This is a genomic window from uncultured Paenalcaligenes sp., assembly GCF_947630565.1.
GTDB lineage: Bacteria > Pseudomonadota > Gammaproteobacteria > Burkholderiales > Burkholderiaceae_B > Paenalcaligenes > Paenalcaligenes faecalis.
Window position 1 is genome coordinate 1 of the sequence record NZ_CANRIC010000001.1, and the last position, 57,671, is coordinate 57,671.

General features: G+C 46.8%; 54 protein-coding genes (1 of these 54 running past the window's edge). 34 read left to right on the forward strand and 20 right to left on the reverse strand.

All coding sequences use genetic code 11. The annotated features are described in order from the left end of the window. Nucleotides 1-12 precede the first annotated feature (12 nt). From dsrO to ribA, 4 genes are all read left to right on the forward strand, one after another. Nucleotides 13-780, forward strand: a complete 768-nt coding sequence (gene dsrO, locus Q0Z62_RS00005; protein ID WP_269901606.1) for a sulfate reduction electron transfer complex DsrMKJOP subunit DsrO — start codon at nt 13-15, stop codon at nt 778-780. 14 nt (nt 781-794) lie between these two features. After that, nucleotides 795-1,832, forward strand: a complete 1,038-nt coding sequence (gene nrfD, locus Q0Z62_RS00010) for an NrfD/PsrC family molybdoenzyme membrane anchor subunit (RefSeq protein ID WP_298049983.1) — start codon at nt 795-797, stop codon at nt 1,830-1,832. A gap of 38 nt (nt 1,833-1,870) precedes the next feature. Next, nucleotides 1,871-5,020 (forward strand): molybdopterin dinucleotide binding domain-containing protein, encoded by a 3,150-nt coding sequence (locus Q0Z62_RS00015; RefSeq protein WP_298049985.1) that lies wholly within the window; start codon nt 1,871-1,873, stop codon nt 5,018-5,020. 126 nt (nt 5,021-5,146) lie between these two features. Next, the gene (ribA, locus tag Q0Z62_RS00020) at nt 5,147-5,740 is read left to right on the forward strand and encodes a GTP cyclohydrolase II (protein ID WP_298049987.1); all 594 of its coding nucleotides are present in this window, start codon (nt 5,147-5,149) and stop codon (nt 5,738-5,740) included. A 93-nt stretch (nt 5,741-5,833) separates the two neighbouring features. Here ribA and purB read toward each other — a convergent pair whose 3' ends face one another. Beyond that, a complete protein-coding gene (gene purB, locus Q0Z62_RS00025; RefSeq protein ID WP_298049990.1) occupies nt 5,834-7,210 on the reverse strand; it encodes an adenylosuccinate lyase in 1,377 nt (458 codons plus the stop codon). 321 nt (nt 7,211-7,531) lie between these two features. Between purB and Q0Z62_RS00030 the strand changes: the two genes are divergently transcribed. Further along, nucleotides 7,532-8,140, forward strand: coding sequence for a glutathione S-transferase N-terminal domain-containing protein (locus Q0Z62_RS00030; RefSeq protein ID WP_269901601.1), 609 nt, complete (start codon nt 7,532-7,534; stop codon nt 8,138-8,140). Between the two features lie 61 nt (nt 8,141-8,201). Here Q0Z62_RS00030 and Q0Z62_RS00035 read toward each other — a convergent pair whose 3' ends face one another. The 5 genes from Q0Z62_RS00035 to Q0Z62_RS00055 form a co-directional block, all read right to left on the reverse strand. Continuing rightward, nucleotides 8,202-9,023, reverse strand: coding sequence for a sulfite exporter TauE/SafE family protein (locus tag Q0Z62_RS00035; RefSeq protein ID WP_269901600.1), 822 nt, complete (start codon nt 9,021-9,023; stop codon nt 8,202-8,204). Between the two features lie 21 nt (nt 9,024-9,044). Next, nucleotides 9,045-10,160 (reverse strand): tRNA 2-thiouridine(34) synthase MnmA, encoded by a 1,116-nt coding sequence (gene mnmA / locus Q0Z62_RS00040; protein ID WP_298049994.1) that lies wholly within the window; start codon nt 10,158-10,160, stop codon nt 9,045-9,047. Nucleotides 10,161-10,330: 170 nt separating this feature from the next. Continuing rightward, a complete protein-coding gene (gene aroG / locus Q0Z62_RS00045) occupies nt 10,331-11,389 on the reverse strand; it encodes a 3-deoxy-7-phosphoheptulonate synthase AroG (RefSeq protein ID WP_269901598.1) in 1,059 nt (352 codons plus the stop codon). 253 nt (nt 11,390-11,642) lie between these two features. Beyond that, nucleotides 11,643-13,103 carry a metalloprotease TldD gene (tldD, locus tag Q0Z62_RS00050; protein ID WP_298049998.1) on the reverse strand — a complete coding sequence of 487 codons (1,461 nt, stop codon included), beginning with the start codon at nt 13,101-13,103 and terminating at the stop codon, nt 11,643-11,645. Next, complete coding sequence (locus Q0Z62_RS00055) at nt 13,100-13,948, reverse strand: carbon-nitrogen hydrolase family protein (RefSeq protein ID WP_298050000.1); 849 nt, start codon at nt 13,946-13,948, stop codon at nt 13,100-13,102. The genes tldD and Q0Z62_RS00055 overlap by 4 nt, the downstream gene beginning before the upstream one ends. Before the next feature lie 150 nt (nt 13,949-14,098). On the opposite strand from Q0Z62_RS00055, the gene Q0Z62_RS00060 reads away from it, so the two are divergent. Continuing rightward, entirely contained in the window at nt 14,099-14,431 is a 333-nt protein-coding gene (locus tag Q0Z62_RS00060; RefSeq protein WP_298050002.1) for an H-NS histone family protein, read from the forward strand. 52 nt (nt 14,432-14,483) lie between these two features. Here Q0Z62_RS00060 and Q0Z62_RS00065 read toward each other — a convergent pair whose 3' ends face one another. Next, the gene (locus Q0Z62_RS00065) at nt 14,484-15,125 is read right to left on the reverse strand and encodes a DUF4136 domain-containing protein (protein ID WP_298050004.1); all 642 of its coding nucleotides are present in this window, start codon (nt 15,123-15,125) and stop codon (nt 14,484-14,486) included. A gap of 76 nt (nt 15,126-15,201) precedes the next feature. Here Q0Z62_RS00065 and pepN point away from each other — a divergent pair, with 76 nt between their 5' ends. Together pepN and Q0Z62_RS00075 are read left to right on the forward strand one after the other, a co-directional pair. Continuing rightward, nucleotides 15,202-17,871 (forward strand): aminopeptidase N, encoded by a 2,670-nt coding sequence (gene pepN / locus Q0Z62_RS00070; RefSeq protein ID WP_298050006.1) that lies wholly within the window; start codon nt 15,202-15,204, stop codon nt 17,869-17,871. 4 nt (nt 17,872-17,875) lie between these two features. Beyond that, a complete protein-coding gene (locus Q0Z62_RS00075) occupies nt 17,876-18,898 on the forward strand; it encodes a class 1 fructose-bisphosphatase (RefSeq protein WP_298050008.1) in 1,023 nt (340 codons plus the stop codon). Nucleotides 18,899-18,986: 88 nt separating this feature from the next. On the opposite strand, the gene Q0Z62_RS00080 is transcribed toward Q0Z62_RS00075, so the two are convergent. Beyond that, a complete protein-coding gene (locus Q0Z62_RS00080; RefSeq protein ID WP_298050010.1) occupies nt 18,987-19,973 on the reverse strand; it encodes a quinone oxidoreductase in 987 nt (328 codons plus the stop codon). A gap of 35 nt (nt 19,974-20,008) precedes the next feature. Then, nucleotides 20,009-20,944: a glyoxylate/hydroxypyruvate reductase A gene (locus Q0Z62_RS00085; RefSeq protein WP_298050012.1), complete on the reverse strand. Its 936-nt coding sequence runs from the start codon at nt 20,942-20,944 to the stop codon at nt 20,009-20,011. Nucleotides 20,945-21,086: 142 nt separating this feature from the next. On the opposite strand from Q0Z62_RS00085, the gene Q0Z62_RS00090 reads away from it, so the two are divergent. From Q0Z62_RS00090 to Q0Z62_RS00125, 8 genes are read left to right on the forward strand one after another with little or no spacing between them, the layout of a single operon-like run. Then, nucleotides 21,087-21,818, forward strand: coding sequence for a YebC/PmpR family DNA-binding transcriptional regulator (locus tag Q0Z62_RS00090; RefSeq protein ID WP_269901589.1), 732 nt, complete (start codon nt 21,087-21,089; stop codon nt 21,816-21,818). Between the two features lie 42 nt (nt 21,819-21,860). Continuing rightward, nucleotides 21,861-23,147, forward strand: coding sequence for a phosphoribosylamine--glycine ligase (purD, locus tag Q0Z62_RS00095; RefSeq protein ID WP_298050014.1), 1,287 nt, complete (start codon nt 21,861-21,863; stop codon nt 23,145-23,147). 4 nt (nt 23,148-23,151) lie between these two features. After that, a complete protein-coding gene (gene hemF, locus Q0Z62_RS00100; RefSeq protein ID WP_298050174.1) occupies nt 23,152-24,066 on the forward strand; it encodes an oxygen-dependent coproporphyrinogen oxidase in 915 nt (304 codons plus the stop codon). Beyond that, the gene (gene nadD, locus Q0Z62_RS00105; protein WP_298050016.1) at nt 24,048-24,644 is read left to right on the forward strand and encodes a nicotinate (nicotinamide) nucleotide adenylyltransferase; all 597 of its coding nucleotides are present in this window, start codon (nt 24,048-24,050) and stop codon (nt 24,642-24,644) included. Before hemF ends, nadD begins: the two co-directional genes overlap by 19 nt. Nucleotides 24,645-24,652: 8 nt before the next feature. Further along, on the forward strand, nt 24,653-25,024 hold the full coding sequence (rsfS, locus tag Q0Z62_RS00110) for a ribosome silencing factor (RefSeq protein ID WP_269901586.1): 372 nt from the start codon (nt 24,653-24,655) through the stop codon (nt 25,022-25,024). A gap of 29 nt (nt 25,025-25,053) precedes the next feature. Beyond that, nucleotides 25,054-25,524 (forward strand): 23S rRNA (pseudouridine(1915)-N(3))-methyltransferase RlmH, encoded by a 471-nt coding sequence (rlmH, locus tag Q0Z62_RS00115; RefSeq protein WP_269901585.1) that lies wholly within the window; start codon nt 25,054-25,056, stop codon nt 25,522-25,524. Continuing rightward, nucleotides 25,524-26,963 carry a pyruvate kinase gene (pyk, locus tag Q0Z62_RS00120; protein WP_269902150.1) on the forward strand — a complete coding sequence of 480 codons (1,440 nt, stop codon included), beginning with the start codon at nt 25,524-25,526 and terminating at the stop codon, nt 26,961-26,963. The genes rlmH and pyk overlap by 1 nt, the downstream gene beginning before the upstream one ends. A gap of 31 nt (nt 26,964-26,994) precedes the next feature. Further along, complete coding sequence (locus tag Q0Z62_RS00125; RefSeq protein WP_298050019.1) at nt 26,995-27,600, forward strand: nucleoside triphosphate pyrophosphatase; 606 nt, start codon at nt 26,995-26,997, stop codon at nt 27,598-27,600. Here Q0Z62_RS00125 and Q0Z62_RS00130 read toward each other — a convergent pair. From Q0Z62_RS00130 to Q0Z62_RS00140, 3 genes are all read right to left on the reverse strand, one after another. Then, the gene (locus Q0Z62_RS00130) at nt 27,592-28,992 is read right to left on the reverse strand and encodes a YdgA family protein (RefSeq protein ID WP_269901583.1); all 1,401 of its coding nucleotides are present in this window, start codon (nt 28,990-28,992) and stop codon (nt 27,592-27,594) included. The genes Q0Z62_RS00125 and Q0Z62_RS00130 overlap by 9 nt on opposite strands. Before the next feature lie 332 nt (nt 28,993-29,324). Continuing rightward, nucleotides 29,325-30,302: a 4-hydroxy-3-methylbut-2-enyl diphosphate reductase gene (gene ispH, locus Q0Z62_RS00135; protein WP_269901582.1), complete on the reverse strand. Its 978-nt coding sequence runs from the start codon at nt 30,300-30,302 to the stop codon at nt 29,325-29,327. Further along, nucleotides 30,299-30,775 (reverse strand): FKBP-type peptidyl-prolyl cis-trans isomerase, encoded by a 477-nt coding sequence (locus Q0Z62_RS00140; protein WP_298050022.1) that lies wholly within the window; start codon nt 30,773-30,775, stop codon nt 30,299-30,301. Before Q0Z62_RS00140 ends, ispH begins: the two co-directional genes overlap by 4 nt. Nucleotides 30,776-30,832: 57 nt before the next feature. Between Q0Z62_RS00140 and radC the strand changes: the two genes are divergently transcribed. The 16 genes from radC to Q0Z62_RS00220 all read left to right on the forward strand — a co-directional run bounded on the left by radC (nt 30,833) and on the right by Q0Z62_RS00220 (nt 46,011). After that, nucleotides 30,833-31,510, forward strand: coding sequence for a DNA repair protein RadC (gene radC, locus Q0Z62_RS00145; protein WP_269901580.1), 678 nt, complete (start codon nt 30,833-30,835; stop codon nt 31,508-31,510). A gap of 177 nt (nt 31,511-31,687) precedes the next feature. After that, a complete protein-coding gene (locus Q0Z62_RS00150; RefSeq protein WP_269901579.1) occupies nt 31,688-31,951 on the forward strand; it encodes a type B 50S ribosomal protein L31 in 264 nt (87 codons plus the stop codon). Between the two features lie 126 nt (nt 31,952-32,077). Continuing rightward, nucleotides 32,078-33,820 carry a glycosyltransferase gene (locus Q0Z62_RS00155; RefSeq protein WP_298050026.1) on the forward strand — a complete coding sequence of 581 codons (1,743 nt, stop codon included), beginning with the start codon at nt 32,078-32,080 and terminating at the stop codon, nt 33,818-33,820. Nucleotides 33,821-33,908: 88 nt separating this feature from the next. Then, nucleotides 33,909-35,114, forward strand: coding sequence for a Bcr/CflA family multidrug efflux MFS transporter (locus Q0Z62_RS00160; RefSeq protein WP_269901577.1), 1,206 nt, complete (start codon nt 33,909-33,911; stop codon nt 35,112-35,114). Nucleotides 35,115-35,289: 175 nt separating this feature from the next. Then, nucleotides 35,290-35,526 carry a 50S ribosomal protein L28 gene (rpmB, locus tag Q0Z62_RS00165; protein ID WP_269901576.1) on the forward strand — a complete coding sequence of 79 codons (237 nt, stop codon included), beginning with the start codon at nt 35,290-35,292 and terminating at the stop codon, nt 35,524-35,526. A 41-nt stretch (nt 35,527-35,567) separates the two neighbouring features. Then, nucleotides 35,568-35,735 carry a 50S ribosomal protein L33 gene (gene rpmG, locus Q0Z62_RS00170; RefSeq protein ID WP_269901575.1) on the forward strand — a complete coding sequence of 56 codons (168 nt, stop codon included), beginning with the start codon at nt 35,568-35,570 and terminating at the stop codon, nt 35,733-35,735. Nucleotides 35,736-35,898: 163 nt separating this feature from the next. After that, nucleotides 35,899-38,550 carry a leucine--tRNA ligase gene (gene leuS, locus Q0Z62_RS00175; RefSeq protein ID WP_298050030.1) on the forward strand — a complete coding sequence of 884 codons (2,652 nt, stop codon included), beginning with the start codon at nt 35,899-35,901 and terminating at the stop codon, nt 38,548-38,550. Nucleotides 38,551-38,555: 5 nt separating this feature from the next. After that, nucleotides 38,556-39,164, forward strand: coding sequence for an LPS assembly lipoprotein LptE (gene lptE, locus Q0Z62_RS00180; protein WP_298050032.1), 609 nt, complete (start codon nt 38,556-38,558; stop codon nt 39,162-39,164). Further along, nucleotides 39,164-40,183 (forward strand): DNA polymerase III subunit delta, encoded by a 1,020-nt coding sequence (gene holA / locus Q0Z62_RS00185; RefSeq protein WP_298050034.1) that lies wholly within the window; start codon nt 39,164-39,166, stop codon nt 40,181-40,183. The genes lptE and holA overlap by 1 nt, the downstream gene beginning before the upstream one ends. A gap of 44 nt (nt 40,184-40,227) precedes the next feature. Continuing rightward, on the forward strand, nt 40,228-41,508 hold the full coding sequence (locus tag Q0Z62_RS00190) for a glutamate-5-semialdehyde dehydrogenase (protein WP_298050037.1): 1,281 nt from the start codon (nt 40,228-40,230) through the stop codon (nt 41,506-41,508). Next, nucleotides 41,508-41,930: a CopD family protein gene (locus Q0Z62_RS00195; RefSeq protein WP_269901570.1), complete on the forward strand. Its 423-nt coding sequence runs from the start codon at nt 41,508-41,510 to the stop codon at nt 41,928-41,930. Before Q0Z62_RS00190 ends, Q0Z62_RS00195 begins: the two co-directional genes overlap by 1 nt. 6 nt (nt 41,931-41,936) lie before the next feature. Further along, nucleotides 41,937-43,400 carry a THUMP domain-containing protein gene (locus tag Q0Z62_RS00200; protein ID WP_269901569.1) on the forward strand — a complete coding sequence of 488 codons (1,464 nt, stop codon included), beginning with the start codon at nt 41,937-41,939 and terminating at the stop codon, nt 43,398-43,400. A gap of 87 nt (nt 43,401-43,487) precedes the next feature. Further along, nucleotides 43,488-43,625 (forward strand): hypothetical protein, encoded by a 138-nt coding sequence (locus Q0Z62_RS00205; protein WP_269901568.1) that lies wholly within the window; start codon nt 43,488-43,490, stop codon nt 43,623-43,625. A 104-nt stretch (nt 43,626-43,729) separates the two neighbouring features. Beyond that, on the forward strand, nt 43,730-44,248 hold the full coding sequence (locus Q0Z62_RS00210) for an RDD family protein (protein ID WP_298050040.1): 519 nt from the start codon (nt 43,730-43,732) through the stop codon (nt 44,246-44,248). A 24-nt stretch (nt 44,249-44,272) separates the two neighbouring features. Continuing rightward, a complete protein-coding gene (hslO, locus tag Q0Z62_RS00215; protein ID WP_298050042.1) occupies nt 44,273-45,190 on the forward strand; it encodes an Hsp33 family molecular chaperone HslO in 918 nt (305 codons plus the stop codon). A gap of 53 nt (nt 45,191-45,243) precedes the next feature. Then, nucleotides 45,244-46,011 carry a hypothetical protein gene (locus Q0Z62_RS00220; RefSeq protein ID WP_298050044.1) on the forward strand — a complete coding sequence of 256 codons (768 nt, stop codon included), beginning with the start codon at nt 45,244-45,246 and terminating at the stop codon, nt 46,009-46,011. Nucleotides 46,012-46,027: 16 nt separating this feature from the next. Here the strand turns inward: Q0Z62_RS00220 and ftsB are convergent, their stop codons facing one another. From ftsB to Q0Z62_RS00255, 7 genes are all read right to left on the reverse strand, one after another. Continuing rightward, complete coding sequence (ftsB, locus tag Q0Z62_RS00225) at nt 46,028-46,306, reverse strand: cell division protein FtsB (protein WP_269901564.1); 279 nt, start codon at nt 46,304-46,306, stop codon at nt 46,028-46,030. A gap of 58 nt (nt 46,307-46,364) precedes the next feature. Continuing rightward, nucleotides 46,365-47,651, reverse strand: coding sequence for a phosphopyruvate hydratase (gene eno / locus Q0Z62_RS00230; RefSeq protein WP_269901563.1), 1,287 nt, complete (start codon nt 47,649-47,651; stop codon nt 46,365-46,367). Between the two features lie 115 nt (nt 47,652-47,766). Then, nucleotides 47,767-48,609, reverse strand: coding sequence for a 3-deoxy-8-phosphooctulonate synthase (gene kdsA, locus Q0Z62_RS00235; RefSeq protein WP_298050176.1), 843 nt, complete (start codon nt 48,607-48,609; stop codon nt 47,767-47,769). Between the two features lie 51 nt (nt 48,610-48,660). Next, nucleotides 48,661-50,304, reverse strand: a complete 1,644-nt coding sequence (locus tag Q0Z62_RS00240; protein ID WP_298050047.1) for a CTP synthase — start codon at nt 50,302-50,304, stop codon at nt 48,661-48,663. 67 nt (nt 50,305-50,371) lie between these two features. Then, complete coding sequence (locus Q0Z62_RS00245) at nt 50,372-52,183, reverse strand: aminopeptidase P family protein (protein WP_298050050.1); 1,812 nt, start codon at nt 52,181-52,183, stop codon at nt 50,372-50,374. Between the two features lie 76 nt (nt 52,184-52,259). Further along, nucleotides 52,260-52,913: a 3-oxoacid CoA-transferase subunit B gene (locus Q0Z62_RS00250; RefSeq protein ID WP_269901560.1), complete on the reverse strand. Its 654-nt coding sequence runs from the start codon at nt 52,911-52,913 to the stop codon at nt 52,260-52,262. Nucleotides 52,914-52,922: 9 nt separating this feature from the next. After that, nucleotides 52,923-53,615, reverse strand: coding sequence for a CoA transferase subunit A (locus Q0Z62_RS00255; protein WP_269901559.1), 693 nt, complete (start codon nt 53,613-53,615; stop codon nt 52,923-52,925). Between the two features lie 285 nt (nt 53,616-53,900). Between Q0Z62_RS00255 and Q0Z62_RS00260 the strand changes: the two genes are divergently transcribed. Continuing rightward, nucleotides 53,901-55,547: an electron transfer flavoprotein-ubiquinone oxidoreductase gene (locus tag Q0Z62_RS00260; RefSeq protein ID WP_298050054.1), complete on the forward strand. Its 1,647-nt coding sequence runs from the start codon at nt 53,901-53,903 to the stop codon at nt 55,545-55,547. 39 nt (nt 55,548-55,586) lie between these two features. Here Q0Z62_RS00260 and Q0Z62_RS00265 read toward each other — a convergent pair whose 3' ends face one another. Continuing rightward, the gene (locus Q0Z62_RS00265) at nt 55,587-56,867 is read right to left on the reverse strand and encodes an MFS transporter (protein ID WP_298050056.1); all 1,281 of its coding nucleotides are present in this window, start codon (nt 56,865-56,867) and stop codon (nt 55,587-55,589) included. Nucleotides 56,868-57,124: 257 nt separating this feature from the next. Between Q0Z62_RS00265 and Q0Z62_RS00270 the strand changes: the two genes are divergently transcribed. After that, nucleotides 57,125-57,671, forward strand: the 5' portion of a protein-coding gene (locus tag Q0Z62_RS00270; RefSeq protein ID WP_269901556.1) for a C40 family peptidase. 89 nt of this gene lie beyond the right edge of the window; 547 of the gene's 636 nt are visible here — the first part of the coding sequence; the start codon lies at nt 57,125-57,127; its stop codon lies beyond the right edge, outside the window.

A 57,671-nucleotide genomic window follows, 5' to 3' on the forward strand; every position in this document is an offset into this window, starting at 1 on the left:
AAAGGTAGACGTATGCGAAAAACGGTAAAAACTGAACAATTACAACCGGGCAAACGAGGCTTTCTTAAAAACCTTCTAGGCGTTGGTGCCGCTGCCACGGTTATTCCTATTACTCCCGTCCAAGCTGGGATTAACGATCAGCCACCTCGCCGCCCCGGCATGACGGGCAAACGCTTTGGTATGTTGGTAGATCTACGTAAATGTATTGGCTGTCAAGCCTGTACAGTGGGCTGCTCAATGGAGAACCAGCCCCCTATTGGTCAATTCCGCACCACCGTATTGCAATACGAGGTTGAAGGTTACGATGACGGCCAACCCGCCATGTTTAATCTACCTCGTCTCTGTAATCACTGTGAAAACCCACCTTGTGTTCCGGTGTGCCCTGTACAGGCCACTTTCCAACGTGACGACGGCATTGTGCTCGTAGACAACGAACGCTGTGTGGGCTGTGCCTACTGTGTTCAAGCATGTCCTTACGATGCCCGTTTCATTAACCATGAGACCCAAACGGCTGATAAATGTACGTTCTGTGAGCATCGTTTAGAGGTTGGTCTACTACCGGCCTGTGTGGAAACCTGTGTGGGCGGAGCCCGTATTATTGGTGACCTTAATGACCCAGACAGCATGATCTCTCAACAACTCAAAGAACACAGTGATGACATCAAGGTACTCAAACCTGATATGAACACCGCACCACGCGTCTACTACATCGGTATGCCAGATGAGTTCGTCAATGGGGTAGAGGGTCAAACCAGTGTACGTTTAGTCGCTGAATACTAATAGGACGGTACATCATGAATATTATCGAAATTCTAACCCCTGCCTATGATGCCGCTTGGCTACCTTGGGCTGTGCAGTATTTCTTTTTAGTAGCGATGGCAACTACAGCAGCTATCACAGCCTCTTTTATTGCATTCAGCCCCGCTGGATCTGAGGCCCGCCGGTTATTACCCGCAGCGGTCACAGTCTTAGCAATGAGTGCCATAGCTGCTCCGGTAGCACTATTAGCTGACTTACATCAGCCTGCTCGATTCTGGCATTTCTATGCTCACTTCACCCCTTGGTCATGGATGTCCATTGGTGCAGTACTGCTACCCATCTTTGTTATGCTAGCCTTAGCTTTCTGCCTATTGTGGTGGTTACGTAAAGATGGGCTCATGCGTCTGGTAGGTATTGCCCTGATTTTCTCTGCTATTACGATCTTGGTCTATACCGGCGCAGAAATTATGATTGTGCGATCACGTCCACTTTGGAATACGATTTTCCTCCCTATTAACTTTGCGCTCACTGGCTGGTTGTCTGCTTTAGGTGCCATGTTGTTTGTAGGTCGTTGGCTACCTGGCGGGATGGCTGCACTACCCTCTCTATTGATTCGTCGTTTAGGGCTAACCGCGTTGATACTACTGGGTGTTTGCGGCTTAGCTTGGGTAGGGAGTGGTTTAGCGGGTTTAGATGCGTCTTTCCCTGCAGCAATGGATCTCTTTAGCTCATACCCTACATGGCGTTTAAGCCTAACCGCCTCTATTGTTCTCGCTTTGTTCTTGCTCTTTATGTTGCGTGTACACCCGAACCGTCTCTGCAGCCCTATGCACTCGTTGATTTGTGGCTTAACCATGATGGGCGCAGCTTGGGTATTCCGTTGGATTGTCTTAATGAGCGTTCAAGGCGTACCTAAATATGGTGCAGGCCTTTATTTACACAGTATGCCTTTAGGCAGTGATGGCCTATTAGGGATGGCTGGGGTGTTTGGTTTATGTATTGCTTTACTTGCCATCATCACTTGGTTCCTAGACCGCTTTCCCACCTTCTCCGCCTTGCGTCCAACCGCATAATTTGACTCTCTAATAATTAAACACACGGAAACACTATTATGAGTAAGCAAGACAAACCAAATAACGATAGGCGCAAACTCCTTAAACACGGCTCCTTAGCGGCCGGTGGTATGGCTGCGTTTGCCGCAGGCTATAGCGATACCGTAGTCAATGCAGTCAAAGGCTTTACCCAAGGCTCAGCAGGCCACCCGCCTAAACATGCCGTACGTGGCAACTCCCTCACTCCTGAGTTCACTATTGATCAGGCCACAGGCCAGCTCACCACTCAGCCCGGTCAAGTTGTCAGCCCCTCTCTTTGCTTAGGCTGCTGGACACAGTGTGGGGTGCGTGTACGCGTAGACCAAGAAAATAATAAAATCCTACGTATTGCAGGTAATCCTTATCACCCGTTGGCCACAACCACACCTGCTCCTATGGCGCTACCAGTCCGTGACGTCTATGCCAAACTAGGCATAGAGTACGGCATCGAAGGCCGTGCCACCTCCTGTGCTCGTGGCAGCTCCATGCAACAACAAGTCGATAACCCCTACCGCGTCCTTTCACCGTTAAAACGGGTAGGAAAACGCGGCGAAGGTAAATGGGAAAGCATTAGCTTTGAGCAACTGATCAAAGAGGTCTGCGAAGGCGGTGATTTATTTGGCGAAGGCCATGTAGACGGCCTACGCGCTATTTTTGATCGCGAGACGCTGATTGACCCAGAAAATCCAGAGTTCGGCCCTCTCTCCAACCAACTTATCGTTACCGACGCAGGTAACGAAGGTCGTACTCCTTTGATCCGCCGCTTTGCAGAGCAATCCTTTGGTACGATGAACCGCGCTAACCACGGCTCTTACTGCGGCCAGAGCTTCCGTATAGGTGCTGGTTTAGCGCTTGGCGACGTAAAAGGCATGCCTCATGGTAAACCTGACTGGTCCAACGCCTTATTTGGCTTATTTATCGGTGCGGCCCCCGCCCAATCGGGTAACCCATTCCAACGCCAAGGCCGTGAGTTAGCCGAAGCCAGATCACGTAAAGAAGACACCTTCAAATACGTCGTAGTCTCTCCGGTTCTGCCTACTTCCTCCAGCTTAGCTGCAGGCTCAGGAAACCGTTGGATGGCGGTCAAACCAGCAACCGATTTAGCCTTGGTCATGGCTCTATTGCGCTGGATGTTAGAAAATGAGCGCTTTGATAGTGTGATGTTGTCACAACCCGGCCCAGAAGCCATGAAAGCGGCCGGAGAAGCCTCCTGGTGTAATGCTACCCACTTAATGATCAACGACCCACAGCACCCTCGCTTTGGTACGTTTTTACGTGGAGCTGACTTAGGCTGGCCTATCAACGAAGCCGCCGAGGGTGAAGACAAGCCAGAAGACGTGTATGTTGTTCAACGTGCAGATGGCTCTTTAGCTCCTCACACCATACTTGAGGCAGCAGAGCTATTTGTAAGCCGAGAGGTCTCAGCGGCAGGTCTGGGTGAAGCCCCCATTCAGGTATGCTCCTCGTTAAGCAAGCTGCGTGAAGAGTCACAACGCATGAGCTTCGAGCAATACAGTGAAATTTGCGGGATTTCAGTTAAAGACATTCAGGATTTAGCCGAAGAGTTCACTAGCTACGGCAAACGTGCTGTGGTTGATGCTCACGGTGGTACCATGAGCGGCTCCGGTTTCTACACCGCCTACGCGATTGCCATGCTCAATACCTTAGTTGGAAACCTAAACGTCAAAGGCGGCTTAGTTCTTGATGCAGGCCCATTTGGTCCATTTGGCCCTGGCCCTCGTTATGACTTCCGCTTTAAAGGCCAAGCCCAACCTAAAGGTTTAGCCTTGTCCCGTAACCGCATGGCCTACGAGAAATCCTCAGAATACAAGCGTCGCGTTGCGGCAGGAGAAAACCCATACCCAGCCCCAGCACCATGGTACCCCACCGTTGGGGGAGCTCTTAGCTCCGAGCTCATTGCTTCTGGTATGGCTGGCTACCCTTACAAAGCCAAAGCGTGGATTAACCATATGGGTAACTTTCTCTATGGTATAGCAGGAATGCGCAATGCGCTTTACGACGATCTTTGCGATCCTAAAAAGCTACCTCTTATTGTCTCTATAGAGCCCTTTATTAACGAAACCTCTGCCGTTTCTGACTATATTGTGCCTGACACGGTGACCTACGAAAGCTGGGGTGTTTCTGCCCCTTGGGCTGACGTTATCGCAAAAACATCCACTGTACGCTGGCCCGTATTAGAGCCTAAAGTCGCTCGCACCGCAGAAGGGCAACCTATTTCATTAGAAAGCTTCTTGATCTCAGTGGCAAAATGCATTGGTATGCCTGGCTTTGGTGAAAATGCAATTGGCAAACCAAACAGCGACGACCGTTACCCCTTAGACACGGCTGCAGATTTTTACATCCGCGGCTTTGCTAATATTGCCTATGGTATGAAACGCCCTGTCGCCGATGCCCAGGATGATGATATTCGCTTAACCGGCTTAACTCGTTATGTGGATACGATCCAAGAGCGAGTCACCGAGGACGAGTGGCGTAAAGTCGCAATGGTGATGAGCCGTGGAGGACGATTTGATGAGATTAAAGATGCTTGGGACGAAGACAAAGGCCACCTGAAAAACGCACACCCACACATGCTACCCGTCTGGGATGAGGCCTTATTTAAAACAAAGCACTCTATCACTGGTGAAAACAATAGTGGCTGCCCAACCTGGTACCCAACTCGTCTTGCTGATGGCTCTGATATGCGTCAAACCTATAGCAATCAGGACTGGCCTTTCTTAATGACCTCATACAAGTCGAACTTAATGAGCTCATTATCTATTGCTGTGGATCGTCTACGACAAGTGCATCCTCATAATCCGATTTCAATAAATCGTGAGGATGCCAAAGAGCTAGGCATCAACAACGGCGATCGTATTCGTTTGGTCTCACCCGGTAGCTCAGCCGAAGGCGTCGCTATGATTCGTGACGGCGTCATGCGCGGTGCTATTGCTATAGAGCACGGCTATGGCCATAAGGAACTAGGGGCTAGAGCCCACTCAGTCGATGGTAAAGATATGCCACATAACCCAGCTCTATCCGCTGGGGTAAATATCAACGACTTGGGCTTCCGCGACACCACCCGAGGCGATCACAATAACGTTTGGATTGATTGGGTATCTGGTGCTGTAGTACGCCAAGGCCTACCAGCACGAATTGAAAAAGTCTAATCAAACCTATTAGCGATTAGACCAAAAGCACCTTGGGCTAGTATTCAGGGTGCTTTTTTTATGCTCCTAGTGCTATATTAACCAAACTAAAATAGTTTATGCTTTGCTTTATTTGGATACCTTGTTTTGTTGAACTACGTCACATCTAGCCAGCTTCCTACGCCTTGGGCTGATTTCACTCTCCACGTTTTTATTGAAAAAGAAACAAAAAAAGAACACTTAGCCATTACGTTGGGAGACCTGCGTACTCCTGAGCCTGTTCTGTTACGTCTACACTCAGAGTGTCTTACCGGAGATGCCCTGTTTAGCTTGCGTTGCGACTGTGGCCCTCAACTCGAAAAAGCCCTTCAGCGTGTGGCTGAAACGGGTCGAGGCGCTGTTTTTTACTTGCGCCAAGAAGGTCGAGGCATTGGCCTAGTCAATAAAATCCGAGCTTACCATCTACAAGATCAAGGTGCCGATACGGTAGAAGCCAATCAACTCATCGGTTTTGAGGCCGATGAGCGTAACTATGAGCTTTGTCGTCCGATGCTGGATTTTTTTAATATTAAAGTCGTGCGTCTCATGACAAACAACCCCCGTAAAGTTAATGCCTTAGAGAACATGGGCTACGACGTCATCGAGCGAATTGAGCACCGCATTACACCTAATCCTTATAATCGTTTTTATTTACGAACCAAAGCAGATAAACTTGGTCACCTTTTTAATGACGATAATTAAGACTTGTTTTCATTTCAACTCCTAAGGCTACGATACTCAAGCCTAATAAAAAAGGTCATTTCAAAAATGACCTTTTTTTATACCTATCTACCTTTAAATTTGTTTAGCCAATTGTGCCGCTAAACCAATATAACTGCGCGGCGTCATCGCCAACAAATCTGATTTTACTGACTCTGGTAAGGCGAGAGCTGAAATAAACTCACGTAAACCTACTTCGTTAATCCCTTTACCTCGAGTCAACTCTTTTAGTTGCTCGTAAGGATTTTCTAAGCCATAGCGACGCATTACGGTTTGCACTGGCTCAGCTAAGACTTCCCAACAGTTATCAATGTCTTTATCTATAACAGCAGCATTGATCTCTAGCTTAGCTAGACCACGTAAACACGCATCATACGCCACCATACAATACCCAAACCCAACACCTAAATTACGTAGCACGGTTGAATCCGTTAAGTCACGCTGCCAACGCGAGACGGGTAGCTTTTCAGATAGGTGACGTAATACAGCATTAGCCAAACCTATATTGCCTTCGGAGTTCTCGAAATCAATAGGATTAACTTTATGCGGCATCGTGGACGATCCAATTTCGCCCTCTTTGAGACGTTGTTTAAAGTAGCCCAATGCCACATAGCCCCAAATGTCTCTGTTGAAATCTAACAAAATCGTATTAGCTCGACCCACGGCATCAAACAAGGCAGCCATCCAATCGTGTGGCTCAATTTGAATGGTGTGCTCGTTTTGGACTAGACCTAATCCATTCAGCACGTTTTTGCTAAATGTAGGCCAATCGATTTCAGGATATGCGCTTAGGTGTGCATTGTAATTACCGGTAGCACCATTTAACTTAGCCAAAGGTTGAACCGCTGCAATGGCATCAATGGCACGTTGTAAACGAGCAGCTACGTTTGCAAATTCCTTACCCATTGTGCTTGGGCTAGCTGGCTGACCATGTGTACGGGATAATAATGGCTGATCAGCGTACTCATGGGCTTTTGCTTTAATCTCGTCACATACCTTTTGTAATTGCGGCAAAATAACTTGCTCACGCGCACGAATCAGCATCAATGCATGTGAAGTGTTATTAATGTCCTCGGAGGTACATGCAAAGTGAATAAATTCAGCGGCAGCTTTTAACTCTGCGTCATCTTGAACTTGTTCTTTGAGCCAGTACTCCACCGCCTTTACATCATGATTAGTGACGCGCTCAATGTCTTTAATGCGTTGGGCATCGGATTCAGAAAATTGTGTTACTAATGCGTTTAAACGATCTTTAGCGGCACTAGAAAAAGCCGGCAGCTCTGGTAGCTGAGCCTGAGACAAGGCAATTAACCACGCGACCTCGACCTCGACTCGATGCGCCATGAAACCGGCTTCGGATAATAAACCGCGCAATGCATTGCTGCGACCCGCGTAACGACCATCTAAAGGAGACAGCGCGTTTAAAGGAGTAAGTTGATCTGCTATTTGCATGATAGTAAAGAAAAGAAAGTAGGCAAAGCTCTATTCTACCACCGCCCATAGCCTAAATCTTGATGTCCCTAGCGAGAATCAACCCATACATCCAAAGCTGAGTTTTTTGTTAGTTTATGCATCAAAGTGAAAAACAAGCCTACGCTCTGACCATAAATCGATGTAAAAATCCAGTTTCTCTTTGATTATGGAACAAATCATGACATATAAACCACAAAACAGGGCGAAAGCCCTCGCTCCACCATAAATACTGCTTTTACACACAGTTTTCCTCTGGGTTCTTGCTATACTTTTTTAGCTTACAACTTACTTTGTATTTCTATGAAACTTCTAGGTTCACTCACCAGCCCATACGTGCGTAAAGTTCGCGTCGTAATGGCAGAAAAAAAACTCGACTACGAACTACTACTCGAAGACGTGTGGGCCGATGATACGATCATTCAGCAGTACAACCCACTGGGCAAAATTCCATGTTTAATCATGGATGACTACGGCAGTCTGTTCGATTCTCGCGTTATTGTTGAATATCTGGACACCTTATCGCCAGTAGGACGTTTATTGCCTCAATCAGGCCGTGAACGTGCCTCAGCTAAAGCGTGGGAAGCCGTAGCAGATGGCATCATGGATGCTGCATGGGCAATCAACACTGAACTCACTCGTCGCTCTCCAGAGCAACAAAGTCAGGCATGGATAACTCGCCAACAAGGCAAAATACACGCTGCCTTAAAATATATGGATACCGAGTTCTCAGCGGATACGCCCTATTGCCTTGGCATTAACATTAGCTTGGCGGACTTAGCTGTGGGCTGCGCTCTTAGCTACTTAGACTTACGCTTTCCTGAAATCACTTGGCGCGAAGATTACGAAAAGCTCGCTCAGCTCATGGAAAGACTAGAGGCTCGCCCTTCCTTCCAAGCAACTACACCCTAATCCTGTGTATATATAAAAAAGACTTCCTGCCAGGAAGTCTTTTTTGCTTATGACCCGTTTATTACATAAACCAATGTACCCGGATAGTTTCAATTAGCATTTGAATAGCTAACACCAATAACATAGAAGCAAAAATACGCTTTAGCACCACCACTGGTAACCGGTGCGCTAGCTTTGCCCCTAAAGGCGCTGTCAGCATGCTCATGGCTGTTAAAACAATTAAGGCAGGCCAGTACACATAGCCCAGCATACCAGCCTCTATGCTTGTGTATTCTGATCCTGACAGCACATAGCCTATCCCATTAGCCACAGCGATAAAAAAGCCTAAAGCTGCTGAGGTGGCAATGGCTTTTTTCATTGGAATATGGGATCGAACCATAAAAGGCACGGACAAAAAACCGCCCCCCGCTCCCAATAACCCAGAAATAAAACCTATCAATCCACCAAATGCCGTTACAACCCACGGTTTAGGGAGCGCCCCACCCACTGGCGGCGGGGAATTTCTAAACATTTTGATTGCTGAGTAGACCACAAACAAAGCAAAAATAATGGCCAACACCAAACCATTGATATGGGCAAAAACGGCACCACCAGACAGCAGCCCACCTATTAACAACCCTGGTACCATTAACTTCACTACATCCCAGCGTATGGCACCATGCGCGTGATGGGCTCGCATGCTGGACACTGAGGTGAAAATAATCGTGGTCATAGCAGTTGCAATAGCAGCATGTACTGCGATTAATGGTGGCACCCCCAACATCGGCAATAAAAAGTTTAAAAACGGCACTAAGATCATACCGCCGCCTATTCCTAATAGGCCAGCAGCAAACCCCACAAACGCACCTAATGCTGCAAAAGCAATAATAAAGGTAGGATCCATTACAAACTCAAAAAAACACAATTACTGAATGATGCCGCCGCCTAAACATACATCCCCGTCATACAGCACCACCGACTGCCCTGGAGTCACCGCCCACTGAGCCTCGTCAAAATTCAACTGTAATTCTGTCTCTGAGGCCTGCACAATCTGACATGAAGCATCACTTTGTCTATAACGTGTTTTTGCTGCACAAGATGTCAACGTAGGAGCATGCCCTGCTGTCCAGCTAAGATTCTCTGCAGATAATTGATGATTTAGTAACCACGGATGATCATGGCCCTGAACCACATAGAGCACATTATTTTTCAAGTCTTTACGTGCGGCATACCATGCATCAGCCGTCCCATCAGCACGCTGCTTGCCTTTAATCCCACCAATACCTAGGCCTTTTCTTTGGCCATAGGTATAAAAAGCTAAGCCCATGTGCTCGCCAACCACCTGACCTTCGGGAGTTTTAATCAATCCAGGTTTAGTCGGTAAATAGCGATTTAAAAAATCACGGAAAGGACGCTCACCGATAAAACAAATACCCGTTGAGTCTTTTTTCTTTGCGTTAGGTAGCTGTAATTGCTCTGCAATTTTACGTACCTCTGTTTTTTCAATTTCGCCTAAGGGAAATAAAGTACGTGACAACTGCGCTTGATTTAAACGGTGTAAGAAGTAACTTTGGTCTTTAGACTGATCAACCCCTTTAAGGAGTTGATACTGCCTACCCTCTGACGTATCTATGGCACGAACACGTGCATAGTGACCAGTCGCTATTAGCTCTGCACCTAAGCCCATAGCATGATCTAAAAATGCCTTAAACTTAATTTCAGCGTTACACAGTACATCGGGGTTCGGTGTACGGCCTGCCTTGTACTCACGTAGAAACTCGGCAAACACACGGTCTTTATATTCAGCGGCAAAATTCACGGCCTCTATTTCGATGCCAAGCAAATCAGCCACACTCGCGGCGTCTAACCAATCTTGACGAGAGGAACAATACTCACTGTCGTCATCGTCTTCCCAGTTTTTCATGAATAAGCCAATCACCTCGTAACCCTGTTGCTTTAATAACCAGGCTGATACCGAGGAGTCTACCCCACCAGAAAGACCAATAACCACGCGCCCTTTAGAGGCTGTAGATGATGTCATAATAAAAACAATAAAAATCGGTTTAAAACCTAAACCTATAAATAGAAGTAATTTATATTGTACCCCGTGTGCCTCACCTTGCACGTCGATACGATAGGTTCTGTGTCAAAAAGAAAATAGGGCTGCAGCTAACCAGCCACACCCCTATTTATTGCCATTATGGTTATTAATTATGCTTTTTGGCGACGTATACGAACAGCCTGAGCCAAACGCTCTAGAACGGCTTCAGATTCTTCCCAACCAATACACCCATCGGTGATACTTTGACCGTAAGTCAACTCTTTGCCCTCGACCATGTCTTGACGTCCAGCGACCAAATGGCTCTCCACCATCACACCAAAAATACGATCATCACCTGCCTCGACCTGCTGACAAACCTCATCAATCACAATAGGTTGGCGTCGGTAGTCTTTATTACTATTCGCATGGCTTGCGTCAATCATAATGCGAGGACGTAGCCCAGAGCTCTGCATGTCTTTGCCCGTTTGGTCTACACTTTGGGCATCATGATTGGGAGCCTTACCACCGCGTAAAATAATATGGCAGTCCTCATTACCCTTGGTTGACACAATGGCCGAGTGCCCACCTTTAGTTACAGATAAAAAGTGATGCGGTTGTGACGCTGCATTAATGGCATCAATCGCAATACGAGTGCTACCGCCCGTCCCATTTTTGAAACCTACCGGACAAGATAGCCCAGACGCCAATTCTCGGTGAACCTGACTTTCCGTTGTACGTGCTCCGATAGCACCCCATGAAACTAAATCCGCAATGTACTGAGGCGTAATCATATCCAAGTACTCACACCCAGCAGGTAAACCCATCTGATTGACCTCAAGCAAAAGCTGACGTGCTGTGCGCAATCCCTGATTGATATTAAAGCTGCCGTCCAAGCAAGGGTCATTGATAAGCCCTTTCCAGCCCACTGTAGTACGTGGCTTTTCAAAATACACACGCATTACAATTTCCAACTCACCCTTCAAAGACTCTCGCAATGGGGCAAGGCGACGAGCATAATCCAAGGCGGCCTCGGTGTCATGAATAGAGCAAGGCCCAATCACAACGACCAACCGATCATCCTCACCGTGTAATACTTGGTGAATAGCATGGCGTGCTTCGTGTACTACCGAAGAAACCTCTACTGAGCAGGGAAACTCTCGCATTAAATGCGCAGGAGGACTTAACTCTTTAATTTCCCGAATACGTAAATCATCAGTATTATGCGACACGTTTTAACTCCATTTTGGTTGTGCCAGTTTTTGGCGGCACAAAAAAAGCCGCCTGTAGCGCTGGCGGCTTTAGTTGGGAATCTTATTTGCTATGTGTTTAGTGTACAAGGCATCCCTTCCTGCGCCAGCGGCTTAGGAAAAGCATAAAAATAAAAGAAAAAGAAATTTTTTGCGTTGTACATGAGTTAATCCTAGCACAAGTCCCTAAAAAAACACAACGACCTAAATAATAAGGTTGCTGAATATAAACAATCTAGGCTGTACCACCCACCGTTAAACCGTCAATGCGAATCGATGGCATGCCCACACCTACTGGCACACTCTGCCCATCTTTACCGCATGTACCCACCCCCGAATCCAAGGCCATGTTATTGGCAATCATAGAGACCTGATTCATGGCCTCTATGCCAGAGCCAATTAATGTCGCCCCTTTGACTGGATGAATTAGCTTACCGTCCTCAATCAGCCATGCCTCTGAGGCAGAGAACACAAATTTACCGCTGGTAATGTCCACCTGACCGCCTCCAAAATTGGCGGCATAAATCCCTTTTTTAACAGAAGCAATCAACTCATCGGGATGATGCTGTCCGTTTAGCATATAGGTATTGGTCATACGAGGCATAGGTAGATAGGCATAAGACTCACGACGACCATTTCCTGTAACCGGCATCCCCATCAAGCCTGCATTTAACTGATCTTGCATATAACCCGTTAACACGCCGTCCTCGATGAGCACATTTTTTTGCGTAGGATTTCCCTCGTCATCTATATTTAGAGAACCTCGGCGATCTACCAAGGTCCCATCATCAATGACCGTCACCCCCTTAGAGGCCACTTGTTCGCCTATTCGGTCAGTAAAGACACTGGATCCCTTTCGGTTAAAGTCCCCTTCCAGTCCATGCCCTACGGCCTCATGCAATAAAATCCCAGGCCAGCCTGCACCTAAAATCACGGGCATTTCACCAGCTGGGGCGGGTTTTGCATCTAGGTTAACTAAAGCCTGTTTAACTGACTCGTCTACATACTGCTGTATCACAAGGTCATCAAAGTAACCCAGATTAAAACGACCACCCCCGCCAGAACTGCCTGTTTCACGGCGGCCATTTTGCTCCACTATCACCGTGACCGACAAACGCACCAACGGACGGATATCAGCCGCTAAACGCCCATCACTGCCTACCACCAACACGGTGTCACAAGAGGCACCTAAGCTAGCCATCACCTGAGAAACCCGCGGGTCTTTGGCTCGTGCCATTTTCTCTACTTTTTCTAATAAAGCCACCTTTTGTGGTGCAGTCAAACTATCTAACGGATCATTAGGCACATATAAAAGAGGTCGTTCTGGCTGACGCGAAACGATCGTTGGAACCCGTCCTTGTTGCCCCTGTCTAGCAATAGTACGCACGGCATGAGCAGAACCTAGCAACGCCTCTTTACTCAAGGTGTCCGAGTAAGAAAAAGCCGTCTTTTCACCTGTAATAGCACGTACACCTACGCCCTGCTCTATATTAAAGCTGCCTGTTTTAACAATCCCTTCTTCGAGGCTCCAGCCTTCACTACGACTATATTGAAAATAGAGATCAGCATAATCCACTCGATGCGCAAAGATCTCAGACAGGCTGTGATGCAAATCATTCTCAGTGAGCCCCCAAGGCGTTAGCAATACAGATTTTGCTGTGGCGATCGCATCTACAGCCGAACGGGTTTGTGTCATTTATTGTCCTTTTGTTTCAAAATCTCAATACGCCGATGGCGTAAGGCAGGTAGCTGTTGTCGCACCTGCTGTAGGTATTCAGTATCTATATCACCCCAGGCATAACCGGCCTCAGTAGGCACGCAGTCTAGAATTTTCCCCCATGGATCAATCAGCATACTATGCCCCCATGTGCGACGCCCATTTTGATGATGACCACCTTGGGCGGGAGCCAAAACATAACATTGATTTTCTATGGCGCGAGCTCGTAGCAATGTCTCCCAGTGTGCCTGCCCAGTTGTATAAGTAAAAGCAGAGGGTAGCACCAATATGTCTACCTCATCCATTGCCCGAAATAGCTCGGGAAACCGTAAATCGTAACAGATGCCTAAACCTATTTTTCCATAAGGGCTCTCTATTACAGTGGGGGCAAATGTGCCTGCCACAATAGCCTTTGACTCATCATAACTTTCAGCCCCGCGTGTGAAGCCAAATAAATGAATTTTGTCATAGCGTCCTACACACTGACCGCTAGGATCATACACCAAACAACTATTGTAAAAGCGCTCTGGCTCGCTAGAACGTAGTGGTAAGGTACCTCCTATCAAATAAATGCCGTGCTCTGCAGCTAAGGCCGCTAAGTGATCCTGTATCACTCCAGCACCAAACTCCTCAGCATGGTCATTTTTATCCTTGTCCGCCAAGCCCATAAAACAAAAATACTCGGGCAACGCGATAATAATGGCTCCTTGATCTACTGCTTGTTTAATCAAAAGGCTGGCTTCATGTAAGTTTTGTGCTTTATCTGCAGATGAAACCATCTGTATCGCAGCAACTCTTTTTGGATTTTGTATGGACGATTTCATCACTATTCCTCTGTAAATAGGTTTGCAAAAAAAAGAAACCTTTTATATATTTTCATGTTGGCAAAAATAGAGTTAAAATAAAGCTACTGACGGCAAAAAAGCCGCTTATAAAATAGTTCAATAATGAAATAGTAAACACAGGAAAATATAATGCCTCAAGAAGCCTTTCTAACTGAAAAGCAGGAAATCGAAAAACAGATCCAAAAGCTAGAGCGTAAAATGCGTACATTGCATACTCGCCAGCGTCGTCCTGTTATCACTTCCATCGTGCGCTCAATGATGGAATACGAAATCACACCCGAGGAAATTGCTCAAGCATTTGACCGTCGTGAGAACCGTGCAACTGCAGCGAGCACAGCCCCGGCCCGCTACAAAAACCCTGAAACCGGTGACACATGGACAGGTCGTGGTCGTCCTCCACGTTGGATCGTAGAGGCCGAAAGCAAAGGTAAAAGCCGCGATACATTCTTAATCAAAGAATAATCGTTACGGCCTCAGGCCCCTGCCACGGGCCATCCAATAAAGCGCAACACCATTATGGGTTGCGCTTTATTTTTATATGCTGCGTTTTACCATTATCCCCAGGAAAGTTAGCAAATGCCGCTTTAGATAAATAAGGTATTATTTCAATTAGATTATCGTTATCACTTTCAGATATAGCGGTCACATTATATATTTCCCTATTACCACTATTTAAATCTCTTATAACTACCTGTAAGGTATTTTTATATATATCGACGGGTACTGAAATTAATTGCGGGCTATAAAAAACACCACCCCCGTAATTCGATCCAAAACCAAATCCCCCAAACATATATCCACGTGAATGGAATCCATTGAAATAAGGATCGGCATATTGTTCCACCCACTGACGAGTCAATACACTGTCATAGCTAAAGCTAACCTGAAGGCGGCTATTTTTATCACCCTCCACCAATCCTTGTGCCCCCATCGCTATCCGTAAGCTATCAGCAACCGCCTGATACTCAAGCTCACTGCGCCCCTCTGTAGCGGCCTGAATCGTATAACGATCAGTGATAGCATCCTGAGGCCAGTTTTGAAAAGTGGTCACTTTTGCTGACCAAGTCGATGCACAAGCACTTAGCAACAGCACCCCCGCCAGTATGGCTAACCAGCGTACCCCCTGTCGTAGAGGGGCATGGATCATTTCACGCATAAATACTCCTTATTAAGCAACACGGTCTACAATATCCATCATAAGCCTTTTTTATTTATCTCTGTCTATACCCGCCATGAGCCAAAGCATACTACGCAACGATTACCAGCCTTATCCTTACCAAATCCCGTACTTACACTTACAATTTTTTCTTAACCTCGATCAAACAAAAGTGTGTAGTCGTTTCACGGTATATACCAAAAAACCATCTACGACTTTAGTATTAGACGGCGAGGAATTAACCCTTGTTTCTATACGGGTTGATGGCATGACGTTATCAGCAGATCAATACCAATTAACAGACACCCATTTACACCTATCTTTAACCAACACTGAGCATCTGATTGAAATAGAAAGCATCTGCGAACCAGAGAAAAACACCACACTAATGGGGTTATATCAATCAGGCAGACAGCTCTTTACCCAATGTGAAGCAGAAGGCTTTAGACGTATCACTTGGTTTGCCGACCGCCCAGATGTACTAAGCCGTTATACGGTAGAGCTCATTGGCGATAAGACACAATTTCCTTACTTATTATCTAACGGAAATTTAATTAGCCAGTCAGACTTAGACAACAATCAACATAAAGCTGTCTGGGAGGATCCCTTCGCTAAACCCTCTTACTTGTTTGCAGTGGTCGCTGGTGATTTTGATTGCAGAGAAGAAAAAATCAAAACAGCATCAGGTCGAGAAGTCCTGCTACAACTCATCAGCGATAAGGGCGATTACGACAAAACCGAGTGGGCGATGCAAAGCTTAATTAGCTCATTGCGCTGGGATGAGCAACGATTTGGACTAGAACTAGACTTAGACCGCTATATGGTGGTTTCGGCGGCTGACTTTAATATGGGAGCCATGGAAAATAAAGGCTTAAATGTCTTTAATGCTGCCTACGTTTTAGCCCAGCCAGAATCCACAACAGATCAAAGCTATAGAGATATTGAAGCTGTCATTGGCCATGAGTATTTTCATAATTGGACAGGTAATCGAGTCACCTGCAGAGACTGGTTCCAGCTATCACTCAAAGAAGGGCTAACTGTTTTTAGAGATCAAGAATTCAGTGCAGATATGATGGCCATGGGCTTAGAAGGCCACGCAGCAAAAAGTGCCAGAGCCGTTAAACGCATTGATGATGTTAGTGTCCTACGTGTGGCTCAGTTTCCTGAAGATGCGGGCCCAATGGCACACCCTATTCGTCCTAATAGCTACGAGGAGATCAGTAACTTCTATACAGCGACAATTTATGAAAAAGGGGCTGAAGTCATCCGTATGTTCCATACTTTATTAGGAGAGTCTGGTTTTCAAGCCGCATTAAATAATTACTTTGCCCGATTTGATGGCCAAGCTATTACCTGCGATGACTTTAAACAAATCATGGACGAGCAATACCAACAACAAAATCCAGGGTTAAATTTAGAGGCTTTTTCTGGTTGGTACGAGCAAGCTGGCACTCCTACAGTGACAATTACTCTTCACTATGATGCAAAACAACAACAGGCTACATTATTTTTTAAACAAGAAAACCCAGCAGTAGGCGTAGAACTATTAGCACCTACCAAAGATAAAAAACCACTGCTTATTCCCTTTAAAATTGGTTTTTTAAATCAGGCTGGACAAACACAGAAAGTCTGCTTACATCAAGACCGTAACCATGAGTTTATGTTGCGCATCGATCAGGCAGAACAGCAAGTCGTATTTAACGAGGTCCAGTCCGCCCCCGTCTTATCACTGTTACGAGACTTTTCTGCCCCTATCATTGTTAACTATGAGCGCCCAACTTCTGAATTAGTCACCTTAGCTAAATACGATGACAATGCTTTTTCTCGTTGGCAAGCTATTCAAGAACTAGCCAGTCAAACTATTTTCAGTTTGACTAACGCTAATGCAGAGGCAAACGAAGACGCACTGATTGAGGTCTGGGGGCAGCTTATCCAAGACCGCACTCTTTCAGCCGCCTATCTAAGTCGAGCCCTTAGTCTACCCTCTGTGCGTCAACTGCTCTCGCAGCAGCGCCCGATGGACCCACTCTCTATCCAAGCCGCACACCAACACCTTGAGCAAGCACTGGCTGAACGGTTTTCTGCACAATGGTTAACGCTTTATCACGATCATCAACCTACAGCCAACGCCACCTATAGTCCTGATGCCTTATCAGCTGGAGTCCGCGCCTTAAAGAACCTAGCGCTCAAACAGGCAGCGATAGCAAAACACCCAGAGGCCCTACGCATTGCGGCACAGCAGTATGCTCAAGCCACAAATATGACCGATCAATGGGGGGCGCTGACTGTCTTGGTTCATTATGCTGATGCCGAGTTGCGCGAACACTATCTAACCGCTTTTTATGACCAATGGCAGCATAATGCTCTGGTGATTGATCGTTGGTTTAGTGTGCAGGCCACAGCGCCCTATTTTGATGTCGAACAAGCGCTACAATTACAGCAACACCCTGATTTCAATTTACGTAACCCAAATCGGGCTCGCGCATTGATCTTTCAGTTTTGCACCAATAACATAACGGCTATCCATACGGAATCAGGCTATGATTTCTGGCGCGATCAAGTCCTCGCTTTAGATGCCTTAAATCCAGAAATTTCTGCACGTCTATGTCGTGCTTTTGATAATTGGTCTCAGTTTGTAGAGCCCCAGCGCTTTCAACTCCAAGTGCGACTACAATCAATCGCTCAACAGCCGAAGCTCTCCGCTAACGTTACCGAAATCATTCATAAAGCCCTAACTATTGAATAACACTATGCACTTAAAAAAGAACCTAACTCATTACTTAGTCGAGCAACAGCGTAAACATGGCGTAGTCACAGCTGACGTTCGATTGCTACTTGAAACCGTCGCTCGCGCATGCAAAGCCATTAGTCATGCCGTCAGTAAAGGAGCCCTAGGCGGAGTTCTAGGCAGTTTAGATAGTGAAAACGTCCAAGGCGAAGTACAAAAAAAACTCGATGTCATGTCAAATGACATTCTATTAGAGGCAAATGAATGGGGTGGTAATCTTGCCGCAATGGCCTCTGAGGAAATGGACACTTTACATCGCATCCCAAAGCATCAACCTAAGGGTAAAAACCTTTTATTATTTGATCCTTTAGATGGCTCCTCCAATATTGACGTCAACGTCTCTATCGGTACGATATTCTCTGTTTTACAACTACCTGAAGAATCCCAAAGCCGTGATGTACAAGAGGCCGATTTTCTACAACCTGGGGTAAAGCAAGTGGCCGCAGGCTACGCCGTATACGGCCCACAAACCATGCTGATTTTGACAGTTGGTGCAGGCGTAGTCGGTTTTACCTTGGATCGAGAAACCGGATCGTGGGTATTAACAAACCCTAATATCCGTATCCCTGAAAACACCGCAGAGTTTGCTATTAATATGTCTAACCAGCGCTATTGGGAACCAGCTATCAGTCGCTATATCGATGAGTGTTTGGCTGGCAAAGAAGGCCCCCTAGAAAAAAATTACAATATGCGTTGGATTGCTTCTATGGTTGCTGATGTACATCGTATTTTAAGTCGTGGCGGTATTTTCATGTACCCACGCGATCAACGAGAGTCCGTACGTCATGGCAAACTGCGCTTAATGTATGAGGCCAACCCAATGAGTTTCTTGGTCGAGCAAGCCGGTGGCGCTGCCGTAGATGGTGCTAATCGTATTTTAGATATTCAACCTACAGGCCTACACCAACGTGTAGGTGTAGTGCTTGGTTCTAAAAACGAAGTAGAGCGCGTCCAGAAATACCACCTAGAGGCACAAAACGACTAAAAAGTGATTGAGCTGTAAAGCAAATACTCACTAAAACAGGGCTGAATCCAACTCAAGACGGCATCCAGCCCTTTTTGCTATCAACTACCTAATCAATGGTTAAAACAGTGGCTCCGGTCGTTTTCCCAGAAGCCAAGGCGTGATGTGCCTGAGCTACATCCTGAAGAGAAAAACGCTGGCCTATGGATATGGTAATCTGACCCGCTGTCACTAGATCAAACAGCTCTGTCGCTGCTGCCTGCATGGTAGCCTGAGTAGGCACATAGCTCGCAATCATCGGTCGGGTCACATACAAAGACCCTTTTTGAGCCAATAGGCCTAAGTTAACGCCTGTCACTGGACCTGAAGCATTGCCATAGCTCACCATCAAGCCTCTAGGCTGTAAACAATCTAAAGATCGCTCCCAGGTTGCCGCCCCAACCCCATCATAAACAACCGGCACCATTTCACCCTCCGTCAGTTCGCGCACACGCTGCACGACATCTTCCGTTTTGTAGTTAATGGTTTGCCAAGCCCCATGAGATAAGGCTAACTCGGCTTTTTCTGCACTGGAGGTAGTGCCAATCATTTTCACCCCTAAGGCCCTAGCCCACTGGCACGCGATTAACCCCACACCACCTGCGGCAGCGTGAAACAATATGGTTTGGCCCGGCTCTAATCGATAGGTTTGGCGAAATAAATACTGCACCGTTAACCCTTTGAGCATCATCGCGGCCCCCTCCTCGAAGCTAATGCTATCGGGCAATCTCACCACACGATCTGCGGGTAAACAATGCGCCTGCGCATAAGCACCTAGTGGCCCCTGCCCATACGCAACACGATCGCCGACGCGCAAATGCGTTACCTCTGCACCAATAGCCTCTACAATGCCTGCCCCCTCAAAACCCAAGCCATGCGGCAATTCCCCTGGATAAAGGCCATCGCGGAAATAAATATCAATAAAGTTCAGACCCACCGCTTTGTTGCGTACCAAAACCTCATTCGCCTTAGGCTCGACCAAAGGAATATCGACCCATTGCATTACCTCGGGGCCACCATTTTGCGTAAGGCGAATTGCCTTAATCATCGTCGTCATGCTGCTCTCCTCGTTGGGCTTATAGCCTGTCTTCGTTAATACATACGCTCACGCTCAACCAAGCCACTTACGGGCTGGTTTTGCAAGAACAGTTGAATCTTTGCCTGAATCTGCTGGGCTGTTGGCTCTCGTAACGACACACCTGAGATATGTGGCGTGACGTGTATGGCAGGATGCGTCCAGAAAGGATGGTCCTGCGGTAACGGCTCTACATGGAAAACATCCAACAACGCCCCGCTAAGATGTCCATGATCAATAGCAGCAAGCAAATCCTCATCCACTACATGCGGCCCTCTAGCCATATTAATAAAAAAACTCTGGGGGGGCAGTTGGGCCAGTAAGGTGTTATTCACAATCCCTCTGGTTTCATCCGTCAACGGCAAAACATTAATCAAGATACGACTTTGCTCTAAAAAACTAGGCAAAGAACGGGAGCCGAAAAACAAATCCATCCCATCAGGACTAGGACGTTCTGAACGCACCCATACGGATACGGGATAACCTAATAACTGTAAAGTCTGCGCGACCTTTTCACCAATTTTTCCATAGCCCATCACCCCTACCGGCCACTCTGTCTTATAGATTGGCTCTTGTTGCTCCCACTTTTTATCGTACTGCTGGTCTACATAAGGCATAAATCGTTGTGTAGCAAGCATGGCTCCGTATACCGCATATTCAGCCATTTGCACTGCCATCCCGGCATCTTCAACGCGATAGACTGGAACAGAATCAGGGACTTGGGTAAAATCAATGCCATCAACCCCTGCGCCAATATTGAATATGGCCTGTAAACGGGGCTGATCCTTAAATAATTGTATAGATGGGCGCCAGACTACCGCAAAGTCAGCTTCAACCGTATGGCCGACCTGATCCCAACACACAATTTGCCACTTGGGCGCTAATTGAGCGAACACATCAGCCCAACGTTGATTTGACTCTGGACTACCTACGGCAATGATCAATGTGGTCATGCTGTCTCCTATCGTTATACAATTAAGGGTATATTCCAATCTACACATGTCGTTATAGTGTAGTCCACGCCAAGTACTAAACACAGAGTAACTACTCAGGTCTTGGTACTTTTCTCTTCACTTATTTCTTTTGGTATTTGTTATGGCTGGTCACAGTAAATGGGCTAATATCCAACATCGCAAAGGGCGCCAGGACGCTAAGCGCTCAAAAATCTGGACAAAAATCATCCGCGAAGTCACCGTTGCTGCTCGCGAGGGAGGCCCTGACCCCGAAGCTAACCCGCGCTTGCGTTTAGCTATGGACAAGGCGACTGCAGCCAATATGCCTAAAGACAACGTGAATCGAGCTGTACAACGCGGCGCAGGTGGTGCTGACGAGGGCAACTACGAAGAAGTCCGCTACGAGGGCTACGGCGTCGGTGGCGCAGCAGTGATCGTGGATTGTTTAACGGATAACCGTAACCGTACCGCCCCTGAAGTTCGTCACGCTTTTAGTAAATTCGGTGGCAACCTTGGGGTTGATGGCTCAGTGGTTTTTCAGTTTAAACATTGTGGCCAATTTATTTTTGCCCCTGGCACGAGCGAAGAATCCGTCATGGAGGCTGCCCTAGAGGCTGGTGCTGAAGACATCATCACCGACGAAGAAGGCTTAATCGAAGTTATCTGTGAGCCCACTGACTTTGCTGCCGTTAAACAGGCATTCGAGGCCGCAGGCTTAACTCCTGAAGTCGCTGAGGTCACCATGAAAGCCGAGGCCGACACAGAGCTCGAAGGCGATGATGCGATCATGATGCAAAAAATGCTAGATGCGCTAGAGTCCTTAGATGATGTTCAAGAGGTCTACACAACGGCCGTCATGGACGAAACTGAATAATTTTATTTATCTCTTTTAAGGTCTAAACTGACTTTTCCCTATATGAAGCTATTAGTTATCGGCGGTGGCGGCCGTGAACATGCCTTGGCATGGCGCCTAACTCAATCTCAACGTGTGAATACCGTCTTTGTTGCTCCAGGCAATGGTGGCACAGCAACGGGCGAACGTATGCAAAACGTCGATATCACCGCCGTGGCTGATCTCGTTCAATTTGCTAAAGACAATCACATTGCCTTTGCTGTAGTGGGGCCAGAAGCCCCTCTCGCTGCTGGGGTGGTGGATGCCTTTCGTGCAGAGGGCTTAAAGATCTTCGGCCCAACTCAAGCCGCTGCTCAATTAGAAAGCTCTAAGGAATACGCCAAAGACTTTATGCAACGTAATCACATCCCTACTGCTGCTTATGGCAGCTTTACGGATGCCGAACAAGCCAAAGCCTACATACGTGAACAAGGTGCACCCATTGTCGTAAAAGCAGACGGTTTAGCTGCTGGCAAAGGGGTCATTGTTGCAATGACTGAACAAGAAGCCCTAGATGCGGTTGATGATATGTTAGGCGGCGGCATGTTTGGCGAGGCAGGAGCTCGTGTTGTTATCGAGGAGTTCCTAACTGGCGAAGAAGCCAGCTTTATCGTCATGTGTGATGGTAATCATGTTTTACCTATGGCAACCAGCCAAGATCACAAACGGTTGAAAGATGGTGACGAGGGCCCGAATACAGGTGGTATGGGTGCTTACTCACCAGCTCCTATCGTCAGCCCGACTCTACATAATCGCATTATGCGTGAGGTCATTAACCCAACATTACAGGGTATGGCCAAAGAAGGAATTCCTTACACAGGCTTCCTCTATGCGGGGCTAATGATTGATGATGGCCCAGATGCCACGCGACCGATCAAAGTACTTGAGTACAACTGCCGTTTAGGTGACCCTGAAACGCAACCTATCATGATGCGTATCAAAAACGACCTAACAGAAACATTTGAAATGGCTTTTGCTGGTCAATTAGACCAAGCCACTATCGATTGGGATCGCCGGACTGCTATTGGGGTGGTAATGGCCTCTGCCAACTACCCTGAAAACCCTCGTTTAGGTGATGTCATTCAGCCCTTACCCGCTGACTCTGAGACCTGCATGGTCTTTCATGCTGGCACTACCTTGAACAACAATGAGCTAAAAACCAGCGGTGGCCGTGTACTGTGTATCACAGCATTGGGCGAGTCAATTCGTCGCGCCCAAGATGCCGCTTACGCCACGACTTCCCGTATCCATTTTGATGGCAAACAATACCGCAGCGATATTGGCTGGCGCGCCTTACCAACTAATGAATAACGCCATGCCTTTTTCTGTACAACCTGTTTATGACTACCTCACTGGCTTACAACAACATATTGTCAGTCAGCTTGAGGCAGCAGACGGCTCCTCCTTTACCACCGACACATGGGATCGGACCGAAGGGGGCGGTGGCATTTCTCGCTACCTAGAGGGTGGTGCTTTATTTGAACGTGCAGCTGTTTTGTTCAGCCACGTCAAAGGCACTCAGCTCCCCCCTAGTGCCAGTGCGCATCGACCTGAGCTCGCTGGGCGCCCATGGGAGGCGATGGGCGTCTCCCTAGTGATACACCCTCGCAACCCACACATTCCTACCACACATATGAATGTACGTATGTTTGTGGCACATGCCACAAACGATGCTCAAGACCCCGTTTTTTGGTTTGGAGGTGGTATGGATCTAACGCCCTACTATCCCCACGAACAAGACGCTATACATTTTCACCAGATGTGTGCTGACGCCTTGGCGCCTTTTGGTCAAGACAAATACCCAGCGTATAAAAAATGGTGTGATGACTACTTTTACTTAAAACATCGCCAAGAAACGCGTGGCATAGGTGGTATTTTCTTTGATGATTTAAGCACACCTAACTTTAAACAAAGCTTTGCTTTAATTCGCTCTGTGGGTGATCATTTCACTAAAGCTTATATGCCTATTGTCTCCGCTCGTCGACACATGACATATGGCGAACGTGAACGCGATTTTCAAGCCTATCGCCGTGGACGCTATGTAGAATTTAATCTGGTCTTTGACCGAGGCACCTTGTTTGGCCTGCAATCAGGTGGACGCACAGAGTCTATTTTGCTCTCTATGCCTCCTATGGCAGCATGGCGTTATTGCTGGGAACCTGAGCCGAATAGCCCTGAAGCCAAACTACACGAGTTTTTAAAACCTCGCGAATGGTTAGACAACGTATAGGATTACTTGGGGGCAGTTTTGACCCCGTTCACGTTGCCCACATCGCTTTAGCGAATGCGGCGCAACGTGATATTAACTTGAATCAAGTCCAACTGATTCCAGCCGCAAATCCATGGCAAAAAAAACACTTAGGGGCCTCTGCTACGCAGCGTCTGGCTATGCTACAGTTAGCAGTCAAGCCTTATCCAAAACTCACCGTAAACCCCATCGAAATACAACGGGGTGGCAGTACTTACACTTATGACACTGTCAGTCAATTAACAGATCAGGCCCATTATTTTTGGATTCTAGGCTCAGATCAACTGCAAAACTTTCATACTTGGCATCGGTGGCAAGACATCTTAAATTATGTAGACCTAGCCGTGGCACAACGCCCAGGATCGTCGTTGCTTCCCGCGCCAGAGCTACAGCAGTACTTACAGCATCAGGGCAAAACCATATCCATTATCGACTTTGCTCCGACCCCAATTTCCGCTACGCTGATACGTAAACGGCTACAACAGCATCAGTCCGTAGCAAATATGTTGCCTCAATCCATTGAGCACTACATTAAACAACACAACATTTATCAGCCATGAAAACTCTTATGAATATCGAAGATCAGCTGCGCCTTGTCGTAGATGCCCTAGAAGACGTGCGCGCCAAAGACATTAAAGCCTTTGACACGTCAAAAATTACCGGTCTATTTGACCGCGTTGTCATTGCAAGCGGTAACGCTCGCCAAACCAAAGCCTTAGCAGACAATATTGTAGATGCTGCAAAAAAAGCAGGTCTACAGGTTTTAGCCTACGAAGGAGCCGAAACCGGAGAATGGGTTTTAGTGGATTTAGGTGATATTGTGATTCACAATATGCAGCCCGCGATTCGTGAATACTACAATCTCGAAGAAATCTGGGGCGAATACCCGATTGAGCTCAATCTCAAAACGGACCAAATGCCTAACCTATCTGATGACTAATACAACGCCCGTAGAGGGCGTTGCGCTTTATGAAAATCACTATTATTGCTGTAGGGCAACGTATGCCTGATTGGGTCGTCACTGCATGGCAAGACTATAGTCAACGCATGCCTGCAGACTACGCGCTAGAACTCAAAGAAATTAAACCGGAGCCTCGCACCACAGGCAAAACCGTCCCGCAAATGATGAGCGCAGAGGCCAAGCGTATCGAGGCAGCTATCCCCGCCCATGCTCATGTTGTTGCCTTAGATGAAAAAGGACGCAATCTCACGACAATACAATTAGCAGATCAACTGCAACAATGGCGGGATAGCGGATGTGATCTGGCTATTATTATTGGTGGGCCAGATGGCTTAGATCCAGATTTTAAAAATCGCTGCCCACAGAAAATTCGCTTATCAGATTTAACCTTACCGCACCCTATGGTGCGTGTACTCTTAGCCGAACAAATCTATAGAGCTTGGTCTATCAATCATAACCACCCTTACCACCGGAGCTAATCATGGCAAAAAGACGAACGAAAATTGTTGCTACCTTAGGCCCTGCTAGCGATAATGCGGTCGCTATTGAAAAACTTATCTTAGCTGGCTTAGATGTAGCTCGTTTAAATTTTTCCCACGGCTCTGCCGACAGCCATCGTGAAAAAGCACAGCTAGTTCGCTCTCTAGCCGCAAAGCATGGTCGTTTTGTGGGAATTATGGGTGACCTACAAGGCCCAAAAATTAGAATTGCGCGCTTTATCAATCAAGCGGTACAACTGGTTCAGGGACAACGCTTTACCCTATCGACGACTCATCCTGCCGATGCGGGAAATCAAGATATTGTCGCCGTCGAATACCCCCCTTTAATTGAGGCCTGCCACCCGGGTGATGAGTTATTGCTTGATGATGGCAAAATCGTCCTAGAGGTTACTCAGGTTCACGCTGATTGCGTTGAAACTACTGTTATCAACGCAGGCGAACTATCCAATAACAAAGGGATCAACCGTCGGGGGGGTGGCATCTCTGCGCCTAGTCTCACAGACAAAGATAAAGACGACATTAAACTGGCGGCGGAATTACAACTCGACTATATTGCCGTCTCTTTTCCGCGTTATGGCCGTGATATTCAACAAGCTAGAGAGCTAATCCAAGCAGCCGGTTCAGACGCGTGGATCATCGCAAAAATTGAACGTGCTGAGGCAGTCGCCGATGATGACGCCTTGGATGATATTATTTCCGTGAGTGATGGCGTTATGGTTGCTCGTGGCGATTTGGGTGTAGAGGTAGGAGACGCCCGCTTGGTGGGTATTCAAAAACGCATTATTCAACACGCCCGTCGTTTAAATAAAATTGTGATTACTGCCACCCAAATGATGGAATCAATGACACATAGCCCCGTACCTACCCGCGCCGAGGTGTCAGACGTGGCAAATGCCGTCCTCGACTACACGGATGCAGTCATGTTATCGGGTGAAAGTGCAACAGGCCAATACCCAGTCGAAGCCATAACAGCCATGGCTCGTATTTGTGTAGGTGCTGAAGCTGAACCTACCAGTGGTCTATCTAAGCACCGTATTGGTGAAACCTTTACACGCTGTGATGACACCATTGCCCTATCTGCCATGTATGCAGCAAACCATTATCCCGGCATTAAAGCAATCATTAGCTTGAGTGAAAGCGGTAGAACACCGCTTATCATGTCACGCATTAAATCCACCGTGCCTATTTTCTGCTTTACACGTCACCCTGCCACGCAGCAAAGAGCAGCCCTATTCAGAGGCGTCTACAGCATGAACTTTGATGCCAACCAATTTACTACTGACGAGGTTGCAACGGCAGCCATGAAACACTTATCGGCTCAGCAGGCTGTGCAATCAGGTGACTGGATTATCCTAACAAAAGGTGCTATTGATCAACCAAGTGGCACCAATAGCATGCACATTTTGCAAATACCATAAGCCTCACATAGCGGCGCTTCACGCATACCTTATGTTAATGCAACAATCCATTTATCTCGCCTCGGCCAGTCCAAGACGTCACGAGCTTTTAAATCAATTACACATCAACCATGAGGTATTGCGAGTCCCCGCCCCCGTTGGAGAGGATGAGCCTATTTTGCCCTCTGAAACCGCCATTGCCTATGTGCAAAGAACAGCGCTAGACAAACTACGGCAAGCCCTCCATTGGCGCCAATCTCAACCTCATTTGCATCGTGATTGGCCTATTCTCTGTGCGGACACAACCGTAGAGCTTCGAGGGGAAATTCTTGGCAAGCCAACCGATCTAGCGCATGCCGCACAACTCTTGCATGCGCTTTCAGGCACGACGCATCATGTACACACCGCATCTTGTCTCAGTTATCAAGGGCAAAAATATAGCGCTCTGTCTTCTAGTCTGATTCGGTTTAAAACCCTCAGTCCAAAAGAAATAGAGCGCTATTGCCACAGCCAAGAACCGCTTGGTAAGGCCGGAGCCTACGGCATTCAGGGCTTAGCTGCTGCCTTTATTGAGCATATCGAAGGCAGCTACAGTGGCGTAATGGGCTTGGATCTATACCAAACCCATCAACTGCTGTTAGACGCGGGCTTAGAATAAACCGCCACCCATTTGCATGCTAAACAAGATCTGAACCAATTCCTCTACGCTAATCGGTTTGTTATTTAGTAGCAATTTATTTGTTGCAGCATCAAAACTCAATGCCAATTTAGCCTCATTACCGTCATATTCCACTAAACCGGCCTCTTGGGCTTCTTCGGCCGCACTGTTAAAGAACATATCAGCCATACTGCTAATCATGTTTTCACCAGAGAAATAGCCCTTAATCATTTGACGTGACAAGCGTATATCCGCATTTAAGCTCTCTACATAATGCCCTAAATCAAGCTCTTCGTTTTCTACTGGGTCTAGCGCGGTTGTCGCAAAACGTACATCTGACGTTAAGGTGCTAGAGCCAGCAGGGTTGCTCAACATAAAGTTATTGATATAGACCTCGGGCTTATTTACCAAGATCTGTTTAATCATCGGTAATAGCTCGTCCTCATCCATGGAGTCTAGGTCGTCCACTTGCGACAACTGATTTAACATCACATAATCAAGACGTTTTACACCCACATCCAGTTGCATTTGACCCAGATCTTGCTTATCCGCCAAGATCTTCCCAAAGTCATATGTCAGCGTACTATCTAACAAGCCATCTTTTACCTCATAGCTTGAAGCTGTTTTAATATTTTCAATAAAAATTTGGGTGGAGTTCTCCACGTTGATCCCTAACTGATCGATATGTAGCTCGCCCTCAGAGGCCTGAGCTTTATCTTGCTCAGTGATTGAACCATTAGCTCGCATCCCATTTAGCTGAACATGTAGATCACCCTCATCGACCACAAGACTAAGACTAGGGAAGGTCATGGTGAAATCTGCCTGCTCCTTTCCACCCTTGCGCACATAGTCCACCTGTCCTTCGGACTTAGCCATCAACACTTGATTACCATCCTCATCTCGGTAATCAATAGCAGCCAAATCAATCACTGTTTTAGTGGCACCACCAAAGCTAATGAAACTATGAGCGCGTAGCGGCTCCTCTCCTTTGGCGGCATCAAATAGGGGCTGAGTTTCTTTAGTTGGCAATAACTTAGCATCGCTATATGCCAACAGAGGAGCGATGTGGCCTTTGGCTATTGCGGCAAAAGGGAAAGGACCGTGGCGCAGATGGTCTTGCGCCAAAAACTGGAACTGCTCATCTTTAGCACTCTTAATTCGTATTTCGTAATTCACTTTAGAGCTAAACCAGCCACGATCGTAATCGACTACATTCAGCTTAATTTCGCCTTCGCCTAAGCTTAATGCTAACTGTGTCGCAATGGCGGCATTGATTTCATTAACTTGATGATTAATCTCGGCTTCTGCTTTTTTACCTACATACCATGACGAACCTGCATACGCAGCCACCAAAATAGCGGCGCCAGCCAATAATTTATTTGTTGTACTCATGATTTCCCTTGTAATCGTTGAATAAGATGCGATACATCTGACCTGACTAATCAACTCACTGTTACAGCTGTTGTGTAGCATGGCATTCACACATCGCGATTTTCTTGCTTTTAAACTAATGTTGCAATGGAGTTAGACTCTTTTAACATGCTCTATATGGCACCTGTAGCCTGAACAGCCAATTTATGTAAATGCTCTACAAAACTTTGCAATAGACACTATCCCGTTAAGGGGGTCTATTTATAACCGAAAAATTACCCAAAAAGCAAAAGACAAATGTAAAAAAAACGCACACGTTGACGTATGCGTTAATTATGGTTCAGCCTTAGTTTTTACTCTGCGTCAGCTTCTACTATTTTTCTAGATAGCTCTTTAGGCAAAGGAAAGGAAATCGTCTCCTCTACTCCATCTAAAGTCCGCACCGATATGGCCCCTAGCTCTTTAATACGATCAATAACTTGTTCAACTAGCTCTTCTGGCGCAGAAGCCCCTGCTGTAATCCCCACTCGAGGATTTCCTGCAAACCACTCGGGTTGAATCATAGCGGGGTCATCCAATAAATACGCAGCGGTGCCAATACGCTCCGCAACCTCTCGTAACCGATTTGAATTAGAGCTATTTACACTACCAACAACCAATACCACATCACACTGTGGCGCCATAAATTTCACCGCATCTTGACGGTTTTGGGTGGCATAACAAATGTCACTCTTTTTAGGCTCAACAATATTAGGAAAGCGCAAACGCAACGCCTCCGCAACCTCTGCGGCATCATCTACTGATAGGGTTGTTTGGGTTACAAAAGCCAAATTATCTGGATCTGTCACCTGTAAATCCTGAACGTCTTGAACTGTTTCTACCAAAAACATACCTTCGTTTGCTTGGCCTAACGTCCCCTCAACCTCGGGATGTCCCTTATGACCAATCATGATGATCTCACGACCATCCTTACGCATTTTGGAGACTTCTCGGTGTACCTTAGTGACCAACGGACAGGTCGCGTCAAATACCGTTAGGCCTCGCTCCTCGGCCTCTTCGCGCACAGCTAAAGACACACCATGAGCAGAAAAAACAACAATAGACCCTGCTGGTGCTTGCTCAAGCTCGTTGATAAAAATCGCACCTTTATTACGGAGGTTTTCAACTACATAACGATTATGAACAATCTCGTGACGCACATAAATGGGCTTGCCATGAATTTCTAAAGCACGCTCTACGATATCAATAGCACGATCAACACCTGCGCAAAAACCACGTGGCTGGGCCAACATGACCTGCATATTTTCTAAAGATTCAATCTGAGGTTTCATAGTATTCCTAAAATATGTACGTCTAAGCGAATTTGAGCACCCGCTAAAGGATGATTAAAATCAAATAAGGCGGCCTCTTCGCCCCACTCTTTTAACACACCTGCATAACGAACACCGGTAGGAGAAGCAAACTCCACCATGTCGCCTGTTTCGTAATTTTTATCAGGATCGGTCAAATCACCTAACATCTCTTTATCAACCCACTGTACCAACACCGGATTGCGGTCTCCATAAGCCTGAGCAGGTTCTAGCGTGCAGCCAAAGACCTCGTCCTCGGCCTTACCTAATAACACGTGTTCTAAACCCGGAGACCATTGCCCTATCCCCATTTGCAATGTTGCCGGACGGCCATCGAAGGTATTTGCAAATATGGTTCCTCCGGCCGGTCCGGTCATAATTTGAATGCAATAATGCAAAGTTAAGTAAGAGTCCTCATGGACAATTGGCCGCTGGTCTTGGTTTTCTGAGTTCAAGGTCTGTCACCCTAATAAGTCTAAGTCTTGATTAATTTACCTATTTTAATGCTTACTATGACTTCTGACAGCAAATCCCTAAATAGTGTGCGGCCTCGCGAACGCCTTTTACAAACAGGCCCCCAATCTCTGTGCGATGCAGAGCTGCTTGCTATCATTTTACGCACTGGAACTCGTCAACACTCAGTCATAGATCTGGCAGAGCAACTACTGCAAACTCTAGGTGGGCTGCGTGGTCTTTTGGCGACTGAAATCCAGACACTTCTGGAACAAAAAGGCATAGGCATCGCAAAAGCCTGTGAACTACAGGCCATTAGCGAAATCAATCGACGAGCCTTAGCACAAAGCTTACGTTTAGGCCCCGTTATGGATCAGCCGCGTTTAGTTAAAAGTTATTGCATAGCGCAATTAGGCCATCTCACCATAGAGCATTGCATCGCTCTCTACCTAGATAATCAACTGCATTTAATTACCAGCGAGGAAGTCTCTAGAGGCACATTGACTCAAGCCTCAGTCTATCCAAGAGAAATCGTAAAATCTGCCCTAAAACACCACGCTGCCGCTATAATACTTGCACATAATCACCCATCTGGTGTGCGTAGCCCTAGTGCGGCAGACTTAGCCCTTACTAAACATCTACAACAGGCTCTCTCGTTAGTAGATATACGCTTACTTGACCATTTGATTATTACCGCTGGGCACGCTACCTCTCTGGCTGAACAAGGCAGTATGTAGCTTTTCTTCTCTTATATTTCGGCATTTACGCAACATTTGCTGTGGTCGGTCTGACTCACAGGCGTTTCTCTTTGCAAAATTGCGCATAAATGATAAAATCTTTGGTTTTACAGGATACGTGGCAGATTGTTGTTAATCCATCTGTTGGCGGTCCGCTTTAGACAACAGGATAACATCATGAAAGTAGGCATCCACCCCGAATACCGCGAAGTGGTGTTCTTGGATCAACAAACCGGCAACTCATTTATTTCACGTTCCACTCTGCACACTCGTGACACGATTGAACTAGACGGTAAAACATACCCACTATTTAAGTGTGACGTGACATCCGAGTCCCACCCGTTTTACACCGGTGCTCAAACACGCATCGTTGAAACTGGTCGCGTTGAAAAATTCCGCGCCCGTTTCGCTCGCACTGCTGGTACACGCACAAAAGCGTAATACCGCATCGCAGCAAAAAGCAGCCTTTTGGCTGCTTTTTTTGTGTCCATCACTTACCCTCTGATTTACCCAACACCCGCAATATGATTTAAGATAACGCTCTAGTCTTATCTTTCACCTATTGCCGTGCCTAACACTATCCCTTCCTCTACTCCTGCTCGCCTGACCAACTCTGCCGCCAGCAAACTGCCTCGCGTCATTTTATGGACCGTAGGTTTACTGTATATTTTTGCTGGGCTGTTTTTCCGAGACCCCTGGAAAAGCGATGATGTAATTGGTCTCGCAGGTATGTTAAGCGCACTGCAATACCCGGGGTGGCAAACCATCCTCACCCCTCAGATCGGGGACTTAGCCTACGCAGAATCTGGCCCTCTAGCCATCTGGTTAGGGGCGGGTAGTATTTATCTATTCAGCCCCCTATTACAGTTGTTTTTCTCGGAGCTAGATGCATCCATCATTGCATCCCGACTACCCAATTTAATTTACTTCCTAATCCTCATCAGCACATTATGGCAAGGCGTATTTAGGCTTGCTAGTCTTAAAGCTGCTCAGCCTCTCCCCTTACCCTTTGGTGGTGAGCCTTCTGCTGTTGACTATGGCCGCATGATTGCTGACGCAGCGCTATTACTGTGCGTTGCTACTATTGGCATTATCTGGCGCTTACACGAGACCTCCGCCGTCCCACTCAGTCTAGCTTTATATTCCAGTGCTTTTTATGCGCTCAGCCTCTTTAGCAAAAAACCGTGGCGAGCAGCCTTATTATTAGGCAGTGCTATTGGACTCAGCTTTTTAAATCAAGGGTTATGGGTTGCTCTCAGCTTAATCATCAGTTGCATTAGTGCCTTTACGCTGTGCTCAGCTTTGCGGCCTTATGCCAAATACCTGCCTGTAACACTCAGTCTGGCCTTATTTATTGCTCTTTGCTGGATTATTCCAACCAAACACTACGCCTATTGGTGGCAACAGTGGCAACAATGGCATATGGCTCAAATATCTTGGCCTCATTACTCATCGTTATTGAGCAGCGCACGAGATCTGCTTTGGTTTCTTTGGCCCACATGGCCCTTAGTAATCGTTGCTTTGTGGCAGTGGAGATCTTGGCTACGTTTTTCTCATATTGCTATCCCTTTTAGTCTCATGCTGGGCCCCATCATTCTACTAACGCTTCATCAAAAAGCCTTTGAGCCCGAGTACACACTACTGGTTGTCCCTTTTGCTGTCTTAGCTGCTTTTGCCCTACCTACGCTTCGCCGTGGTGCGATCAATAGCTTCGACTGGTTTGCCGTCATGTGTTTTTCTTTGATCGCCGCCACTATATGGCTAGGCTGGATAGCCCAACATACCGGCTGGCCACCAAAAATTGCGTATACGATTCACCGCCAAACTCAAGGCTTTGATACGAGCATTGCTTGGCCTGCTTTACTGATTGCGATGGCTGGCACTATTGCTTGGACTGGCTTAGTTCTGTGGCGTCTACGCAGTCACCCTCCAGCTCTTTGGCGCGGTACCGTTTTATCGGCAGGCGGACTTATTACCGCGTGGCTTTTGCTGGTGACACTCTGGATGCCAGCCTTAGATTATGCCCGAAGCTATAGACATGTCTCAGGAGATTTAGCTAAACAAATCCAACAGATCCCAGCCAACCAATGCATATACGCATCCGGTTTAGGCTTAGGTCAGCGCGCCTCTTTCTATGCGTTTAATCAACTAAATTTTAGCTTTAACCCTAGCTGCCAATACGTGCTTCAGCAAACCTCTCCCAAACTATCCGACGATCTACAAAACAAGGCTTACCCCTCAAGCACCGAGCTTTGGCAAGGTCGCCGCGGTGGCGATCGCAACGAGATGTTTAGACTGCTAAAACAATAAACCCTACAGCACTCAGCCCTAACCCATAAAAAAAAGGACTGCGTGCTACTATAAATGCCTTATAAAAGGCCCTTTTTAGCTAAATACGATGTCAAACACACCACAACGCCATCTCACCAATCGCATTCCTTCCTGGCTGCTTTTAATGGGTTTGCTTACAGCACTAGCCCCTCTTGCCATCGACATGTATTTGCCTGCATTTCCGTTAATTGCAGCAGACCTACACACCACAGAGGGAAACATAGAGCGCACTTTGGCTAGCTATCTATTTGGGATGGCATTGGCGCAGCTGTTTTACGGCCCTATTTCGGATCGTTTTGGCCGAAAACTGCCTTTATTGTTTGGTTTAATTCTATTTAGCATCGCCTCTTTCGCTGTTTCTTTCACTCAAAACGTAGAGCATTTAACTCTATGGCGTATCGCCCAAGCCTTTGGGGGCGCTGCTGGTGCGGTCATTCCTAGAGCTGTTATTCGAGATCAGCTAGACACCAGAGATGCCGCTAAAGCCTTATCAATGATTATGCTTATCATGGGAGCTACGCCAATCTTAGCCCCTATTATCGGAGGCCAAGTCCTGCTCCTAAGCAATTGGCGCAGCATTTTTTATATTATTGCAGGCTGTGGCGTAGTTCTATTAATAGCTACCACCTTGTTTATGCGTGAGACCCTCGCCCCCGAACACGTAACACCATTACGCCCTAAGACCATTATCACTAATTACAAAGAGCTTTTTAAACACCGCAGCTTTCTGTTTTACTCTCTAGCCGCTGGGTTTGGCTCTGCCGGTATGTTTGCCTATATCAGCGGCTCCCCACGTATTTTCATTAGTGTTTTTGAGGTCAAGCCTTCGTGGTTTGGCTTTTTATTTGGTTTAAATGCATTTTGCTTGATCCTAGCCTCCCAAATTGGTGCCCGCTTATTGAATCGCTATACGCCACAACGGCTGCTCTCTGTCGCACAAAATACACAACTAACTATAGTAATCATTGGCTTAATCTGCACGCTAGTAGGTATAATCAATATCTATGGCGTGATGGCCATGTTAATGGGCTTTATGGCATGTCAAGGGTTCATCAACCCTAATGCAGCGGCACTCGCTCTCTCTGCACAAGGACATCGCTTAGGTGTAGCCTCTGCCCTTATGGGTACTCTACAAATGCTTTGTGGTGCTTTAGCTGGCCTTGCAGTCAGTTCCTGGCACCATCTTTCAGCGCTTCCACTTGTTGCTGTACTCGCAGCTTGCGTCACTATTTCGTGGTTTTCTGGGCGTACAGCCCTAAAACAAGCTGTGTAATGCTTGCTTAAAGCCCATCATTTATATTAGAATGTTTTGTTTTATGAACTACTTAGGCTAAGCCAATAGGTTTATAGATTGAACATTATTGAATTAGCTTGTGCTTTAATGCGCCCGTAGTAACCAATTTTACTGCAAGCGCGGAAGCCGATTTAGACTCTAAAGGGGTATAACCATGGCACGCGTATGCCGAGTTACCGGAAAACGCCCAATGTCGGGCAACAATGTTTCTCATGCAAACAACAAAACTAAACGTCGTTTTTTGCCTAACCTACAATCTCGTCGTTTCTGGGTAGAAAGCGAAAACCGTTGGGTACGTTTACGTGTATCCACCCAGGCTTTGCGTTTGATCGACAAAAACGGTATTGACTCCGTTTTAGCCGAAATGCGCGCACGCGGCGAACGCGTTTAATCGCTCGCTTATTTCTAACAGCTATTTAAAGGACTTACATCATGGCTAAAGGTATACGCGAGAAAATCAAACTCGAATCCTCTGCAGGTACTGGTCACTTTTACACCACTACCAAAAACAAACGTAACACGCCAGAAAAAATGGTCATCAAAAAATTTGACCCTGTGGTACGTAAACACGTAGAGTACAAAGAAGCTCGTTTACGTTAATACTCCGGTATTACCCAGCGAGACTTCGGCAAAGAGCCCTGCAACTGCAGGGCTTTTTTGTGGTTAAATTATTTAGCTCTTATGGTACTGGCGCAACTTTTTTTGCCCCGTATAATGTAAGGGTTATTCTTTATTCATACCTTTACTTGGTAGCTCAAATCTCATGCAGGAAAGTTATAATCCCCACGAAGTCGAACGCGCTGCCCAACAGAACTGGCAGGAACGCGATGCTTATCGCGTCAGCGAAAACGCCACAAATGCTGATGGCAGCCCTAAACCCAAATACTACGCGTGTTCTATGCTGCCTTATCCAAGCGGCAAGCTACACATGGGTCACGTGCGCAACTACACCATTAATGACGTGATGGCGCGCCAACTACGACTGCGTGGCTATAACGTTCTTATGCCTATGGGTTGGGATGCCTTTGGTATGCCTGCAGAAAATGCAGCGATCAAATCACAAGTTCCCCCAGCCAAATGGACCTACGACAACATTGCTTACATGAAAAAGCAAATGAATTCGATGGGTTTAGCCATTGACTGGTCCCGCGAGATGTGTGCTTGTGATCCAGACTACTATAAATGGAACCAATGGTTCTTTTTAAAAATGCTAGATGCTGGCATTGCCTACCGCAAAACACAAACCGTCAACTGGGACCCAGTAGATCAAACTGTTTTAGCGAATGAACAAGTTATAGACGGTCGTGGCTGGCGCTCTGGTGCCTTAATTGAAAAACGCGAAATTCCCGGTTATTACTTAGCTATCACCAAATACGCAGACGAACTCCTTGAGCACACTCAAAAACTCGATGGTTGGCCTGAGCGTGTGCGCACCATGCAAGAGAACTGGATTGGAAAAAGCTTTGGTGTGCGTTTTGCTTTTACCCATGATATTCGCAATAACGAAGGCGAATTAATCCAAGACGGTCGTATGTATGTGTTTACAACACGCGCTGACACCATCATGGGCGTAACATACTGTGCGGTCGCCCCAGAACACCCTCTAGCTACCCAAGCAGCTAAAACCAACCCTGAATTAGCTGCCTTTATCGAAAAATGCAAACTAGGCGGTCAATCCGAGGCGGATATCGCAACTCGCGACAAAGAAGGCCTACCTACCGGTCTCTATGTCACCCATCCCATCACACAACAGCCTATTGCCTTATGGGTTGGTAATTATGTGTTGATGTCCTATGGTGACGGTGCTGTGATGGGTGTACCGGCCCACGATGAGCGTGACTTTGCCTTTGCTCTTAAATACGAACTACCTATACAACAAGTTGTACAAGTTGGCGACGCCGAATTCTCGCAGACTCAATGGCAAGACTGGTATGCCGACAAAGAAAATGGCATTACCGTCAACTCGGGTGATTACAATGGTCTGTCCTCTGCAGAAGCGATTGACCGTATAGCTGAATACCTAAGCAGCAAAGACCTAGGTGGTAAAAAAACCACTTACCGCTTGCGTGACTGGGGGATTTCTCGTCAGCGTTACTGGGGTACGCCTATTCCAATCATTCACTGTGATGATTGTGGACCTGTACCTGTACCTGAAAAAGACCTACCGGTCATATTGCCAGAAAACTTAATTCCAGATGGCAGCGGCAACCCTCTCAATAAAGATGAGGCTTTCTTAGCGTGCCAATGTCCTTCCTGCGGTAAAGACGCACGTCGTGAAACCGACACCATGGATACCTTCGTGGACTCCTCTTGGTATTTCATGCGCTATGCCTCAGCCAAAAACACAGAGGCTATGGTCGATAATCGTGCTGAATACTGGATGCCGATGGATCAATACATTGGTGGTATTGAGCATGCCGTATTGCACTTACTCTATGCCCGCTTCTGGACTAAGGTCATGCGAGACCTAGGCCTCGTCACTTTTGACGAGCCCTTTACCAAACTGCTCACACAAGGAATGGTTTTAAACCATATCTACACACGTCGTACACCACAAGGTGGCATAGAATACTTCGGCCCAGACCAGGTCGAAAACACGTATGACGAAAAAGGCAATATTACAGGTGCTCGAGTTAAAGCCGATGGCTCCGAAGTCAACTATGACGGCATCGGCACCATGTCAAAATCCAAAAACAACGGTGTGGATCCTCAGCATTTGATTGATGAAATGGGTGCCGACACGGCCCGCTTATTCATTATGTTTGCTAGCCCCCCAGAACAGACTCTAGAGTGGGCTGAATCAGGCATTGATGGCTCAAACCGTTATTTGCGTCGTCTCTGGAACTTTGCCTACAAAAATCAAGCCGCACTAAAAGCGGGAGTCGCTAAAGCCGTTCCTACCGAACTGGATGATGCTGCCAAAGAACTACGTCGGGAAATGTACTCCATCCTGAAACAGACGGACTATGATTACCAGCGTATTCAATACAATACTGTGGTATCTGGTGCGATGAAAATGCTCAACACCTTAGACCATGCAAAATTAGCCGATACAGAGGCTAATCACATTGTTTTGGCTGAAAGTTTCTCTACACTATTACGTGTACTGTACCCAGTTGTGCCACATATCACTTGGAAACTTTGGCTGGATTTAGGTTATAGCGAAGCCTATGGTGACTTACTCGATGCGGCCTGGCCTGTCGTTGATGAAAACGCCTTAGTGTTAGACGAAATCAGCTTAACCTTACAGGTAAATGGCAAACTACGCGGCTCTTTAACAATAGCAGCTGATGCGGACAAAGCAACTATCGAACAAGCTGCTACAGCTCATGAGGCCGTACAACGCTTACTCGAAGGGCGCGAGCCTAAACGTATTATTGTCGTTCCTGGCCGTCTTGTTAACGTAGTAGGATAATCATTATGACTCTTAGCGCCAACGCTGTTTTTAACCCTAGCAGGGTAGTGCTTGCCACTCTAGCCTTGGCGCTAAGCCTACTGCTTAGCGCATGTGGCTTTGCTCTTAAACAGTCACATAACCTACCCTTTAATACGCTCTATACCAATGTGGCAGAAAACTCTGCTTTTGGAGCCCAACTACGACGTAATCTGCTGGCTAACTCACCCAATCTGCGCTTTGTCAGCTCTCCAGAGCTAGCTCAAGCACAACTAATTGAACTAGAGCACAACCGCAGCCTACGTGAACTCTCTTTAGACCCCAATGGCCACGTTGAGGACTACGAATTACAGTTACGCCTGCAGTTCACGTTAGTCGATGATAAAGGGAACGCATTATTAGCCCCTTCATTACTGACTATTACGCGAGATATTCCAAATAGCCCCGAGACCTCAGCCGCTAAACAAATAGAAATAGATTCCCTGTTTAAAGACATGGAGCTTTCTTTAGTCGATCGCTTAATACGCCGACTGAACTCCAATGAAGTACAGCAAGCCTATGAGCGCAGTCAGGCACAAGACACCAATCTTCACTTACCTGTGGTTCAACCCCCTGCCTCGGCTACCTCTTTCTAATGAGTTCCACACTTAGCTCACAGTCATTACAAAAGCCGCTACAACCCTGTTATGTCATCAGTGGTGATGAAATCCTACTGCACGTCGAGGCCTGTGATGCCTTACGTGCAGCAGCCATACAACAAGGCTACACAGAGCGCCATCGCTTTGTGATGGATGGCCGTAGCGATTGGTCTGCGGTTTTTGAGGTCTGCCAAGCGCTTTCTTTATTTGGCGACAAACGATTTATTGATATAAGTATCCCTGCCGGAAAACCAGGGCGTAGCGGCAGTGATGCCCTTAACCGTCTTAGCAGCCAGTTCAGCTCTACTGGTGATAATGTATTCTTAATCCAGCTCCCTCGGTTAGATCGAGCTACCCGTAATGCCAAGTGGGCCAAGCAGCTTGAATCAACAAGCCAGTGGATTGATATCCCCAGTATTGATAAAAAACAGCTGCCGCAGTGGTTGCAACAACGCACTCAATCCCAAAAGCAGCGATTACACCCCGAAGCACTACTCTGGTTAGCCGACCAAGTCGAAGGGAACTTATTAGCCGCACACCAAGAAATACAAAAAATGGGGTTGCTTTACCCTGAGGGCGAGCTCTCTCTGTTTCAGGTTCAAGCTGCGGTTTTAAATGTCGCTCGTTATAATGTCTTTGACTTACGCGACGCCATGCTAAATGGGGATGCTAAACGTGCATTAACCGTATTACACGGCCTACGCGCAGAAGGCGAGGCGTTGCCATTAGTTCTGTGGGCCATTGGCGATGAAATCCGTATCTTAGCGGCGCTTTCTGCCATCCAACAAAGCGGTGGTGACCTCAACCAAGCATTTCGAGAACAACGTGTTTTTGGCGCCAGAGAAAAGCAATTACGTCACTGTTTACAACGATTACCCGCGTCCATCTGGCCCCCTGCTGTACGACATGCTCACGAAGTCGATCGTCTAATTAAGGGCCTAAAAAACCCGGGCGGCATGGACGACCCATGGGAAGAGGCCGCCCGTCTTTGTCTACGTATTGCTTTGGCTGCCTAAATGCGCTATAGCTATTTAACTATTGATTTCATTTGTGTACTGCTATGACCGAACAAACTTTTGATCAGCTGGCCCAAAATATGCTGCAAATAGGCCAACAAGCTCGTACCGCAGCCAAATCCATTCGCAACGCCTCAGACGCACAAAAGTCAAAAGCATTGCTCACCATGGCTGATTTACTCGAAGCCAACAAAGCACAGCTTCAAGCCGAGAATGCGAAAGACATCGAGGCCGCAGAGAAAAACGGGCTAGAGCCCGCTATGGTTGATCGATTGAAACTCTCCGATCACGCCTTAGAAACCATGGCAATCGGTTTACGTCAAATAGCGGGCATGGCTGACCCAGTGGGGTCTTTAGGACCTACCACAGCACGCCCTAATGGCATGACGGTCGCACAAATGCGAGTCCCTATCGGGGTCATCGGCATTATTTATGAGTCCAGACCCAATGTCACCATTGATGCAGCAGCTCTGTGTCTAAAATCAGGTAATGCCACCATTTTACGTGGGGGTAGCGAGGCCTTTCACTCTAATCAGGCACTGGGCGATATCATTCGTCAAGGCTTGTTAGCGGCTGGCTTACCTGAACACACTGTCCAAGTCATTGCCACTGCGGATCGTGCCGCCGTTGGGCATCTCATCACTATGACGGACTATGTGGATGTCATTATCCCTCGTGGTGGAAAGGGCTTAATTGCTCGTCTAACAGCCGAAGCAAAAGTTCCTCTCATTAAACACTTAGACGGTAACTGTCATGTGTACATAGACAAAGACGCAAATGTGGCTAAGGCCCAAAAAATTGCAATTAATGCCAAAACACATCGTTATGGTATTTGCGGAGCCATGGAAACCCTATTAGTACACAGTGACATCGCTCCCGCCGTATTACCTGACCTAGCTCAAGCCCTACAAGACAAAGGGGTTGAACTCCGAGGTTGTGAGCGCACCCTTAACTTACTAAGTGGCATTACAGCAGCAACCGAGTCAGATTGGGAAACAGAATACTTAGCTCCTATTTTAGCTATTCGTATCGTCAACTCTATTGAGCAAGCCATGGATCACATTGCGCAGTACAGCTCTGAACACACGGAGTCGATCGTCACAGAAAACATTGAAGCAGCGCGTCGCTTTCAACGTGAGGTTGACTCCAGCTCTGTCTATGTGAATTTACCCACTTGTTTTGCAGATGGCTTTGAATACGGTCTAGGAGCCGAAATAGGTATCTCCACAAACCGCTTACATGCTCGCGGACCGGTGGGGCTCGAAGGCTTAACCACTCAAAAATGGGTATTAAATGGTAATGCTCAATTGCGTGGACAAAAATAATGGCCTATTTTTGGGTTAAAACCTTTCATATTCTTCTAGTGACATCCTGGTTTGCGGGGTTGTTCTATTTACCCCGCATTTATGTCAATATGGCACAGCCTCACGACGCCCCTACCCAACAAGTCTTAACCAACATGGCACATCGTCTCTACCGATTCATGCTGCCTTTAGCAGTACTTAGTGTTGGAACAGGTCTGGCCCTATTTTTACATTTTGGCATAGGCAAAGGCATGGGTTGGATCCATGCCAAAATAGCCTTAGTTGTCGGCTTAGTGATTTATCACTGGTACTGTGGTCGTATTCTCCAACATTTCAAAGCAGGCCTGAATCAACGTTCCCATGTGTACTTCCGCTGGTTTAACGAAATTCCAGTGCTTATGCTCTTGCTCGTTCTTATTCTTGTGGTATTTAAACCCTTTTAATTTTTTATGACCTCCACCCCAAAAAAAACCTTAACGCTGAAAAAAAAACCGCTAGCAACTGAAGACACTGAAGCTAAACGCGTACGCTCTGGCGCTAGAGCACGACAAGCCATGCAAATCCAACGTCTACGCGGGGAAGACGAGCCTGAGGTCCAAGCCACACCCACACCATCTCGTAGGCCTGCATTTAAAACCGCACCTAGAGCCTCCAAGCGTGCGGCCCAAAGCCCCACTGGATACGCAAAGCCTCAGCAACGCCCCGCCCCTAGCGCGCCTAAAAGACCCCGTATCGAGGGCCCTCAGATTCAGGCCAAATACAGCGCTAGACGTGATGAACTTTTTAATGTGTTTGCTCCCTGCCCGCAAGGCCTAGAAGAAGCCCTAGCTGCGGAGCTACATGCTCTGGGTTTTGACCATGTCAGCCAAGGACGGGCAGGATGCCACTTTGCCGCCGACTGGAATGGCGTATTACGAGCGAATCTCTACTCACGCCTAGCTACTCGTATTTTGGTACAAATGAGTTATGCCAAAATTGCGAATGAAGATGAGCTCTATGAGCTCGCTTATCAAACCCCTTGGGAGAACTGGTTTGGCGCAGAGCAAACACTACGCGTAGACACCTCGGCCATTCGCTGTCCTTTTCAGAGTCTGCAGTTTGCTAATTTACGCGTTAAAGATGCCATTTGTGATCGACTACGTGATCGCGAAGGCGAACGCCCCAGTATTGATACTGTCCGTCCTGACGCCAAAGTCCACGCTTTTTTAAATGAAGACTCCGCCACGCTATATATTGACAGCACTGGCGAATCCTTATTTAAACGGGGCTGGCGTCACCACAAAGGTGAGGCCCCCCTACGAGAAAACTTAGCAGCGGGTCTTCTCGCCCTGTCTGACTGGGACCCAAATGCGCCATTGATTGATCCTTTCTGTGGTAGTGGCACAATTCTCATTGAGGCCGCCTGGATTGCATTAGGGGCGCCTCCCGGAATTTGGCGTCCATTCCATTTTGAACGGTTACGTCACCATAACGCACGTGCTTGGCAAGATCTAAAGGCTGAGGCACGCGCTAATATCGCCCCTGAAATCGAAGTACCGTTAATTGGGTGTGATATCAATCCTGCCGTTATCGAAGCAGCCAAAGCCAACTTAGCTCGTGCCCACCTAAACCCAAGTACGATTCGCTTTGAAGTAGGTAATGCTTTGGACATTCAACCCGTCGCTGCCAAAGGATGGATTGTCACCAACCCACCCTACGGTGAGCGTTTAGATGATACTGACACCGCCTTCTGGTCTGACTGGGCTGCCCACCTAAAGCAAAACTTTGCTGGCTGGAGCGTCAATATGATTACCAGCGATTTAGAGGTGCCTTCTAAACTACGCCTTAAACCTAATCGTCGCCACCCTCTCTATAATGGCCCACTGGACTGTCGACTATTTAACTTCCAAATGGTCGCAGCTAGTAATCGTTAACATTTCTTAGTTATCCGTCGCTTTGCAAAAACTAGGGTTAACCCCTATAATAGGGTTAACCCTAATCAATGGATGCGGATAATTATCATGATTTACCATAACAGCAGCAACTTTCATCTATCTGACGACTTAGAACGCCGTCTTATTCAGCATGCAATCGAAGAGCAGTTTCGTTTCCGTCCTTTGGTTGCTTTAAAAAATTGGATTAAAGGCATATTCGCCTAATTCATTTGCAGTCATCTCCGTCTTCGGCTTTAGCAGGCATCTATTTAGGTTAATGCAGTCTTCTCTATCACCTAAAATCAGCCGCATCGTTTATAATTTGCGCTATGTCTGCTGAAGCTTCTTTCTCCCCCTCTCTCCCCTCCCGTTGGCGTCGATTTTCCAGCATGATGTACGAAGGTGTACTTCTGTTTGGACTGGTATTTGGTGTGCTCTTGGTGTTTGATTTCCTCACCCAAAGCCGTCATGCCCTGATGCTACGCGATGCGCGCCAAGTCATATTATTTATGGCGATCGGCTTATATTTTTTACTGTCTTGGCGGCGGTCAGGGCAAACACTGTCCATGAAAACATGGAGTCTGCGCTTAGTCACTGCTGATGGTCACAAACTAAGCTGGCCTCGTGCCTTATATCGCTATGTGTTGATGTGGATACTGCCTCTGATCTATGCCTTAGGCGTACAAGTACTCTCCAGCTATACGGGTTATTCCTCTACCCATCTTCTTATTGTTTTTGCGCCTTTAACACTCTTTATCTGGACATGGTTTGATGCCGAACAGTTGTTTTTACACGACCGTATTGCAGGCACTCGCATTGTTGATATTCGTCCCCATCTAAAGACGTAATAACCGCTTTCTTATCTACGACTTATGACTGATCAACTAAATAAATATCTCTTTGCAGACCAACTGACTCGTGCCCAAACGGTAGAGCTATCGTCTGCATGGCAAACTGGCCTAAATCATCAAAGCTATCCAGACAGCGTACGTGATCTATTAGGCGAACTAACTGCTGCTGCGGTACTACTGGCAGGCAACCTAAAGTTAGATGGCTCTCTTATTCTACAGGCTCAGGGTGATGGCCCTATCGCCCTTATGGTGGTGGAGTGTTCGTCGGACTTTACTGTGCGAGCTACGGTTTCCTTACGTGAAGGGGCCACCATGCCCACAGAGGGTAATCTACAAAACCTGCTAAACACCTATGACAACGGAAAGTTTATTGTAGTTTTAGAACCAAAATCAGGCTCTGACCTACAGCCCTACCAAGGCATTGTGCCTCTAGAGGGCGACACCTTGGCCGAAGTGCTCGAAAACTATATGAAACACTCAGAGCAGCTAGATACCAAAATATTTTTAGCTGCAAATGGTGAAAAAGCAAATGGGCTCTTATTACAGCGCCTACCTGGTACTGGTGGCCACATCGAAGGCACTGATGCACCAGAAGAACCCAGCTGGGATCGCGCCCAACAACTCGCCACCACAATCAAACAAGATGAGCTATTAGCTCTACCTGCGGCAGAGTTAATTCATCGTCTGTTCTGGCAAGAAGACCTTATGCTGTTAGAGCCAACCCCTCTAGCCTGGCATTGCCCTTGCACCCGAGAACGGGTTTCAGAGATGCTCGCTATGCTAGGACGTGAAGAAATTGAGTCGATTCTTAGCGAACAAGAAAAAATTGACGTGTCATGTAATTTTTGTGGCAAGCCATATCAATTTGACCCCGTTGACTGCGCTCAACTGTTTATCGCTAAAAGTGACCAACTGAATGCCAGTGATACCTTGCATTAATTACGTATAAGTCACAAATTGATGGGCATGGCGGTTTATTTCACAATAACCCCATGCCTATTTTTATTGCACATCGTTCACAGCGTGGGGCTAGCAGCTTAGAAAATACTGTCATGGTGCTCGTTTTTTTACTATTAGCAATTGCTGCCTATGAAAGCACCCATTGGTTACTGCTACGACAAGCCCTCAATCACGCATTACTCGACACAGCGCGTATTGCCGCGACTCAACACGCCCACCCTCTCATCATTCAAGATGCCTTTTCTCACGCCCTACAGCAGCGTTCTGCCTTTCAATTCAATTCTGATCCCGCCTATTGGCACATAGAGCGAATTCCTCTCGTCACATCCGATACAGCCGAAAATTCTACCGTAAACGTAGACTATCAAGCCCTGCAATATCAACAGGGAAATCAGCAGATCTTTGATGCAAACACCTTGCATTTACGACTGCATTATTTACATCAACCAGCCACACCCATCGTACGTCAAACTCTGGCTCGATTGTTGCGTCACCAACAAGGGCCTTACCAGTCGGCTTATGCCAGTGGGTATGTACCTATCGTGACCGATATACAAATTGCCATGCAATCCAACGCTTATACTCCTGATACGCCTGCATCTAGCCCCGTCTATTTTGCGGCCCTAGCTAGCGCATCAGAAAATCCATCAGAGTTAGACTCAGATACGGCTAGCCCACTGGGGCCATGGCAGCCTCCGACTGGCTCAGCCCCTTTACCAGCTCAACCTTGGCTTCCTCCAGGCACAACAACACCTCCGCCTGTTCTTTGTGATACGGATCTATGTTGCGGGCCTACTTAATGGGAATCCCTATAAATTAGGAATTAGGAGTTAAAATCTGCACGAAGATTTCATCCTGCTTAATCATGCCTTGCTCTAGACGGCCAATTTCTTCAACGGCTTTACCGCCATCACGTAAATCTTGCACCTCTGCGGCCATTGCATTATTACGAGCGATTGCTGCGTCATTTAGCTTTTGCTGATTTTCTATTTTTTCTTGTAAATCTGATATACGAGCTTGTCCATTGTCCCCATACCACAGCTCGTAGTTAAAAAAGGCCAATAGAGCCAACAAGAATAGAAAGATAAAACGCATGTTTTTATAATTAAATGAAGGACTTGGCACCGCCAAGCCCTTTTTGCCTTAGTGCAAATTAACGCAAGTTATAGAAAGCGTCACGACCAGGATAAGAGGCGACTTCAGCAAGCTCCTCTTCGATACGAAGCAGCTGATTGTACTTAGCCATACGATCAGAACGAGATAGTGAACCTGTTTTAATCTGCATCGCATTGGTAGCTACGGCAATATCAGCAATCGTCGAGTCTTCGGTTTCGCCAGAACGATGTGAAATCACAGCGGTATAACCATACCGTTTTGCTAACTCAATGGCAGCAAATGTTTCAGTCAACGTACCAATTTGATTAATTTTAATCAAAATAGAATTACCTACACCACGGTCAATACCTTGGCGTAAGATTTTCGTATTCGTGACGAACAAGTCATCACCCACCAACTGAACTTTTTTACCCAAACGATCTGTTAGGATTTTCCAACCATCCCAATCGTCTTCGGCCATACCATCTTCGATAGAAACGATAGGGTATTTATCGCACCAGCTTTCTAATAGGTCTACCAACTGAGAAGCATTTAGGCTAATTCCACCCTCACCTGCTAAATGGTACAGACCATCACGGTAGAACTCGGAGCTAGCGCAGTCTAAAGCAAGTGCAATCTGAGTACCTGCCTCGTAGCCTGCTTTATCAATCGCCTGTAAAATCAATTGAATGGCTGCCTCATGGTTAGCCACGTTCGGGGCAAAACCACCCTCATCACCTACTGCAGTAGACATGCCTTGAGCATGGATCAAGTCTTTTAGCGCATGAAAAACCTCGGCACCCATGCGTAGGGCTTCGCGGAAACTTTTTGCGCCTATAGGCATGATCATGAACTCTTGTAGGTCAAGGGTGTTATTTGCATGAGCACCACCATTGATCACGTTCATCATTGGCACAGGCATTTGCATCGCAGCACTGCCACCAAAATAGCGATACAAAGATAAGCCACTGTCGTCTGCAGCTGCACGAGCAACAGCCATACTTGCAGCCAACATCGCATTAGCGCCTAAACGACTTTTTTCCTCGGTGCCATCTAGGTCAATTAGCGTCTTATCAATAAAATGCTGTTCTTGGGCATCTAAACCAATTAGCGCCTCGGCAATTTCATTATTGATATTTTCTACAGCACGCAATACGCCCTTACCTAAGTAACGAGAGGCATCACCATCACGTAATTCAAGGGCTTCACGCATACCCGTGGAAGCACCCGAAGGTACAGAAGCACGACCCATCGCGCCGGATTCCAATAAAACATCACACTCAACGGTGGGGTTACCGCGCGAATCCAAAATTTCGCGACCAATAATATCTACGATAGCACTCATGAAATGTAGTCCTTGCTGTGCAGCAATAACGCTAATAAATGGTAAGCATACGATGTGTATACTTGTTGAATAAAAAATCGCCTCTATTGTACCGCTTACGAGAGGCAATAGAGGATTAGCCTAAGATACCAGGGGCTTTAACCACCTGATCAATCGCCTTTAAGCTACGTAATAATTGTGCCATTTGATCTAAGCGCACGGCATTCGGCCCGTCAGAGAGTGCATTGCATGGATCAGGGTGTGTTTCCATAAATAAACCGGAAATCCCCGCTGCCACGGCTGCACGCGCTAAAACTGGTACAAATTCGCTTTGGCCACCTGATCTATCACCTTGACCACCGGGTAGTTGTACTGAATGCGTGGCATCAAACACAACCGGACAGCCCGTATCACGCATGATGGCTAAAGAACGCATATCAGAGACGAGGTTGTTATAACCAAACGAGGCACCACGCTCACACACCATAATGGTGTCGCCATCGCCACCAGCCTCTAAAGCTGCAGCACGGGCTTTTTCCACCACGTTTTTCATATCTTGTGGTGCTAAAAACTGGCCTTTTTTAATATTTACCGGTTTTAGCGTAGCGGCACATGCTTGAATAAAATCAGTTTGCCTACATAAAAAAGCGGGAGTCTGTAACACGTCCACAACGGCCGCTACATCATCTACCTGCTCTTTTTCATGCACATCTGTCAACACGGGAACACCAAAATGCTCTCGTACATCCACTAAGATTTGTAAGCCCGCTGCCATGCCTAGCCCGCGAAACGAACTGCCAGAGCTACGATTTGCTTTATCAAACGAACTTTTATAAATAAAGGGAATACCGAGTTCGTCCGTGATTTCTTTAAGGTAACCTGCTGTGTCAAAAGCCATTTGGCGTGACTCAATCACACAAGGCCCAGCAATCAAAAAGAAAGGCTGATCAATTCCAACCTTAAATCCACATAATTCCATCGTCGTTCTCACAAAAACATGCACCGTCGCGGCGGTGCATGAAAATTAAGATTACGCTTTGTGCGCCAAGGCCGCCTTAATGTAGCTAATAAAAAGCGGATGTCCATCACGAGGAGTTGAAGTAAATTCAGGATGGAATTGCACCCCCATAAACCACGGGTGCTTCGCTTCGGGCAACTCCATGATCTCAGGTAGGCTTTCACTTGGAGTACGGGCGCTAATAACTAAGCCAGACTCTTCAAGACGAGGCACGTATACATTATTAACCTCAAAGCGGTGACGATGGCGCTCATTGACCAATGGGCCATAGATCTCAAAGGCACGTGTATCGGGTTTAACAGGACACTCTTGCGCGCCCTTGCGCATCGTTCCACCTAGATCCTCATTCCCCGAGCGATGCTCTACTCGACCTTCACGGTCTTTCCACTCGGTAATTAACGCCACCACAGGATGTGCCGCAGAGGGATCGAACTCCGTACTGTTAGCTCCGCCCAAGCCTGCCACATGTCGTGCAAACTCAACCACAGCCAACTGCATACCCAAACAAATCCCTAAATAAGGAATATTGTTTTCCCGTGCATAGCGAATGGCTTGTATTTTGCCTTCGGTACCACGCTTACCAAACCCGCCAGGTACTAAAATGGCATTAAAGCCTGTTAAGCAATCTGTACCATTGGTTTCAATGTCTTCGGAGTCAATGTATTCAATCTGTACATCAGTACGAGTATGAATACCAGCATGAGTCAACGCCTCGGATAAGGACTTGTAGGATTCAGTCAGCTCTACGTATTTACCTACCATCGCAATGCGCACGGCATGCTCAGGATTTTTAAGAGAGTGAACTAAATTATCCCACATGGATAAATCGGCAGGAGGCGGTGACAAAGCCAATGCATCACACACTAAATTATCCAAGCCTTGGCGATGTAGCATTGCCGGAATTTCGTAAATGGTTTCAGCATCTTTAACTGAAATCACTGCATCCAATGGGACGTTGGAAAATAATGAAATTTTAGCGCGCTCATCATCAGGAATCTCACGATCAGCACGACACAAAATGGCCTCTGGATACAAGCCGATTTCGCGCAATTTTTGTACGGAATGCTGAGTTGGCTTGGTTTTTAATTCACCAGCTGATGGAATGAATGGCACTAAGGTCAAGTGAACTAAAGCCGTATTGTTACGACCTAAGCGTAAACTCATTTGACGAATAGCCTCTAGGAACGGAAGGGATTCAATATCACCAACCGTACCGCCAATCTCAACAATTGCGACATCGGCTTCGCCGTTGTAAGCGGCCTTAGCACCACGTGCAATAAAATCTTGAATTTCATTGGTAATGTGCGGAATCACCTGCACAGTTTTACCCTGATAATCCCCACGACGCTCTTTGCGTAGTACGGACTCATAAATCTGGCCTGTGGTGAAGTTGTTCACTTTGCGCATGCGTGTTGTCACAAAGCGCTCGTAGTGACCTAAATCCAAGTCGGTTTCAGCACCGTCCTCGGTCACAAAAACCTCACCATGCTGAAACGGGCTCATGGTGCCTGGGTCAACGTTGATGTAGGGGTCAAGCTTCAACATAGTCACACGTAAACCGCGTGACTCAAGAATAGCGGCTAAAGAGGCAGCCGCAATACCTTTACCTAATGAGGAGACGACGCCCCCGGTAACAAATACGTATTTGGTGGTCATTGTGAATAGCTATCCTGAGTCAAATCAGGCGAGAACTGGAAATTTGAATTATAACGGCTTGCCCGCCCTAGTTGGAACAATTTGTTGTTGCTAAAGGTTGAGTGCGTTGTTCTAACCACGCCAATGCCTCACCACTAACAAGCGGAGCTAACCGCACATATACCTCTTGATGATACTGATTTAGCCACTGTACCTCGGCCATAGTCAATACCATCGGATCAATACAGCGTGTATCAATGGGGCATAAAGTCAGTGTTTCAAAAGCATAAAGCTCGGCAAATTCGTTGCGTAAATGCGGCACACACACAATTAGGTTCTCAATACGAATCCCCCACTGATTAGCCCGATATAAGCCGGGCTCATTAGAGGTAATCATACCTAACTGTAGGGGCTGTGGTTGAGCCCCTGGTCGTGTACGCCAAGAAATAGATTGAGGCCCCTCGTGTACGTTTAAAAAATATCCTACACCGTGGCCAGTGCCATGACCAAAGTCTAAACCCGCTTGCCATAATGGCATTCTAGCCACCACATCTAATTGTTGGCCGGTCACCCCTTTAGCGAACACCGCCATCGATAAGCTGATCATCCCTTTTAAGACTAAAGTGTAATCTTTCTTTTGCTCTGCGGTGGGGGTCCCCACAGGAACAACACGAGTAATGTCTGTGGTGCCACCCGCGTATTGTCCGCCTGAATCAATCAGCAGTAATCCATCACCGGTGATCTCTGAATAGGAGTCTGGAGTGGCCTGATAATGAGGCATAGCCCCATTCGGACCAAAAGCAGCAATCGTGCCAAAGCTAGGCGAGATAAAGTGGGGTCTACGAGCCCGAGCCGCTGTTATTTGCTCATCAACCTCTAGTTCCGTCACCGCACGGGTTAGCACGGTCTGTTCAAACCAAGCAAAAAACTCACATAAAGCAGCCCCATCTTGGGCCATTGTTTGTCGTACTTGTGCTATTTCAGCCTGATTTTTACATGCTTTTAACAAAGTAGAAGGATTCGCAGCCTGTATCAGCTGCACCTGTTTAGCAGCAGCCAATACGCCAACCGTCACAGCACTGGGATTAACCAGTAATGTGGTGCTGTCGCTAAGCTCTGCTAAAGCCTCAGCTAATGATGAGTAAGGTTGAACCTCAATATTCTGTTGATATAAATAATGCGCAACCTGAGCTGTTATTTTACGTTGATCAATAAATAAAGTGGCTTTATCTTGGCTGATTAATGCATGAGCTAGAAAGACGGGGTTATACGCCACGTCGCTACCTCGTAAATTAAACAGCCACGCCAAATCGTCTAAGCTAGAAATCAAATGGGTTTGCGCACCGAGTTGCTGCATCTGACTGCGTACCGCCTGTAAATTATCAGATACATGGCGTTGGCAAAATGGTGGCTCATGCACAAAAAGAGGGGCACAGGGTAACTCAGGACGATTTGGCCAAATAGGTGCAAGTAAATCCACGTTCTGATCTAGCGTTAGGCCAGATTGATCAGCCATTTTTTGCCATGTTTGTGATTGAGATAAGGCGACAACTTGGCCATCAAATGCCACTGTTTGTCCAACTGGTAAATGCGCAGCAACCCAATCCACCATCTCTGGGGTATGTCCATCGCCCCAACGCATTAGCTCAAAACCACTGTCTTGCAGATCGGTTTCTGCCTGAACCCAATAGCGACTGTCTGTCCATAATCCAGCAAAATCAGCAGTCACAACCAATGACCCCGCTGAGCCCTCAAAACCGCTTAGCCACGCTCGACCTTGATAGTAATCGGGTAAGTATTCAGATAAGTGCGGATCGGAGCTAAACACCACATACGCATCTACTTGGGCCTGCTGCATGGCAGAACGCAGCTGTTCTAAACGGGATAAATATACAGACATAACCATCGCTATAAAAAAGAAAACAGGCACACCTCTATTGCAGTATGCCTGTTTACATTACTCGTAAATAGGGGGTTTAGGCAACTGCCGAAACATCCATTTTTACTTCTGTTTTTGCTTGAATTTCCTCTAGGGTTACACCGTCGGCTAACTCAAGTAATTTCAAACCGGTTTCTGTGACTTCCATCACACCCAAGTCAGTGATAATTAAATCCACCACGCCAACACCGGTTAAAGGCAAGTTGCACTCGGACAAAATTTTCAGAGATTCAGTGCCGTCCTTAGAACGAGCCACATGGTCCATCAACACCACGACACGACCAACGCCGGCCACTAAGTCCATAGCGCCGCCCATTCCTTTCACCATTTTCCCTGGAATCATCCAGTTCGCTAAATCCCCCTTTTCAGAGACTTGCATCGCCCCCAAAATAGCAAGGTTAATTTTACCACCCCGAATCATTCCAAACGAATCGGCAGATGAGAAAAAAGAGGAGCCAGGCAGAGTAGTTACGGTTTGTTTACCGGCATTAATTAGATCTGCGTCTACCTCGTCTTCGGTAGGGAACGGGCCAATACCCAATAGACCATTTTCAGATTGCAACCAGACTTGCATCCCTTCGGGTACATGGTTGGCAACTAACGTCGGCATCCCAATGCCTAAGTTAACGTAAAAACCGTCTTGTAATTCTTTTGCAGCACGCGCTGCCATTTGATCTCTATTCCAAGCCATTTTTTCCTCCTAGCGAGTCGTGCGTTGTTCAATACGTTTTTCAGGGTTTTCGTTCAAGATAATTCGATGAACAAAAATACCGGGTAAATGAATATGATCAGGATCTAATTCGCCTACCTCAACGATTTTCTCAACCTCTACCACCGTCGTTTTACCTGCCTGAGCAATGTTGGGGTTAAAGTTACGAGCTGTTTTACGGAAAATTAAATTACCACTACGGTCAGCAATATGGGCTTTGATAAGTGATACATCAGGAGTAATGGCTTTTTCCATGACATATTGTTTACCATCAAATTCACGCACCTCTTTGCCCTCTGCCACAATCGTACCTACACCCGTTGCAGTAAAGAACGCAGGAATACCAGCACCACCTGCACGCAAGCGTTCAGCCAGTGTTCCCTGTGGGGTAAACTCCAGCTCAAGCTCACCAGATAAATACTGACGCTCAAATTCTTTATTTTCGCCTACATATGAGGAAATCATTTTTTTGATTTGGCGAGTTTCTAGGAGCAGACCTAAGCCAAAGCCATCTACACCTGCGTTATTGCTTACGCAGGTTAAGTCTTTTACACCTGAATCACGTAAGGCAGCGATTAATGCTTCGGGAATCCCACATAGACCAAAGCCTCCAACCCCAATGGTTTGTCCATCTGCAACTAGACCTTGTAAGGCCTCAGTAGCACTGGCATATACCTTATCCATAACGACAGCTCCTATAAAAATAAACGCACTCAACCTGTGCGCCCAAACACTATTTATTGTTTTCTATATTTGTTCCTGCTACAACAGTAGTAGCAGTCATAAAAGATACATACTAAGAGTATAACGAGCTACAACAAAAATGAGTGGACTAAAATCAAGTCTAGTCGATCAAAATCATAGCTACTTTAACTTTGGCTACCATACAATAAGACAAATTCACTCCCTACACAGCACCATGCTGTGTTAATACGGCAAAACAAATAACCATGACGGAGAATAATATCCATGTCTGAACGAGAATCAATGGAATATGATGTGGTCATCATTGGTGCAGGGCCTGCCGGCCTTGCTGCAGCCATACGCTTAAAACAAGTCGCTGCAGAAAAAAATCATGACATCAGCGTCTGTGTTTTAGAAAAAGGGGCCGAGGTCGGTGCTCATATTCTCTCTGGTGCAGTAATGGATCCTCGTGCGCTATCCGAGCTCATTCCTGACTGGAAAGAAAAGGGAGCCCCTCTTAATGTGCCCGTTAGCGACGACCAGTTTCTATTTTTAACGGCAGATAAAGCTCGCAGCACTCCGGCATGGATGCTACCGGATTGCTTTAAAAATGATGACAACTACGTAGTGCGCTTAGGTGAGTTTACCCAATGGCTAGGCGAACAAGCCGAAGCCCTAGAGGTAGACTTATTTCCTGGCTTTGCTGCGGTAGAGATTCTTTATACCGATGAGGGTGCAGTACGTGGGATCGTTACTGGTGACATGGGCATTGCCCGTGATGGTACGCACAAACCAGACTATCAGCCCGGGATGGAACTATTAGCTAAATACACCCTCTTTGCCGAGGGCTCTCGGGGCCAATTAGGTCGTCAACTCATTGAAAAATACAAATTAGACGCGGGTCGAAATGCTCAAAGTTACGCCCTAGGTATCAAAGAGATGTGGGAAATTGACCCCTCTCGCTCACAACCCGGTTTAGTTATGCATACCGCAGGTTGGCCCTTAGATCCTGACACCTACGGTGGCTCTTTTCTGTACCACTTAGACAACAACATTGTCGTCGTCGGTTTAGTCGTAGGCTTAGATTATGCTAACCCCTGGTTATCCCCCTTTGAGGAATTTCAACGCTATAAAACACATCCGACCATTAGGCCGACGTTCGAGGGAGCAAAGCGTATTGCCTATGGGGCACGCACTCTTACCGCCGGAGGACTCTTAGCCTTACCTAAGTTTGTATTCCCAGGTGGTGCAATGGTGGGCTGTGAGGCCGGATTTTTAAATGCCTCTCGCATTAAAGGCAGTCATGCGGCGATCAAAAGTGGCATGCTAGCCGCTGAAGCTGCCTTTGAAGCCATCCAAGCAGATCGTCAACATGATGATCTTACCGCTTACACCCATGCTTTTGAGCGCTCTTGGCTCTACGAGGAACTCAATAAGGCACGTAACTTTAAACAATGGTTTAAAAAAGGTCGTAGTGTAGGAACCTTGATGACAGGGATCGAACAGCTTGTTCTGAAAGGTAAAATGCCTTGGTCGCTAAAAAGCACAAAGCCTGACCATGCGTATCTACAGACAGCCGCTATGTGCGCCCCTATTGCTTATCCTAAACCCGATGGTGTGCTGACCTTTGACCGATTAAGTTCGGTGTACTTGTCAAATACCAACCACGAAGAAGACGAGCCCATTCATCTCACCTTAAAGGACTCGTCTATCCCAGTGCGTGTTAATCTGGCCGAGTATGCTGGTCCAGAAAGCCGCTATTGTCCCGCAGGCGTTTATGAGTTTATCAAAGATGATACGGGGTCAGATCAGCTACAAATTAATGCGCAAAACTGTGTGCACTGTAAAACCTGTGATATTAAAGATCCCACCCAAAATATTGTCTGGGTGGCCCCCCAAGGGGGCGAAGGTCCAGTGTACCCAGGCATGTAACTGTCTCATCTAAATAAAGGCGCCTTGGGCGCCTTTATTTTACTGTGCAGCACGTTCGCCACGTTCAAACTGTATTTGTCTTAACACCACTAAGCCTGCAATAAAAAACAAAGCCGTTGCACTTAATGCTAAGCGGTGATTACCGCCGCTAAACCAGCTAACCAATCCATAAGCCAATGGCCCAACCACAGCAGCTAACTGCACAGAAAAAGCCCATAGACTATACATTTCAGCCAACCTTCCGGCTGGAGCTAACAATCCAACCATTGCTCGCCCCGCACTTTGACTGCTGCCTATACATAAACCAGCTAAGGCAGCCGCCCACCAAAACCCGGAAACTGAAGTCGTTACCACCGCCACAATCACCATCACTAACCAGCCGCATAACGTAATGGCTAAGGCTCGTTTATGTCCAATACGATCTTGTACATGCCCAAATGTTAACGCCCCTACAGCTGCCGCTATATTGACTGTAAAAATAAGCATCATGGTCTGGCTCATGCTAAAGCCCATCGCTTGAGTCGCATAGACAGAGGACAAAGTAATAATGACGGCTATACCAGCATGATAACAAGCACCACAAATCAACAGCCAACCTAAATCCGGATAGCTGCTACGACACTCTTTATAAAGAGAAGGCAGTCTCTGCCAAAAACTTAATCGTAATTGTTTGGTCTCTACAACAGGTTTACGTTGACGTAAAAAAATCAGTGCAGGCGTTGCCGCCAAGGCAAATACCCCGGCTGTTAAACCCATTACCCATGGCACATACGAGCTAGCCCCTAAGCCCTGTCGCTCTGAACTCATCACTAGCCAGAGCGATAAACCCAAGGTCAACATGCCACCAAAATAACCAAACCCCCAACCCCAACCTGACACTCGACCCAATGCTTCGCGCTTAGCAATCTCAGGTAAAAAAGCAGCAATCATGGCTTCGCCTACGCCATAGGCATAATTAGACAGCAGCAGAAATAACACCGCCCACCACACCGTCCCGGCTTCAGCCTTAGCAAGTAATACAGTTGCTAAAACACAAGCGATTGTGCTGAAAAGCAACAGACTTTTTTTGTTACCTGTTCTGTCTGCCCATGCCCCCATTTGTGGCAAGGTACACATTAATAAAAGATAAGAAGCTGAAAGCGTTGCAGTTAGGATTAAGGTCGCAGCAGGATGATGTGCCGCAACCACACCAACAAAATACGCACTGAATACTGTGGTTAGCACCACCGTGGTATAGCCGGAATTGGCAAAGTCATATAAAGCCCAAGCAAAAAGCTCTCGCTTTTTCACCTGCTTTTGTAAAGCAGAAGTCATACTCATCGTCTATTCTCTGATTCAATTAACACAAATGGCTTAACAGCTGTTGCTCATTTTGGCATACAAGGCCATAAACATATAAGACAAATTGCTAACCTAGGGCTTTCACTGTTTACCTTATTAGATAGCTTAGGTACACTTCTACCCAGCTATTGTTCAATTTGCCGGATGTTGTGTTCAATCCGTTACCTACAAAACAAACACAACATCCCCGTTTGTGTTGTAACCACATAAAGCAAGCCATAACAGTCAATAACTCTATGTCCTCATTACTAAAATTTCTCAGCCCTGCGCGTATCGGTATTGTTTTATCAGCTCTATGGCTTACTGGTTGTGTTACAACCCAAGGCCCTGACTCTGCCGAAGCCGAATCTTTACTGGCACAATTAAATCAAGAATACGCCTATAACACCCAGTCTGACCCGCTGGGTGCCTACCTAGAAAATCGTGGCAAAGCTGATGTCATTACGACCTACAGCCACTCTAGAGACAGTAAAAATACGGGTTTAGCTGCAAATAATCATGGTTTTGCCAACACTGCACTTAATTACTTAGGTGTTAAATATCGCTTTGGTGGCAATGCCCCTTCTAGCGGTTTCGATTGCAGTGGCTTGGTCAGCTATGTGGCAGAAAAATCCTTAGGCTTACAGCTACCGCGCCGTTCTGCCGAAATGGCACGTCTTGGCCAAAGTATTAAACGTAATGAATTACAAAAAGGCGATCTCGTCTTTTTTAATACCAGTGGAAAACGCAATTCACATGTAGGGATTTATTTAGGGGATAATAAATTCGTTCATGCCCCTAGCA

What these genes read in the sequence shown, in the direction of transcription:
- ispH (WP_269901582.1), bottom strand. Translation starts at nt 30,302, where the DNA reads ATGAAACCTCAGATTGAATCTTTAGAAAATATGCAGGTCATGTTGGCC.
- hslO (WP_298050042.1), top strand. Translation starts at nt 44,273, where the DNA reads ATGACTGATCAACTAAATAAATATCTCTTTGCAGACCAACTGACTCGT.
- Q0Z62_RS00250 (WP_269901560.1), bottom strand. Translation starts at nt 52,913, where the DNA reads ATGGCTTGGAATAGAGATCAAATGGCAGCGCGTGCTGCAAAAGAATTA.
- purD (WP_298050014.1), top strand. Translation starts at nt 21,861, where the DNA reads ATGAAGCTATTAGTTATCGGCGGTGGCGGCCGTGAACATGCCTTGGCA.
- Q0Z62_RS00255 (WP_269901559.1), bottom strand. Translation starts at nt 53,615, where the DNA reads ATGGATAAGGTATATGCCAGTGCTACTGAGGCCTTACAAGGTCTAGTT.
- hemF (WP_298050174.1), top strand. Translation starts at nt 23,152, where the DNA reads ATGCCTTTTTCTGTACAACCTGTTTATGACTACCTCACTGGCTTACAA.
- Q0Z62_RS00075 (WP_298050008.1), top strand. Translation starts at nt 17,876, where the DNA reads ATGCACTTAAAAAAGAACCTAACTCATTACTTAGTCGAGCAACAGCGT.
- Q0Z62_RS00245 (WP_298050050.1), bottom strand. Translation starts at nt 52,183, where the DNA reads ATGTCTGTATATTTATCCCGTTTAGAACAGCTGCGTTCTGCCATGCAG.
- Q0Z62_RS00065 (WP_298050004.1), bottom strand. Translation starts at nt 15,125, where the DNA reads ATGCGTGAAATGATCCATGCCCCTCTACGACAGGGGGTACGCTGGTTA.
- rpmB (WP_269901576.1), top strand. Translation starts at nt 35,290, where the DNA reads ATGGCACGCGTATGCCGAGTTACCGGAAAACGCCCAATGTCGGGCAAC.
- nrfD (WP_298049983.1), top strand. Translation starts at nt 795, where the DNA reads ATGAATATTATCGAAATTCTAACCCCTGCCTATGATGCCGCTTGGCTA.
- kdsA (WP_298050176.1), bottom strand. Translation starts at nt 48,609, where the DNA reads ATGGAATTATGTGGATTTAAGGTTGGAATTGATCAGCCTTTCTTTTTG.
- Q0Z62_RS00055 (WP_298050000.1), bottom strand. Translation starts at nt 13,948, where the DNA reads ATGAAATCGTCCATACAAAATCCAAAAAGAGTTGCTGCGATACAGATG.
- radC (WP_269901580.1), top strand. Translation starts at nt 30,833, where the DNA reads ATGACTTCTGACAGCAAATCCCTAAATAGTGTGCGGCCTCGCGAACGC.
- Q0Z62_RS00015 (WP_298049985.1), top strand. Translation starts at nt 1,871, where the DNA reads ATGAGTAAGCAAGACAAACCAAATAACGATAGGCGCAAACTCCTTAAA.
- Q0Z62_RS00125 (WP_298050019.1), top strand. Translation starts at nt 26,995, where the DNA reads ATGTTAATGCAACAATCCATTTATCTCGCCTCGGCCAGTCCAAGACGT.
- nadD (WP_298050016.1), top strand. Translation starts at nt 24,048, where the DNA reads ATGGTTAGACAACGTATAGGATTACTTGGGGGCAGTTTTGACCCCGTT.
- lptE (WP_298050032.1), top strand. Translation starts at nt 38,556, where the DNA reads ATGACTCTTAGCGCCAACGCTGTTTTTAACCCTAGCAGGGTAGTGCTT.
- Q0Z62_RS00190 (WP_298050037.1), top strand. Translation starts at nt 40,228, where the DNA reads ATGACCGAACAAACTTTTGATCAGCTGGCCCAAAATATGCTGCAAATA.
- dsrO (WP_269901606.1), top strand. Translation starts at nt 13, where the DNA reads ATGCGAAAAACGGTAAAAACTGAACAATTACAACCGGGCAAACGAGGC.
- holA (WP_298050034.1), top strand. Translation starts at nt 39,164, where the DNA reads ATGAGTTCCACACTTAGCTCACAGTCATTACAAAAGCCGCTACAACCC.
- Q0Z62_RS00195 (WP_269901570.1), top strand. Translation starts at nt 41,508, where the DNA reads ATGGCCTATTTTTGGGTTAAAACCTTTCATATTCTTCTAGTGACATCC.
- Q0Z62_RS00085 (WP_298050012.1), bottom strand. Translation starts at nt 20,944, where the DNA reads ATGACCACATTGATCATTGCCGTAGGTAGTCCAGAGTCAAATCAACGT.
- Q0Z62_RS00205 (WP_269901568.1), top strand. Translation starts at nt 43,488, where the DNA reads ATGATTTACCATAACAGCAGCAACTTTCATCTATCTGACGACTTAGAA.
- Q0Z62_RS00035 (WP_269901600.1), bottom strand. Translation starts at nt 9,023, where the DNA reads ATGGATCCTACCTTTATTATTGCTTTTGCAGCATTAGGTGCGTTTGTG.
- eno (WP_269901563.1), bottom strand. Translation starts at nt 47,651, where the DNA reads ATGAGTGCTATCGTAGATATTATTGGTCGCGAAATTTTGGATTCGCGC.
- Q0Z62_RS00090 (WP_269901589.1), top strand. Translation starts at nt 21,087, where the DNA reads ATGGCTGGTCACAGTAAATGGGCTAATATCCAACATCGCAAAGGGCGC.
- Q0Z62_RS00210 (WP_298050040.1), top strand. Translation starts at nt 43,730, where the DNA reads ATGTCTGCTGAAGCTTCTTTCTCCCCCTCTCTCCCCTCCCGTTGGCGT.
- Q0Z62_RS00030 (WP_269901601.1), top strand. Translation starts at nt 7,532, where the DNA reads ATGAAACTTCTAGGTTCACTCACCAGCCCATACGTGCGTAAAGTTCGC.
- tldD (WP_298049998.1), bottom strand. Translation starts at nt 13,103, where the DNA reads ATGACACAAACCCGTTCGGCTGTAGATGCGATCGCCACAGCAAAATCT.
- Q0Z62_RS00220 (WP_298050044.1), top strand. Translation starts at nt 45,244, where the DNA reads ATGCCTATTTTTATTGCACATCGTTCACAGCGTGGGGCTAGCAGCTTA.
- pepN (WP_298050006.1), top strand. Translation starts at nt 15,202, where the DNA reads ATGAGCCAAAGCATACTACGCAACGATTACCAGCCTTATCCTTACCAA.
- Q0Z62_RS00130 (WP_269901583.1), bottom strand. Translation starts at nt 28,992, where the DNA reads ATGAGTACAACAAATAAATTATTGGCTGGCGCCGCTATTTTGGTGGCT.
- Q0Z62_RS00060 (WP_298050002.1), top strand. Translation starts at nt 14,099, where the DNA reads ATGCCTCAAGAAGCCTTTCTAACTGAAAAGCAGGAAATCGAAAAACAG.
- Q0Z62_RS00150 (WP_269901579.1), top strand. Translation starts at nt 31,688, where the DNA reads ATGAAAGTAGGCATCCACCCCGAATACCGCGAAGTGGTGTTCTTGGAT.
- rsfS (WP_269901586.1), top strand. Translation starts at nt 24,653, where the DNA reads ATGAATATCGAAGATCAGCTGCGCCTTGTCGTAGATGCCCTAGAAGAC.
- rpmG (WP_269901575.1), top strand. Translation starts at nt 35,568, where the DNA reads ATGGCTAAAGGTATACGCGAGAAAATCAAACTCGAATCCTCTGCAGGT.
- ftsB (WP_269901564.1), bottom strand. Translation starts at nt 46,306, where the DNA reads ATGCGTTTTATCTTTCTATTCTTGTTGGCTCTATTGGCCTTTTTTAAC.
- mnmA (WP_298049994.1), bottom strand. Translation starts at nt 10,160, where the DNA reads ATGACATCATCTACAGCCTCTAAAGGGCGCGTGGTTATTGGTCTTTCT.
- leuS (WP_298050030.1), top strand. Translation starts at nt 35,899, where the DNA reads ATGCAGGAAAGTTATAATCCCCACGAAGTCGAACGCGCTGCCCAACAG.
- rlmH (WP_269901585.1), top strand. Translation starts at nt 25,054, where the DNA reads ATGAAAATCACTATTATTGCTGTAGGGCAACGTATGCCTGATTGGGTC.
- Q0Z62_RS00080 (WP_298050010.1), bottom strand. Translation starts at nt 19,973, where the DNA reads ATGACGACGATGATTAAGGCAATTCGCCTTACGCAAAATGGTGGCCCC.
- Q0Z62_RS00200 (WP_269901569.1), top strand. Translation starts at nt 41,937, where the DNA reads ATGACCTCCACCCCAAAAAAAACCTTAACGCTGAAAAAAAAACCGCTA.
- Q0Z62_RS00265 (WP_298050056.1), bottom strand. Translation starts at nt 56,867, where the DNA reads ATGAGTATGACTTCTGCTTTACAAAAGCAGGTGAAAAAGCGAGAGCTT.
- Q0Z62_RS00240 (WP_298050047.1), bottom strand. Translation starts at nt 50,304, where the DNA reads ATGACCACCAAATACGTATTTGTTACCGGGGGCGTCGTCTCCTCATTA.
- Q0Z62_RS00160 (WP_269901577.1), top strand. Translation starts at nt 33,909, where the DNA reads ATGTCAAACACACCACAACGCCATCTCACCAATCGCATTCCTTCCTGG.
- purB (WP_298049990.1), bottom strand. Translation starts at nt 7,210, where the DNA reads ATGCAAATAGCAGATCAACTTACTCCTTTAAACGCGCTGTCTCCTTTA.
- Q0Z62_RS00260 (WP_298050054.1), top strand. Translation starts at nt 53,901, where the DNA reads ATGTCTGAACGAGAATCAATGGAATATGATGTGGTCATCATTGGTGCA.